Origin of the sequence: Amycolatopsis sp. NPDC021455 (assembly GCF_040640995.1) — a bacterium.
Lineage (GTDB): Bacteria > Actinomycetota > Actinomycetes > Mycobacteriales > Pseudonocardiaceae > Amycolatopsis.
Window position 1 is genome coordinate 56,970 of sequence record NZ_JBFACT010000024.1, and the last position, 55,891, is coordinate 112,860.

At 72.4% G+C, this 55,891-nt stretch carries 52 protein-coding genes and 1 pseudogene (1 of these 53 running past the window's edge); 32 read left to right on the forward strand and 21 right to left on the reverse strand.

Annotated elements, in window-relative coordinates; all coding sequences use genetic code 11:
* From AB0G28_RS25405 to AB0G28_RS25415, 3 genes are all read left to right on the forward strand, one after another.
* Positions 1–343: the end of an ABC transporter ATP-binding protein gene (locus AB0G28_RS25405; protein WP_361093682.1), read on the forward strand. 1,367 nt of this gene lie to the left of the window's left edge; the window shows 343 of its 1,710 coding nt (coding positions 1,368–1,710); the start codon falls outside the window, past its left edge; it ends in the stop codon at positions 341–343.
* A gap of 121 nt (positions 344–464) precedes the next feature.
* Positions 465–1,796 (forward strand): PepSY-associated TM helix domain-containing protein, encoded by a 1,332-nt coding sequence (locus AB0G28_RS25410; RefSeq protein WP_361093685.1) that lies wholly within the window; start codon positions 465–467, stop codon positions 1,794–1,796.
* Entirely contained in the window at positions 1,793–2,389 is a 597-nt protein-coding gene (locus AB0G28_RS25415; protein ID WP_361093688.1) for a DUF5134 domain-containing protein, read from the forward strand. Before AB0G28_RS25410 ends, AB0G28_RS25415 begins: the two co-directional genes overlap by 4 nt.
* A gap of 223 nt (positions 2,390–2,612) precedes the next feature.
* On the opposite strand, the gene AB0G28_RS25420 is transcribed toward AB0G28_RS25415, so the two are convergent.
* A complete protein-coding gene (locus AB0G28_RS25420) occupies positions 2,613–3,362 on the reverse strand; it encodes a zf-HC2 domain-containing protein (RefSeq protein ID WP_361093691.1) in 750 nt (249 codons plus the stop codon).
* A 42-nt stretch (positions 3,363–3,404) separates the two neighbouring features.
* Complete coding sequence (locus tag AB0G28_RS25425) at positions 3,405–3,980, reverse strand: sigma-70 family RNA polymerase sigma factor (protein ID WP_361093693.1); 576 nt, start codon at positions 3,978–3,980, stop codon at positions 3,405–3,407.
* A gap of 121 nt (positions 3,981–4,101) precedes the next feature.
* On the opposite strand from AB0G28_RS25425, the gene AB0G28_RS25430 reads away from it, so the two are divergent.
* Positions 4,102–4,308, forward strand: a complete 207-nt coding sequence (locus tag AB0G28_RS25430) for a heavy-metal-associated domain-containing protein (protein ID WP_361093696.1) — start codon at positions 4,102–4,104, stop codon at positions 4,306–4,308.
* A complete protein-coding gene (locus AB0G28_RS25435; RefSeq protein ID WP_361093699.1) occupies positions 4,305–6,620 on the forward strand; it encodes a heavy metal translocating P-type ATPase in 2,316 nt (771 codons plus the stop codon). Before AB0G28_RS25430 ends, AB0G28_RS25435 begins: the two co-directional genes overlap by 4 nt.
* Here the strand turns inward: AB0G28_RS25435 and AB0G28_RS25440 are convergent.
* The 9 genes from AB0G28_RS25440 to AB0G28_RS25480 form a co-directional block, all read right to left on the reverse strand.
* Positions 6,580–8,175, reverse strand: coding sequence for a bifunctional 3-(3-hydroxy-phenyl)propionate/3-hydroxycinnamic acid hydroxylase (locus AB0G28_RS25440; protein WP_361093702.1), 1,596 nt, complete (start codon positions 8,173–8,175; stop codon positions 6,580–6,582). The two genes, AB0G28_RS25435 and AB0G28_RS25440, sit on opposite strands and share 41 nt — an antisense overlap.
* Positions 8,172–9,023, reverse strand: coding sequence for an alpha/beta hydrolase (locus AB0G28_RS25445; protein WP_361093705.1), 852 nt, complete (start codon positions 9,021–9,023; stop codon positions 8,172–8,174). Before AB0G28_RS25445 ends, AB0G28_RS25440 begins: the two co-directional genes overlap by 4 nt.
* A gap of 4 nt (positions 9,024–9,027) precedes the next feature.
* Positions 9,028–9,630, reverse strand: a complete 603-nt coding sequence (locus AB0G28_RS25450; RefSeq protein WP_361093708.1) for an amino acid synthesis family protein — start codon at positions 9,628–9,630, stop codon at positions 9,028–9,030.
* 18 nt (positions 9,631–9,648) lie between these two features.
* Positions 9,649–10,107 carry a VOC family protein gene (locus AB0G28_RS25455; protein WP_361093711.1) on the reverse strand — a complete coding sequence of 153 codons (459 nt, stop codon included), beginning with the start codon at positions 10,105–10,107 and terminating at the stop codon, positions 9,649–9,651.
* 12 nt (positions 10,108–10,119) lie between these two features.
* On the reverse strand, positions 10,120–11,130 hold the full coding sequence (locus tag AB0G28_RS25460; protein WP_361093714.1) for a YCF48-related protein: 1,011 nt from the start codon (positions 11,128–11,130) through the stop codon (positions 10,120–10,122).
* Between the two features lie 24 nt (positions 11,131–11,154).
* Positions 11,155–11,949 carry an SDR family oxidoreductase gene (locus AB0G28_RS25465; protein ID WP_361093717.1) on the reverse strand — a complete coding sequence of 265 codons (795 nt, stop codon included), beginning with the start codon at positions 11,947–11,949 and terminating at the stop codon, positions 11,155–11,157.
* Entirely contained in the window at positions 11,946–13,454 is a 1,509-nt protein-coding gene (locus AB0G28_RS25470; protein WP_361093720.1) for an aldehyde dehydrogenase family protein, read from the reverse strand. Before AB0G28_RS25470 ends, AB0G28_RS25465 begins: the two co-directional genes overlap by 4 nt.
* Positions 13,451–15,001, reverse strand: a complete 1,551-nt coding sequence (locus tag AB0G28_RS25475; RefSeq protein WP_361093723.1) for an acetolactate synthase large subunit — start codon at positions 14,999–15,001, stop codon at positions 13,451–13,453. The genes AB0G28_RS25470 and AB0G28_RS25475 overlap by 4 nt, the downstream gene beginning before the upstream one ends.
* A 340-nt stretch (positions 15,002–15,341) precedes the next feature.
* Positions 15,342–16,052, reverse strand: a complete 711-nt coding sequence (locus AB0G28_RS25480) for a helix-turn-helix domain-containing protein (RefSeq protein ID WP_361093726.1) — start codon at positions 16,050–16,052, stop codon at positions 15,342–15,344.
* Between the two features lie 238 nt (positions 16,053–16,290).
* On the opposite strand from AB0G28_RS25480, the gene AB0G28_RS25485 reads away from it, so the two are divergent.
* From AB0G28_RS25485 to AB0G28_RS25520, 8 genes are all read left to right on the forward strand, one after another.
* The gene (locus tag AB0G28_RS25485) at positions 16,291–17,724 is read left to right on the forward strand and encodes an aldehyde dehydrogenase family protein (RefSeq protein ID WP_361093729.1); all 1,434 of its coding nucleotides are present in this window, start codon (positions 16,291–16,293) and stop codon (positions 17,722–17,724) included.
* Between the two features lie 30 nt (positions 17,725–17,754).
* The gene (wrbA, locus tag AB0G28_RS25490) at positions 17,755–18,381 is read left to right on the forward strand and encodes an NAD(P)H:quinone oxidoreductase (protein ID WP_361093731.1); all 627 of its coding nucleotides are present in this window, start codon (positions 17,755–17,757) and stop codon (positions 18,379–18,381) included.
* Positions 18,382–18,391: 10 nt separating this feature from the next.
* Positions 18,392–19,060, forward strand: a complete 669-nt coding sequence (locus AB0G28_RS25495; RefSeq protein ID WP_361093734.1) for a hypothetical protein — start codon at positions 18,392–18,394, stop codon at positions 19,058–19,060.
* Positions 19,057–19,362: an NIPSNAP family protein gene (locus tag AB0G28_RS25500; RefSeq protein WP_361093737.1), complete on the forward strand. Its 306-nt coding sequence runs from the start codon at positions 19,057–19,059 to the stop codon at positions 19,360–19,362. The genes AB0G28_RS25495 and AB0G28_RS25500 overlap by 4 nt, the downstream gene beginning before the upstream one ends.
* Complete coding sequence (locus AB0G28_RS25505; RefSeq protein ID WP_361093740.1) at positions 19,359–19,757, forward strand: carboxymuconolactone decarboxylase family protein; 399 nt, start codon at positions 19,359–19,361, stop codon at positions 19,755–19,757. The genes AB0G28_RS25500 and AB0G28_RS25505 overlap by 4 nt, the downstream gene beginning before the upstream one ends.
* 41 nt (positions 19,758–19,798) lie before the next feature.
* Complete coding sequence (locus tag AB0G28_RS25510) at positions 19,799–20,104, forward strand: hypothetical protein (RefSeq protein WP_361093742.1); 306 nt, start codon at positions 19,799–19,801, stop codon at positions 20,102–20,104.
* Complete coding sequence (locus AB0G28_RS25515) at positions 20,101–21,396, forward strand: NAD(P)/FAD-dependent oxidoreductase (RefSeq protein ID WP_361093745.1); 1,296 nt, start codon at positions 20,101–20,103, stop codon at positions 21,394–21,396. Before AB0G28_RS25510 ends, AB0G28_RS25515 begins: the two co-directional genes overlap by 4 nt.
* A gap of 252 nt (positions 21,397–21,648) precedes the next feature.
* The gene (locus AB0G28_RS25520; protein ID WP_361093748.1) at positions 21,649–23,142 is read left to right on the forward strand and encodes an APC family permease; all 1,494 of its coding nucleotides are present in this window, start codon (positions 21,649–21,651) and stop codon (positions 23,140–23,142) included.
* A gap of 12 nt (positions 23,143–23,154) precedes the next feature.
* Here the strand turns inward: AB0G28_RS25520 and AB0G28_RS25525 are convergent, their stop codons facing one another.
* The 3 genes from AB0G28_RS25525 to AB0G28_RS25535 all read right to left on the reverse strand — a co-directional run bounded on the left by AB0G28_RS25525 (position 23,155) and on the right by AB0G28_RS25535 (position 26,263).
* Positions 23,155–24,357 carry a hypothetical protein gene (locus AB0G28_RS25525; RefSeq protein ID WP_361093751.1) on the reverse strand — a complete coding sequence of 401 codons (1,203 nt, stop codon included), beginning with the start codon at positions 24,355–24,357 and terminating at the stop codon, positions 23,155–23,157.
* A gap of 164 nt (positions 24,358–24,521) precedes the next feature.
* Positions 24,522–25,613, reverse strand: coding sequence for a histidine kinase (locus AB0G28_RS25530; protein ID WP_361093754.1), 1,092 nt, complete (start codon positions 25,611–25,613; stop codon positions 24,522–24,524).
* A complete protein-coding gene (locus AB0G28_RS25535) occupies positions 25,610–26,263 on the reverse strand; it encodes a response regulator transcription factor (protein ID WP_361093756.1) in 654 nt (217 codons plus the stop codon). The genes AB0G28_RS25530 and AB0G28_RS25535 overlap by 4 nt, the downstream gene beginning before the upstream one ends.
* Positions 26,264–26,432: 169 nt before the next feature.
* Here AB0G28_RS25535 and AB0G28_RS25540 point away from each other — a divergent pair, with 169 nt between their 5' ends.
* From AB0G28_RS25540 to AB0G28_RS25550, 3 genes are all read left to right on the forward strand, one after another.
* Positions 26,433–26,972, forward strand: a complete 540-nt coding sequence (locus tag AB0G28_RS25540; protein WP_361093759.1) for a DUF2076 family protein — start codon at positions 26,433–26,435, stop codon at positions 26,970–26,972.
* 13 nt (positions 26,973–26,985) lie between these two features.
* Positions 26,986–28,116 carry an alpha/beta hydrolase-fold protein gene (locus tag AB0G28_RS25545; RefSeq protein WP_361093762.1) on the forward strand — a complete coding sequence of 377 codons (1,131 nt, stop codon included), beginning with the start codon at positions 26,986–26,988 and terminating at the stop codon, positions 28,114–28,116.
* A 655-nt stretch (positions 28,117–28,771) separates the two neighbouring features.
* Positions 28,772–31,444, forward strand: coding sequence for a glycoside hydrolase family 9 protein (locus AB0G28_RS25550; protein WP_361093765.1), 2,673 nt, complete (start codon positions 28,772–28,774; stop codon positions 31,442–31,444).
* A 21-nt stretch (positions 31,445–31,465) separates the two neighbouring features.
* Here AB0G28_RS25550 and AB0G28_RS25555 read toward each other — a convergent pair whose 3' ends face one another.
* Complete coding sequence (locus AB0G28_RS25555; protein ID WP_361093768.1) at positions 31,466–31,969, reverse strand: AAA family ATPase; 504 nt, start codon at positions 31,967–31,969, stop codon at positions 31,466–31,468.
* A 290-nt stretch (positions 31,970–32,259) separates the two neighbouring features.
* Between AB0G28_RS25555 and AB0G28_RS25560 the strand changes: the two genes are divergently transcribed.
* Positions 32,260–32,790: a hypothetical protein gene (locus AB0G28_RS25560; RefSeq protein WP_361093771.1), complete on the forward strand. Its 531-nt coding sequence runs from the start codon at positions 32,260–32,262 to the stop codon at positions 32,788–32,790.
* A gap of 158 nt (positions 32,791–32,948) precedes the next feature.
* Positions 32,949–34,550, forward strand: coding sequence for an RICIN domain-containing protein (locus AB0G28_RS25565; protein WP_361093774.1), 1,602 nt, complete (start codon positions 32,949–32,951; stop codon positions 34,548–34,550).
* Between the two features lie 6 nt (positions 34,551–34,556).
* Here the strand turns inward: AB0G28_RS25565 and AB0G28_RS25570 are convergent, their stop codons facing one another.
* A complete protein-coding gene (locus AB0G28_RS25570; protein WP_361093777.1) occupies positions 34,557–35,195 on the reverse strand; it encodes an expansin EXLX1 family cellulose-binding protein in 639 nt (212 codons plus the stop codon).
* Between the two features lie 10 nt (positions 35,196–35,205).
* Here AB0G28_RS25570 and AB0G28_RS25575 point away from each other — a divergent pair, with 10 nt between their 5' ends.
* Entirely contained in the window at positions 35,206–35,472 is a 267-nt protein-coding gene (locus tag AB0G28_RS25575; RefSeq protein ID WP_361093780.1) for a hypothetical protein, read from the forward strand.
* Positions 35,473–35,748: 276 nt separating this feature from the next.
* Positions 35,749–37,323: a glycoside hydrolase family 44 protein gene (locus tag AB0G28_RS25580; RefSeq protein ID WP_361093783.1), complete on the forward strand. Its 1,575-nt coding sequence runs from the start codon at positions 35,749–35,751 to the stop codon at positions 37,321–37,323.
* Here AB0G28_RS25580 and AB0G28_RS25585 read toward each other — a convergent pair.
* Positions 37,289–37,966: a TetR/AcrR family transcriptional regulator gene (locus tag AB0G28_RS25585; protein WP_361093786.1), complete on the reverse strand. Its 678-nt coding sequence runs from the start codon at positions 37,964–37,966 to the stop codon at positions 37,289–37,291. The genes AB0G28_RS25580 and AB0G28_RS25585 overlap by 35 nt on opposite strands.
* Before the next feature lie 58 nt (positions 37,967–38,024).
* Here AB0G28_RS25585 and AB0G28_RS25590 point away from each other — a divergent pair, with 58 nt between their 5' ends.
* The 6 genes from AB0G28_RS25590 (at position 38,025) to AB0G28_RS25615 (ending at position 44,322) form a co-directional block, all read left to right on the forward strand.
* A complete protein-coding gene (locus tag AB0G28_RS25590; RefSeq protein WP_361093788.1) occupies positions 38,025–38,813 on the forward strand; it encodes an alpha/beta hydrolase in 789 nt (262 codons plus the stop codon).
* A complete protein-coding gene (locus AB0G28_RS25595; RefSeq protein WP_361093791.1) occupies positions 38,810–39,706 on the forward strand; it encodes an alpha/beta fold hydrolase in 897 nt (298 codons plus the stop codon). Before AB0G28_RS25590 ends, AB0G28_RS25595 begins: the two co-directional genes overlap by 4 nt.
* The gene (locus AB0G28_RS25600; RefSeq protein ID WP_361093794.1) at positions 39,703–41,190 is read left to right on the forward strand and encodes an FAD-dependent oxidoreductase; all 1,488 of its coding nucleotides are present in this window, start codon (positions 39,703–39,705) and stop codon (positions 41,188–41,190) included. Before AB0G28_RS25595 ends, AB0G28_RS25600 begins: the two co-directional genes overlap by 4 nt.
* Positions 41,187–42,428 (forward strand): amidohydrolase family protein, encoded by a 1,242-nt coding sequence (locus AB0G28_RS25605; RefSeq protein WP_361093797.1) that lies wholly within the window; start codon positions 41,187–41,189, stop codon positions 42,426–42,428. The genes AB0G28_RS25600 and AB0G28_RS25605 overlap by 4 nt, the downstream gene beginning before the upstream one ends.
* A complete protein-coding gene (locus tag AB0G28_RS25610; RefSeq protein ID WP_361093800.1) occupies positions 42,428–42,985 on the forward strand; it encodes a TetR/AcrR family transcriptional regulator in 558 nt (185 codons plus the stop codon). Before AB0G28_RS25605 ends, AB0G28_RS25610 begins: the two co-directional genes overlap by 1 nt.
* A gap of 113 nt (positions 42,986–43,098) precedes the next feature.
* A complete protein-coding gene (locus AB0G28_RS25615) occupies positions 43,099–44,322 on the forward strand; it encodes an AI-2E family transporter (RefSeq protein WP_361093803.1) in 1,224 nt (407 codons plus the stop codon).
* 5 nt (positions 44,323–44,327) lie between these two features.
* Here the strand turns inward: AB0G28_RS25615 and AB0G28_RS25620 are convergent, their stop codons facing one another.
* Both AB0G28_RS25620 and AB0G28_RS25625 read right to left on the reverse strand, forming a co-directional pair.
* Positions 44,328–46,883, reverse strand: a complete 2,556-nt coding sequence (locus AB0G28_RS25620) for a LuxR C-terminal-related transcriptional regulator (protein WP_361093806.1) — start codon at positions 46,881–46,883, stop codon at positions 44,328–44,330.
* Positions 46,884–46,986: 103 nt separating this feature from the next.
* Positions 46,987–47,448, reverse strand: coding sequence for a hypothetical protein (locus tag AB0G28_RS25625; RefSeq protein ID WP_361093809.1), 462 nt, complete (start codon positions 47,446–47,448; stop codon positions 46,987–46,989).
* A gap of 203 nt (positions 47,449–47,651) precedes the next feature.
* On the opposite strand from AB0G28_RS25625, the gene AB0G28_RS25630 reads away from it, so the two are divergent.
* The 3 genes from AB0G28_RS25630 (at position 47,652) to AB0G28_RS25640 (ending at position 50,027) form a co-directional block, all read left to right on the forward strand.
* A complete protein-coding gene (locus tag AB0G28_RS25630) occupies positions 47,652–48,158 on the forward strand; it encodes a DUF1269 domain-containing protein (protein ID WP_361093812.1) in 507 nt (168 codons plus the stop codon).
* A 259-nt stretch (positions 48,159–48,417) separates the two neighbouring features.
* A complete protein-coding gene (locus AB0G28_RS25635) occupies positions 48,418–48,582 on the forward strand; it encodes a hypothetical protein (RefSeq protein WP_361093815.1) in 165 nt (54 codons plus the stop codon).
* Between the two features lie 62 nt (positions 48,583–48,644).
* The gene (locus AB0G28_RS25640) at positions 48,645–50,027 is read left to right on the forward strand and encodes a DUF2252 domain-containing protein (RefSeq protein ID WP_361093818.1); all 1,383 of its coding nucleotides are present in this window, start codon (positions 48,645–48,647) and stop codon (positions 50,025–50,027) included.
* A 253-nt stretch (positions 50,028–50,280) separates the two neighbouring features.
* Here the strand turns inward: AB0G28_RS25640 and AB0G28_RS25645 are convergent, their stop codons facing one another.
* The gene (locus AB0G28_RS25645; protein ID WP_361093821.1) at positions 50,281–50,619 is read right to left on the reverse strand and encodes a hypothetical protein; all 339 of its coding nucleotides are present in this window, start codon (positions 50,617–50,619) and stop codon (positions 50,281–50,283) included.
* 121 nt (positions 50,620–50,740) lie between these two features.
* Here AB0G28_RS25645 and AB0G28_RS25650 point away from each other — a divergent pair, with 121 nt between their 5' ends.
* The 3 genes and pseudogenes from AB0G28_RS25650 to AB0G28_RS25660 all read left to right on the forward strand — a co-directional run.
* Positions 50,741–53,398, forward strand: coding sequence for a LuxR C-terminal-related transcriptional regulator (locus AB0G28_RS25650; protein WP_361093824.1), 2,658 nt, complete (start codon positions 50,741–50,743; stop codon positions 53,396–53,398).
* 108 nt (positions 53,399–53,506) lie between these two features.
* Positions 53,507–53,911, forward strand: a complete 405-nt coding sequence (locus tag AB0G28_RS25655; RefSeq protein WP_361093827.1) for an SHOCT domain-containing protein — start codon at positions 53,507–53,509, stop codon at positions 53,909–53,911.
* Positions 53,912–54,090: 179 nt separating this feature from the next.
* Positions 54,091–54,333 (forward strand): annotated as a pseudogene (locus tag AB0G28_RS25660) (potassium channel family protein); the annotation flags it as partial.
* Between the two features lie 87 nt (positions 54,334–54,420).
* Here the strand turns inward: AB0G28_RS25660 and AB0G28_RS25665 are convergent.
* Positions 54,421–55,821: an MFS transporter gene (locus AB0G28_RS25665; protein WP_361093830.1), complete on the reverse strand. Its 1,401-nt coding sequence runs from the start codon at positions 55,819–55,821 to the stop codon at positions 54,421–54,423.
* Between the last annotated feature and the right edge of the window lie 70 nt (positions 55,822–55,891).

Sequence of the window (55,891 nt, forward strand, 5' to 3'; positions counted from 1 at the left end):
CATCGCGCGGGCCCTGGCGCTGCGCCCGGACCTGCTGGTGGCCGACGAGCCGACGAGCGCGCTCGACGTCACCATCCAGGCCCGGATCCTCGACCTGCTCCGCGACCTGCGGCACGAGTTCGGGTTCGCCTGCCTGTTCATCAGCCACGACCTCGCGGTGATCGAGCAGCTCGCCGACCGGGTCGCGGTGATGCACCGCGGGCACGTCGTCGAGCAGGGCCCGGCCAAGGAGGTCCTGACGGCACCGGCACACCCGTACACGCGGCGTTTGCTGTCGGCGGCGCCGGTCGCCGATCCGGAAGCCCAGCGCCGGCGCCGCGAAGCCTGGCGGCAGTTGCGCTGAGCCCTGCTCGTGGGATCCGGCGTCACGCCGATCACCCGAGTTCCCGGGAACCGATCACGCTCGCGAGCCGACCTTTCCTCAGACGACCCGAACCGGGCGTCGCGGAGGCGAAGGGAGCTCGATGTCGATCGACCAGAGCGACGAGCGCACGGCCGGGCCGGTCGCGGAGCTGAGGCTCACGTGGGCGGCCGTCCGGCCGTTGCTGTTGCGGCTGCACTTCTACGCCGGGGTGTTCGTCGGCCCGTTCCTGCTGGTCGCCGCGGTGACCGGGCTGGCCTACATCTGGACTCCGCAGGTGGAGCGGGCCGGCTACGACCACGAGCTGCACGTGCCGGCCGCGCCCGGGGTCGCGCCGCTGGCGCAGCAGGCCGCCGTGGCGAAGGCCGCGGTGCCGGACGGGACCGTGACCGGCATCCGGCCCGGGCCCACGCCCACCGACTCCACGCAGGTGATCTTCACCAGGCCGGGGCTCGAGCCGAGCTACCACCACACGGTGTTCGTCGATCCGCACACCGGTGAGATCCGCGGGCAGCTGGAGACCTACGGTTCCGGGCAGGCGTTGCCATTGCGTGCCTGGCTCGACGGGTTGCACGCCAATCTGCAGCTGGGTGATTTCGGCCGCTGGTACAGCGAACTCGCGGCGAGCTGGCTGTGGGTGGTCGTGCTGGCCGGGATCGCGCTGTGGGCGGGGAGCCGGAAGCGGAAGAAGTCGCGGAGCGCGCGCGGACGGCTGTTGTCGTGGCACCGCCTGACCGGCTTGGCGATCGCGGCCGGGATGGTGTTCCTGTCGGCCACGGGGTTGACGTGGTCCGAGCACGCGGGCGACAACATCAGTGAGCTGCGTGCGCAGCTGGACTGGACGACGCCGTCGGTGTCGACCGCGCTGCCCGCCGCCGCGCCTGCCGGGGCTGACGTCGGTGTCGACGCCGTGCGCGCGGCGACTTCGCAGGCCGGGCTGGCGGATCCGGTGGAGATCCGGCCGCCGTCGGCGCCGGGCAAGGCGTATGTGGTGGCGCAGGTGGGCCGGTCCTGGCCGACGCAGGCGGACTCGATGGCCGTGGACCCGGCGACCGGCCGGATCACCGACACGCTGCGGTTCGCCGACTATTCGCCGGCGGCCAAGCTGTCCCGGTGGGGGATCGACGCCCACATGGGCTTGCTGTTCGGCGTGGTGAACCAGATCGTGCTCACGGCCTTGGCGGCCGGGTTGATCGCGGTGATCATGTGGGGGTACCGGATGTGGTGGCTGCGCCGCCCGACCAGGAGTGACGCGCGGGTCGGGCGTCCGCCGGGGCGTGGGGCGTGGCGGCGGATTCCGGGGCGGGTGCTGGCGCCGTTCCTGGTGGTGACGGCCGTGGTGGGCTACTACCTGCCGGTGTTCGGGTTGTCGCTGCTGGCTTTCCTGGTCGTGGACCTGATCGGGGCGGCCCGTCGTCAGGGGGTGAAGGCGTGATCGAGGCGAATGGGTTGCGCTGGATCTTGACGGCGGTGTTCGTGGCGGCGGGGGCGTTCTGCCTGTATCGCTGTGTCCGGCGGGGTTCGATGGCGAGCCGGGTCGGTGACGTGCTGCACACGGCGATGTGCGTGGCGATGGTCGCGATGGTGTGGCCGGCCACGATGGGCGTGGCCGGTTTGCCGCAGGTGGTGCTGTTCGGGTTCGCGGCGGCGTGGTTCGCCGTGGCCGCGGTGCGCGGCGCCCAGGAGAGCCGGTGGCATCCGGTCTACCACGCGGTGATGATGCTGGCGATGGTGTGGATGGTGTTCGCGATGCCCCGCGCGATGGTCGGCAGCGGAGCGGCGACGACGATGGACATGCCGGGGATGGAGGGCATGGCCATGGCGCTCCCGTCGGCCGGTGGGGGAGTGCCGGGGGACGTGGTGATCGTCGCGCTGACGCTGGCGGCGGGGTTCTGCGCAGCGGGGACGGCGTTCCTGGCCCGGGTCATCGACACGGCCCGAGTGGCGCCGTCGGTACGCACCGCCGGCTGGGGTGCCGACGCCTTGATGGGACTGGGGACCTCGGTGATGCTGCTGGCGATGCTGTGAGTCTCGGGCCGGGGGCAGGGTTCCGGCAAAGCCGAAGCGCCCGTGAACGGCACGCTGACGGCCTGACCCGCGCGGCCCCGCCCAGACCCCCCGCAACCCCGATGCGAAGCCAGAACACGGACGGTAGTGCCGGGTCAAGGCACGCTTTCCCGCCTTGACGCGGTGCTACCGGCCGTAGTCACAATGGCGGCTTCGGGGTGGTGGGCCCCTGGGGAGTGCGGACTCAGGCCGCCCGGTGCCGGCTGGCGGGCCGCCGCGGGAACCGGTGGCGGATCGCCGCCGGTGGGGCAGGCTGGCCCTGCTCGGGGAGCTGGAGGTCGTCGTCTCCCGTGCCGAGCGCGTCCGCCGTCGACGGCGCCGGCGCCGGACGGCGGCGGTGCTCGCGGTGGACCACGAACATCAGCACCAAGCCGATGACCAGGAAGACGTGGGTGAGCAGGCGTCCGGCGCCGACCTGGCCGCCGGACACGTCCGCCACCGACACCACCCCGAGCACCAGGGCGAACCCGCCGAAGAGCGGCAGCTGGGCTCCGGCCGCCCGCGGGTGCAGCGCCGCCCACAGGAGCCCGATGCCCAGCGCGAGGTTCCAGGCCGCGCTTTCGTTGCTCAGGTGGATGACGCTCAGCCCGCCGCCGTGGCCGGCGTGCTCCGCGCCCGGCTCGAGGAACTCCGCGAAGGCCAGCCCGGACTGCACCAGCCCGACGATCGCCAGCGCGATCCGGGCTGCCCACTTCTCCCGCACCGGGGAGGGTGCCGTGGCGAGGATCGCGGCCGTCAGGTCGGGCACCGCCGGCGCCTGGCGCACCATCGACCGGCGCAGCCGCGCGGCCTCCTCCTGCCAGGCACGGCAGGCGCCGCACTCACGCAGGTGGCGGTCCACCTCGGCTTCGGGCAGCGGGCCCTCCTCGCCGTCGAGTGCGGCGGAGAGCGATTCCCGGAAAAGTGCGCAGTCCACGATGAGATAGTCGCTCATCCGCGGTCACCGGTTCCCGGCGATCTCCCCGCGCGATCCAGGTCAGCCGACACCGCTGCGCCGCCCCGGCTTCTCGGCCATCGCGCCCAGGAGGTCCTCGCGAGCCCGCGCGACCCGCGAGCGGATCGTCCCCACCGGGCACCCGCACACCTCGGCGGCGTCCGCGTACGACAGCCCGAGCGTCTGGGTGAGCACGAACGCGTCACGCCGCTCCGGGTCCAGCGCCCGGACCAGGTGGTCGAGCACCACCTGCTCCTCCAGCAGCGACCGCGACGCCGGTTCGTCGCGCACGGACAGCGTCTGCCAGTCGGCCGCCGACGCGGGGCGGGGCCGGCAGCGGGCGGCGCGGATCTGGTCGGCCACCGTACGGCGGGCGATCGACAGCAACCAGGTCCGCGCGGACGACTCGCCCTTGAAGCGGCTCAGGGACCCGAGGGCCCGCAGGTACGTCTCCTGGACGAGGTCGTCCGCGGCCTGCGGGTCGCTCAGGCTCGCCACGAACCGCCAGACGTGCGGCTGGGTGGCCCGCACGAACCGCTCCAGGGCGGCTTGGTCGCCGCGGCCGGCGAGCTTCGCCCAGCGCGTGATTTCGTCGTCGTCCGCACGTAGTGGCCTCACACCGGCAAATACGGACCCCGGCCCGGATCGGTTGAAGATGATCTTCGCCGAACCCCGCGGGAACCAGCCGGGCGCCCCGGCCGACCTTCTTACGGCAAGCCCACGGCTGGAAGGCGGAAGCATGACCCAAAGCACGTACGCGGTGAGGGGAATGACCTGCGGGCACTGCGCGACCTCGGTCCGCGAGGAAATCGGCGAGCTGCCCGGCGTCCGGGCGGTCGACGTCGACGTCCCCACCGGCCGGGTCGTCGTCACCAGCGAAACCGTCCTGGCGCTCGAGCAGGTCGAGAGCGCCGTCCGGGACGCGGGCTACCAGCTCGTCCGATGACCGGCGGATACCTGCGCGACCCCGTGACCGCGCCGATCGCCGCGGCGGCGCCCGCGCGCGAGGTGGAGCTCGAAGTCGGCGGCATGACCTGCGGCTCCTGCGCCGCCCGGATCGAACGCAAGCTCAACCGCGTCGACGGCGTCCGCGCGAGCGTCAACTACGCCACCGAGAAGGCGCTCGTGTCGGTTCCGGCGTCGCTCACGGTCGACGACGTCGTCCGGACGATCGAGGCCGCGGGCTACAGCGCGCGCCTGCCCGCGCCACCGGACCCCGGTCCGGCGCCGGCGGCCGAGGTGGACCCGCTGCGCCGGCGGCTGCTCGTGTGTGCCGCCCTGGCGGGGCCGGTCATCCTGCTCGCGATGGTGCCGGTGCTGCAGTTCCCCGCGTGGCAATGGGTTTCGCTGGTGCTCACCACCCCGGTGGTGTTCTGGGGCGCGGGGCCGCTGCACCGGGCGGCGTGGACGAACCTGCGGCACCGGACGGCGACCATGGACACGCTCGTCTCGATCGGCGTCGCCGCGGCGTACCTCTGGTCGCTGTACGCCCTGCTGTTCGGTGGCGCGGGCGAAATCGGCCTGCGGCACGAGTTCGACTTCACCCTCGCCGCGCACGACGTCGACGGGATCTACTTCGAGGTCGCCACGGGCGTCACCGTGTTCATCCTGGCCGGCCGGTTCTTCGAAGCCCGCTCGCGACGCCGCGCCGGGGCCGCCCTGCGTGCCCTGCTCGACCTCGGTGCGAAGTCCGTGTCCGTGCTGCGCGACGGCCGGGAGGAGCGGGTCCCGATCGACGGCCTGCGCGCCGGCGACCGGTTCGTGGTGCGGCCCGGGGAGAAGATCGCCACCGACGGCGTGGTCGAGGAAGGCACGTCGGCGGTCGACCTGAGCCTGGTCACCGGCGAAGCGGTGCCGGTCGAGGTCACGGTGGGCACCGAGGTCGTCGGCGCGACGGTGAACATGAGCGGACGCCTGGTCGTGCGGGCGAGCCGGGTCGGCGCCGAGACCCGGCTGGCGCGGATCGCCGCGATGGTCGAACGCGCCCAGAGCGGCAAGGCCGACGTGCAGCGGCTCGCCGACCGCGTCTCGGCGGTGTTCGTGCCCGTGGTGATGGTGCTTTCCCTGGCCACCCTCGTGTGCTGGCTCGTCACGGGTGCGGAGACGGCGGCCGCGTTCACCGCGGCGGTCGCCGTGCTGATCATCGCCTGCCCCTGCGCGCTCGGCCTGGCGACGCCGACCGCGCTGCTGGTGGGCACCGGCCGGGGCGCGCAGCTCGGCGTGCTGGTGAAGGGCCCGGAGATGCTGGAGTCGACGCGCCGGGTCGACACCGTCGTGCTCGACAAGACCGGCACGGTGACCACCGGGAAGATGAGCCTGGCCGCGATCCGGACCGACGACGGCACCCCGCGTGACGTCGCGTTGCAGCTGGCCGGGGCACTGGAGAACGCCTCTGAGCACCCGATCGCGGTCGCCGTGACGACCGCGGCCGTCAAGCGGTTCGGCTGGGTCGGCGAGGTCCGGGAGTTCCGCACGGTCGCCGGGTTCGGCGTGCTCGGGCGCGTCGACGGCCACCGCGTCGTGATCGGCCGCCCGGAACTGTTGCGGCGGCTCAACGTCCGGTTGCCGCAGTCGCTGCTGCGCGCGAAGGACCGGGCCGAGCAGGAGGGGAACACCGCCGTGATCCTCGCCTGGGACGGCCTCGCCCACGCGGTGCTCGTCGTGGCGGACAGCGTGAAGCCGACGTCGGCACCGGCGGTGTTCCGGCTGCGCCGCCTCGGGCTCAACCCCGTTCTGCTGACCGGGGACAACGAGACCGTCGCCCGCGCGATCGCCCGGGAAGCCGGCATCACCGAGGTGATCGCCGGCGTGTCCCCGGAGCGGAAGGTCGAGGTGATCCAGGGAATGCAGGCCGAGGGCCGGGTCGTCGCGATGATCGGCGACGGCGTCAACGACGCGGCCGCGCTCGCGACGGCCGACCTCGGCCTGGCGATCGGCACGGGCACGGACGCGGCCATCGAGGCGAGCGACCTCACGCTGGTGCGCGGCGACCTGCTCGCCGCGGTGGACGCGATCCGCCTGTCCCGCCGGACCCTGGGCACGATCAAGGCCAACCTGTTCTGGGCCCTGGCCTACAACGTCGCGGCGCTGCCGCTGGCCGCGGCCGGGCTGCTGAACCCGATGATCGCCGGCGCCGCGATGGCGCTGTCGAGCTGCCTGGTGGTGTCCAACAGCCTGCGGCTGACGCGCTTCCGCGGCACGGCGGCCGGCGCTTTTCCTATCGCGGTGCCCCGCCGAACCGCCGGGCAAGGTCCGTGACCACAGGGCCGAGCGCGCCCACGGTGGTCATCGCGGCGACATAGCGGTCAGGGCGGACCAGCACGACGTTGCGGCCACGGGCTTGAAACCACGGGCGCAGCTGGTTGTGCACGTCTTCGACGACGACGGTGTCCCGGTCGGTGCACGGCTGCCGGTGGTGCCGCCGGCCGGCTCGCGATTCGACGATCTTGACGACGCGTGGCCGGAAAACCCGCACCGCGGCGAGTTCGGCGTCGCCGAGCCCGGCCAGCGGGTCGCATTCGAACCCGACGACGGCGAACCACGGACCGAGCACGTCGTCGAGCCGGAGCTGGTCGCCCATGACGGTCTCGACCCGCGGTTGCACGAACATCCGGCCCACCCCCGGGACGCCGGGGTCCACCGGCACCACGAACCCGTCCCGGTAGTGCGGAACCGGCTTGAACCGCATCTCGAGGACCCACCGTTTGACCGCGGGGGCGAGCGAAGCCGCGCGGAGGAACCAGTCGCGGGCGCGGGCCAGTGACCGCCGCGTCGGGCTGAGGATCCGGCCGAGTGTGGTGGACAGGTCGATCATCGCCCGTGCGTGCGGCCGGCGTTCCCGGTCGTAGGTGCGGAACAGGGCGTGATCGGCCTGGTCCCGCACGATCGCCGCGATCTTCCAGCAGAGGTTGGTGACGTCGCGGATGCCGGTGTTCATGCCCTGCCCGGCCCACGGCGGCATCAGGTGCGCGGCGTCCCCGGCCAGCGCGATCCGGCCGTCGGCGAAGCGGGCGGCGATGCGGGAATGGTGCGTGTACACCCGGGCGCGGACGACCTCGACGACGCCGGGGTCGGCGACGTGGTGCCGGAGCAGGTCGCGGACCCGGTCCGGGGCGAGCATTTCGTCGGCGTCCTCGCCCGGGAAGAGCATGAACTCCCAGCGACGGCGGTCGTCCGGGAGGTGGGCGCAGACGTACGGGCGGCGCGGGTCGCAGTGCAACGCCGTGTACGGGGCGTCCAGGGGGTCGTGGGCGCAGTCGATGACCACCCACTTGCGCGGGTGGGTCGAGCCTTCCAGCGGGATGCCGAGCAGGCCGCGCACGGAACTGCGGCCACCGTCGGCCGCGATCACGTAGTCGGCGCGGACTTCACGGGCACCGGCCAGGGTGAGCGTCACGCCGTCCGCGTCCTGCCGGATCCGCCGCAGCTCGGTGCCGAGCATCACCTCCACGTGCGGGAACCGCCGCAGGCCGCGCCGCAGCACGGCCTCCGCCTCGGGCTGCAGGAAGATGTTGCGCTTGTACCAGCCGTAGTCCTGGGCGGTGGGCCGGATGTCGGCCAGGCAGTGCCCAGCCGCATCGAAGAACTTCAGCGGCACGTTCTGGATGGCGCTGCGCAGCACTTCGTCGGCGAGCCCGACGGCCTGGAACGTGCGCAGGGTTTCGTCGTCCACGCCGATCGCCCGCGGATACGCCACGACGCCGGGTTCGCGGTCGATGATCAGCGTGGTGACGCCGTAGGTGCCGAGCAGGTTGGCCGCGGTCGCCCCGACCGGCCCGGCGCCCACGATCGCGACCTGGACGCGGTCGGTCACGCCTCGGCTCCCGGGAGAAAGCCGGTCACCAGCCGGATGAACTCGGCCGGGTCGTCGTCGTGCGCGTAGTGCCCGGCGCCGGGAATCTCGGCCCAGCGCAGCAGCCGCTGCCGGTCGGCCAGCTCCCGGCAGACGGCGACCGGCAGGAAGTCCGAGCGGCCGCCGCGGATGACGAGGGTCGGGCACTTCAGCGCTTCCACGCAGGCCCAGAGGTCGACCGGCCCTGCGGGGTCGCCGCTGCGCCGGGCGGCCGCGATGCCCTGCATGTCGAGCTTCCATTCCCACCGGCCGTCGCCGCCGGGGCGGACGGTGTGCTCGATCCGCGACCGGAGCGCTTCTTCGGTGATGCCCGGGCGGATGTCCCGCCAGTAGGCCCGCACGGCTGCTAGCGAATCGAAGCTGAGCGGAGTACCGCGCAGCTCACGCAGGATCCGGTCCGCGCCCGCGGTGTCCGTCGACGAGCCCGGCCCGATGTCTTCGACGACCAGGGCGTCGACCTGGTCGGGGTGCCGCGCGGCGAAGGTGTAGCCGACCGTGCCGCCCATGGAATGGCCGATGATGCTGAAGCGGGTGAGCCCCAGCGACGCGACGAGCTTCTCCATGTCCTCGACGTAGGCGTTGGTGAAGTAGTCGCGGCCGGGGTCCCACGAGCTGTCGCCGCGGCCGCGGAAATCCGGGGCGATCACCGCGTGCGTGCTGCTCAACGCACGCGCGACCGGGTCCCAGGTGTGGGCGTAGCTGCGCAGTCCGTGCAGCATCAGGACAGCCGGGCGCCGGTCGTCGCCCCACCGCAGGAACCGGCAGGTCAGTCCATTGAGGACCACCTGGTGACTCGTCGGCTCGGTCATCGGGCTAGCGCAGCCCGTCTTCGCCGCGCACCTCGGCGGCGGTGAGGCCACCGAGACGGGCGTGGAGCCGGCCGCGCGAGGCGAACGCGAACGCGATGACGACCTCGTCCGGGCGAGGCGCGTCGCCGAAGCCGATCGAGATCGTGTCGTAGTTCGAGCGCACGTACAGCGCGTCCTTGTGCGCCAACGGAATATCGATGACCGCACCGGCCGCGCCGACCTTGCCGGTCGACGGCACCCACGACTTCCCGCCGCCGACGGCCTCGCGCACCGGGTCCGCGAACACCTGGGTGAGGAACGCGTTGCCGTGCTCGTATTCGCCGAGAGTCCCGACGACGCACGCCTTGCCGTAGCTCTGGATCGGCTCGCCGCCGGAGGCTTCGACGGCGCGGCGGCCGACTTCGCGCCCGAGTTCGTCCGACTTGGCGACGATGTCGCTCAAGTCCTGGCTGAAGCGACCGGCATACGGGTTGTGGATCGCCGCGGCCACGACGACGCGGCGCACCGCCGATCCGTCGGCGGCCTGCCCGGTCTCGTTGGCGAGCACGTCCTCGACGTGCGTGAACCACTTCCGGACGTGGTAGGGCCCGAAGTTCGCGACTGGCATGGGGTGGAGACCTCCTGGTTACGGGTAAAGGGGCTCGAGTTCGACCGGCTCGCTCGGCGCGTTGTGCTCGCCGAGGATGCGCCTGCCCTCTTCGTCGTCGGTGACGGTTTCGGCGAAGAGCTCGAACCGGTTGCCGTCGGGGTCCTCGAAGTAGAGGCCGATCCCGACCTTGTGGTCGGTCGTCTTGACCACCTTGACGCTCTTGGAGAGCAGCATTCCGTACAGGCGGCGCAGATCTTCGACGTCGCCCTGGATCTCCAGGCCGTAGTGCTGCAGGCCCAGGCCGCCCTGCTGCGCGCCGTCCTCGGCGCGGATGAGCGCGAGGTCGTGGTGCTTGCGGCCGAAGGAGAGGAAGACCCACTGCGGGCCCCGGGCGGTGACTTCCAGGCCGAGCACGTCGGCGTACCACGCCGCCGACGCCTCGGGGTCGCGCACGAACAGGGACAGGTGGGTGCGGACGACCACGGGTTTGACCATGGGGTTGCTCCTTCAGTGGGTGACGGGGGCGTCGGCGGCGACGGCCGGGGTCCAGGCCACGTCGGTGATCTCGGGGAACTCCCGCCACTCCTTGGCGAAGGTGCGGCCGCCGTCGGTGGAGCGGAACAGGTGGCCGTACTTCGTGCCGGCGAAGACGAGGTCCGGGTCGCCCGGGTGGGTGCCGAACGCCCAGACCGTCGAGTTGGGCGGGGTGTCGAACGTGGATTCCTGCCAGGAGCCGGTCAGGTCGTCGGAGCGGAAGACGCGGGTCTTGGTGCCCGGCGTGCCGTCGCCGATGCCGAGCAGCACCGAGTCGCTGCCCGGGATGCGGGCCACCAGCCGGGTGTAGTAGATGCCCCACGTCGACTTCGTGCCGGTGCGCGTCCAGGTGGCGCCGTCGTCCTGGCTGACGAAGATGGCGTTGACGACGAGGCAGAGGATGGTCTTGGGCGGGCCGTCGAGGACGACGACGCAGTGGATGTCGGAGGGCGCGACGCCGTCGGGGCTGTCGACGCGGTCCCAGGTGTCGCCGCGGTCGCGGGTGAGCCAGAGGCCGCCCTCCTCGACGCCGAACCAGGCGGACTTGCCGTCGACGTGGTCGTAGACGGCGGTGAGGATCCGCGGCTTGCTGACGCCCGCGCAGCGTTCCGGCAGCTCGGGGGAGAGCCGGTCCCAGGTCCGGCCGCCGTCGGCGGTGCGGTACATGGCCGCGCGCGACGGTGCGCCGGTGCCGACGAGCATGCTGTCCGGATCGTTCGGGTCGATGGCGATCGACCACACCTGGGTGTCGTTGAACGGCGAGTCGACGCGGGTCCAGCGCGTGCCGCCGTCGTCGCTGCGGCCGAGCCCGACCTCGGCGCCGGCGAAGACCACTTCGGGTCGTTCGGGGTGGACGGCCAGCGCGCGCACGACGGAGTCGAACTCGAGCCCCTGGTCGAGGGGGATGCGGCTCCAGGTCGCGCCGTCGTCGTTGCTGCGCAGCACACCCTGTCCCGCGGTGGCGACCAGAATGGTTCCCTGCATCGATGACTCCTTTCGGAAGAGTGGTCAGAGGAAGATGCCCCGGGTCAGGCCGCCGTCGATGCCGAGCGATTCGCCGGTGATCCCGCCGGTGGCGGGTGAGGCGAAGAAGCAGATGGCGTCGGCGACCTCGCCGGCGGTGAGCACCCGCCGGATCGGGGTGCGGTCGATGAAGTTCTGCTCGACCTGCGCCGCGGTGATGCCCTGCGCGGCGGCGTTGCGGGCGTACAGCTCGTGGATGTGCTCGGTTTCCACGACGCCGGGGTGCAGCGTGTTGATCGTGATGCCGTCCGGGCCGAGCTGGTCGGACAGCACCTTGGTCATGTGCACGATCGCGAGGTTCCGCATCCCCGAGAGGGCGTGGCTCGACCGGCCGGTCAGCCCGCCGATGTTCACGATCCGGCCGTAGCCGTGCGCGCGCATGAGCGGCACGACCGCCTTGACGCACCGGAAGTAGCCCACCACCTTGGTGTTCAGGTCGGCGAGCAGGGCTTCGGGGTCGGCGGTCGCCACGTCGTCGCGGACCAGGCCGGCGGGCGCGGCGGCGCCGTTGACCAGGATCGAGACCCGGCCGGCCCGCGCGGCGCTTTCGGCGAGCGCCAGCACCGACTCGGTGTCGGTCGTGTCGGCGGTGACGGGCACGACGTGCCCGCCGAGCTCGGCCATGATCTCGTCGGCGGCCTCCTGCAGGATCGGCAGGCGCCGCGCGGCGATGACGACCGTCGCGCCGCGCCGCACCAGCGCGCGGGTGACGGCTTTCCCGATGCCGAGTCCGCCGCCGGTCACGATGGCGACCTGGCCGTCCAGTTCCGTTGTGCTCATGAGAGGTTCACCCACACGCTCTTGGTCTCGGTGTACTGCTCGAGCACACCCCGGCCCATTTCCCGGCCCCAGCCGGATTGTTTGTAGCCACCGAACGGCGAAGCCGGGTCGGTGAGGTTGTAGCAGTTGATCCACACGGTGCCCGCCTTGATCGCGGCGGCGATGCGGTGGGCCTGGGTCAGGTCGTTCGTCCACAGGCCGGCGGCCAGGCCGTACGGCGTGTCGTTGGCCTTGCCGATCAGATCGTCCACTTCGGTCCAGCGCATGGCGACCAGGACCGGCCCGAAGATCTCTTCCTGGACCACGCGCATGGCGTGCGTGGTTTCGGTGAGCACGGTCGGCTCGAGGAAGTAGCCGCCGGCGTAGGTGTCGTCGAGGCCGGCCGGGCGCGATCCACCGGTTTCGAGGGTGGCTCCTTCCTCCAGCCCGGACTCCACATAGGACTTGACGGTGTCGAGCTGCCGGGCCGAGACGAGCGGGCCCATCTCGCTGGCCGGGTCGTGCCCGGGACCGACGACGATCCGGTTCGCCTGGTCGACGAGCGCCGACAGCACGTCGTCGTAGATGTCGGAATGGACGTACAGGCGGGACCCCGCGGTGCAGGTCTGACCCTGGTTGAAGAAGATCGCGTCGGCCGCCGCGGCCGCGACCGCCTTCGGGTCCGCGTCGGGCAGGACGATGTGCGGGGATTTGCCGCCCAGTTCGAGGGAAACCTTCTTCATGTTGCCCGTGGCCGCGATCGTGACCAGGCGCCCGACTTCCGTCGAGCCGGTGAACGCCACCTTGTCCACGCCCGGGTGCGCCGCGATCGCCGCCCCGACGACACTGCCCTGCCCGGTGACGACGTTCAGCACACCCGGCGGGAACCCGGCCTCGGCGAACAGCTCGGCGAGCCGCAGCGTGGACAGCGATGTCTCTTCGGCCGGCTTGAGCACCACCGCGTTGCCCATCGCCAGCGCCGGAGCCAGTTTCCAGGACGCCATCGACATCGGGAAGTTCCACGGCACGATCGCGCCCACGACACCGATCGGCTCGTGCACGGTGTAGTTCAGGATCCGCCGTCCGCCGCGCGGCGACAGCGGGATGGTCGAGCCTTCGAACTTGCTCGGCCAGCCGGAGAAGTAGCGGAAGAGCTTGGCCGTGGTGGTGACGTCGACCGCGCGGGCGACCGACACCGGCTTGCCGTTGTCCAGGGACTCGATGAGCGCGAGTTCGTCGGCGTGCGCCTCGACGAGCTCGGCCAGCCGGTGCAGCAGCTCGCCGCGCTGCAGCGGGGTGAGGTCACGCCAGGCGGGATCGGCGAGCGCCGCGCGGGCCGCGGTGACGGCGGCGTCGACGTCGCCCGGTCCGCCGCGGGCCAGCGTGGCGAGGGGCTTGCCGGTGGCGGGGTCGGTGGAGACCAGCCGTTGCCCGGTTTCGCCCGGCCGCCATCCGCCGCCGATGAACAGGCCGTGTTCGCGGGCCAGGAAGGAAGTGACGGCCGGGGGAGTGTCCACTGTGGTCATAGCGCCATTTCGATCAGGTGCGGGCCGCCGGAGGAGACGGCGTCGGTGAAGGTGCGTCGCAGGTCGCCGGCGCGGGTGGCGCGGACGGCGGGTACGCCGAAGGCGGCCGCCAACGCGACCCAGTCCACGTGCGGGTCGCCCAGGCTGGTCAAGGCCGCGGCCTGCGTCCCGAAGTCGTCGTTGCCGTGCCGGCCGAGCTCGGTGCGCAGCACCTGGTAGGTGTGGTTGGCCGCCACCAGCACGACGACGTTCGCCCGCTCCCGGCTCATCGTCCACAGTGCCTGCGCGGTGTAGAGGCCGCTGCCGTCGGACTGCAGCGCGACGACCGGCCGGTCGGGCGCGGCGATGGCCGCCCCGAGCGCGCAGGGGAGCCCTTGCCCGATGGCACCGCCGGTATTGGTCAGGACGGTGTGGCGGGCCGCCGAGGCCGACGCGGTGAAGAACGGGTAGCCACTTGTCCCGCCCTCGACGGACACGATGGCGTTCTCGGGCAGGCAGCTCGCCACGACCTGGCCGATGGCGCGGCCGGACAACGGTTCCCCGGAACCGGGCGGCTCGGCTGCCGGTCCGGGACCACCCGGTGCGACGCCGCCGAGGAGGTCGGCGAGTTCGAGCAACGCTTCTTCCGCGTCCTCGTGCGGCCGGGCCAGCCGGACCAGGGTGCCTGGCCGGGTGAGCACGCTCGGGACACCCTCGTAACCGAAGTACGCGATGGGATCTTCGGCACCGGCGACGACCACGGCCGCCGCTTCCCGTAACACCGCCGCGGCCGTTTCCGGGAAGTAGGGGAGCCGGTCGATGTCCGGCAGGCCGCCACCGCGTTCCGCGCGGGCCGGGAACGTCTCGCTGTACAGCGTGATTCCGGTTTTCGCCGCGATGCGCCCCGCCGCCTCTTGTCCTGCGCGGCTCAAGGCGTTTCCGCCGAGCAGCACCACCGCTCGCGATCCGGCGGCTCGCAGTCGTGCCGCGACGTTCTCGACGGCGTCGCTGCCGACGGAGGCGCGCGACGGCGCCGAAGCCGGCTTGGCGGGCTCCTCCGGCAGGCTTTGCTGCTGGTGGTCCGCGGGCACGATCACCGTCGAGACCCCCAGCAGCCGGTGGGCGTCGTCGAATGCCGTCCGGGTCGCCTCCGCGATGCTCGCGCGGTCGGTGACGGTGTGGACCGTCCCCACCGTCGCGGCGAGGGCCGCGATGTCCGACGTCAGCGGGGCGTCGTACGGCAGGTGCCAGCTCGTGTGGTCGCCGACGACGTTGACGACCGGCGTGTTCGCCCGGCGCGCGTTGTGCAGGTTCGCGAGGCCGTTCGCCAGGCCAGGGCCCAGGTGCAGCAGGGTCAGCGCGCCCTTTCCGGTGATACGGGCGTACCCGTCGGCGGCCCCGGTGCACACGTTCTCGTGCAATCCGAGCACGGCGCGCACCCCGGGAACCCGGTCCAGCGCGGCCACCAGCGGCATCTCGGTCGTGCCCGGGTTCGCGAAGCACACTTCCGCGCCCGAGTGCGCCGCGGCACGGACGAGCGCTTCGGCTCCGGTGACGTCGTCGGCCACAGCTTCTCCCGTTCCTATTATCGTACAAGCTGTACGCTTATCGGTAAGGGTAGCCGCAAGCGCGGCGATGGGGAAGCCCGTCGCCGGACGAGAGGGAAGTGGCTTGGTGAAAAGGAAGCCGGACCGCGTGCGAGGCGCCGGAGCCGGGTGCGGCTGTGGCCCGCTCATGTCTTGAACGAGTCGTTCAGGACCTGGGGTGTCTTGAACGACTCGTTCAAGACACCTGGAGCCCGCGGGATTCACGGTTGCCGCCGGCCACAGGAGCTCGCCGGGTGCAGGTAGCCGCGCCAGGCAACCCGAGCTGGGCCGCCGTCGATGAACCTCGGACGCGCGAAGGCGCTCAGGACTGCGCGGCGGTCTCCGTGGTGAAGTCGCCGGAGAGCCGGCGGGCCGCCTCGGCGGCCGCCGAGGTGACCAGTTCGGGGATCCGCGGGTCCGAAACCTCGACGCCGAGCTGGACGACGCCGATGCTGGCCGTCGCCCAGTCGGAGGTCCTGATCGGCGCCGCGACGCCGACCGCGCCGCTTTGGAGGGCGCCGGCCGAGAGCGCGTACCCGCGGCGGCGCGCGAGTTCGACGTCGTCGCCATCGTCCGACGCCGGCGGGCGGCCGGCCAGGATGGCGATGCCGTCGGCGCCGACGTCGAGGGGGTGCCGGGCGCCTTGTCGCAACGCGAGGTGGAACAGGCTGCGCGTGGGCTCTTCGGTGAGCAGGATCAGCGCCTGGTCGCCGTCGGCGATGCTGAGCAGGGTGGTGCTGTTCGTCTCCTCGCTGAGCCGGCGCAGGATCGGGAGCACGGTGGCCTGCAGCTGGGGACGCAGTTTGCTGGCGAGCTCGGCGATGCCGATCCCGAGCACGTACCGGGTGTCGATGCGGCCGACCAGCCGGTGGGCTTCCAGGGTGCGCAGCAGCCGGTAGACGACCGCCCGGGCCGTGGAGAGTTCTTCCGCCAGCTCCGCCGCGGTCAGCCCCTCGCTGTGGCCGGCCAGCAAGGCCAGCACGGTGAGCCCGCGGTCGAGGGTCTGGGAGGTCTCCCCGCTCGGCGAGTTCATCGTCCACGTCCTCCGTCGGCGACCGGGTGCTGGTGATGCTTCTTTCGGGGGTTCCGGGTGGTGGAGCCCCCGGCCCGGGGCGAAGCCCCGGATGTTGCTGTTTAGCACAGCGGGCCGGCGGCCCGTGTGATTGACCGGGAGTCGGCGTGGATCGTATAGTACGACTATCGATCAGCAAGGACGGTAATCGAACATGTCTCGACGTTCCACTGCCGAAGACCTCGCACGCAGCCTCCCCGTGACGCCCTTCGTGGCGGGACACTGGCAGCCCGAATCCCCGCACCACACCTTCGACGTCGTCGATCCGGTCACCGAGCGGCCGCTGGTCACGGTGACCGAGGCGGACGCCGCCACCGTGGACAAGGCCGTCGCGTCCGCGCGCGACGCGCTCGACGGCGAATGGGCCCGGCTGGACGGCGCCGCCCGCGGCTCGCTGCTGCTCGCCTTCGCGCAGCTGATCGAGGACCACGCCGAGGACTTCGCCGATCTCGAATCCCTCGAGGTGGGCAAGCCGGGCATCGAACCCCGGGTGATCGACCTGCCGCAGGCGGTGGCCACCTTCCGGTACTACGCGGGCTGGGCGGACAAGCTGACCGGCCAGTCGATCCCCACACCGGGCTACCAGGGCCGGCGCACGCTCAGCTACACGGTCCGGCAGCCCGTCGGCGTCGTCGCGGCGATCACGCCGTGGAACTCGCCGACGATGATCGGGTCCTGGAAGATCGCCCCGGCGCTGGCCGCCGGCTGCGCCGTGGTCCTCAAGCCGCCGGAGGACGCGCCGCTGACGTCCCTCCTGCTGGCGCGGCTGGCCGAGGAAGCGGGCTTTCCGCCGGGAGCGTTCAACGTCGTCCCCGGTCGTGGCGCCACCACGGGCCAGGCGCTCGTCGATCACCCCGGGGTCGACAAGATCTCGTTCACCGGAAGTCCCGAAACCGGCCGGATCGTCGCGGCCGCGGCGGCCAAGACGTTCCGGCCCACGACGTTGGAGCTGGGCGGCAAGAGCCCGCAGATCGTCTTCGCCGACGCCGACCTGGAAGCGGCCGCCGCCGGGGTCGCGCTCGGGATCTTCGCCAACCAGGGCGAGGTCTGCGCGGCGGGCAGCCGGATCCTGGTCGCCCGTTCCGTGCACGACGAGTTCGTGGACCGCCTCGCCGCCCACGCCGCCAAGGTGGTGGTCGGCGACCCGTTCGACGACGGCACCACGATGGGCGCCCTGATCAACGCCAAGCAGCGCGAGCGCGTCCTGGGCTACATCCAGGCCGGCCGGGACGAGGGCGCGAGCCTGGTCACCGGGGGCGGGCGGCCGGAGCGCCGTGGCTACTTCGTCGAGCCGACCCTGTTCGCCGACGCGACGCCCGGGATGACCATCGCCCGGGAGGAGATCTTCGGGCCCGTGGGCACGATCATCGCCTTCGACGACGACGAACAGGCCGTGTCCATCGCCAACGACTGCAGCTATGCGCTCGCGGCGACCTTGTGGACCACCGACCTGAGCCGCGCCCACACCGTGGCCGCGCGAGTCCGCGCCGGTGCCGTCGCGGTCAACGGCTGGTCGCCGCTCGACGCCCGCCTGCCGTGGGGCGGCTCGAAGCTCAGCGGCCTGGGCCGGGAGCTGGGCTGGGCGGGGATCGAAGCGAACACCGAACTGAAGACGATCACCGTCGTCCTCTGACTTCTTGCCACCGAACGAAAGGAGTGCCGCATGGGCACCCGCATTCTCGTCACCTACTACAGCGCCACCGGTTCCGTGTACCGCCTCGCCAAGGCCGTCCAGGACGGGGCGGAGGCCGCCGGGGCCGAGGTCCGGCTGCGCCGGGTCGCCGAACTCGCCCCGCCCGAAGCGATCGCGTCGAACCCCGAGTGGGCGCGGCACAAGGCGGAGACCGACGACGAGGTCGAAGTGGCCACCCTCGACGACCTGGAGTGGGCCGACGGCTACGCGTTCGGCACGCCCACCCGGTACGGCGCCCCGGCCGCGCAGCTGAAGCAGTTCATCGACACCGCGAGCAGCCTGTGGCAGGCGGGAAAGCTCGCCGACAAGCCGGTCACCACGTTCGTCTCCTCGGCGGAGCGGCACGGCGGGCAGGAAGCCACGATCCTGTCCCTCCACAACGTCTTCTACCACTGGGGATGCGTCATCCTCCCGCTGGGCTACACCGACGACATCGTCTACGCGGCGGGCGGAAACCCGTACGGCACGTCCTGGCCGGCCGGGTTCCCGTCCGCCATGCCCGACGACGACACCCTGGAATGTGCCCGTTACCAGGGCGGCCGGCTCGCCCGCTTCGCCGAGGTCCTGACCGCCGTCCGGTCGGGCGCACCGGCGTGACGCAAGCGCCATGACCATCGAAGTCGACGTCTGGTCGGACATCCACTGCCCGTGGGCGTACGTCGCCGTGCACCGCCTGCGCCGGGCCCGGGACGCCCACGGGCTCGACGTGGTGTTCGCACCCCGCGCGTGGCCGCTGGAATGGGTGAACCGCCGGGGGACACCGCGTGCCATCGTCACCACGGAGACCGCGGCGCTGGCCGGTCACGAACCGGAGCTGTTCGCCGCGTACGACGGCGAGTCGTGGCCGTCCACCTTCCTGCCCGCGTTCGAGCTCGTCGCCGCCACGCGGCGGCTGTACGGCGTCCGCGCGGCCGAGGACGTCGACTTCGCGCTGCGCCTGGCGTTCTTCCGCGACGGCGTCGACGTCAGCATCCGGGCCGGGCTGGTCGAGGCGCTGGTGATCGCGAGCGAGCTCAACGCCGACGTCGTCCCGGCGGCGGTCACCGAGGCCTGGCTGCGCACGAGTCCGCGTGCGGACGTCGCCGAGGACTTCCAGGTGAGCGGCGGTCTGCCCATCCAGGGCAGCCCGCAGATCTTCTGGCCGGACGGGTCGACGACGCACAACCCGGGGATGACCGACCACCGCTGGCGCGGCGGGCTCGTCCACATCGGACAAACCGACCCGGACGAGCCCGGACGGCTCCTGCTGGCCAAGACAGCCGGGAGCCGGGGTTGATCGTCGAAGAGCGCAACTACCTGCTCGTCCCGGGTGGAACGCGCCGGTACCTCGACGCGTGGTACCGGCTGGGCCGCGGCCCGCAGACGGCCCATCTCGGGGACCCGCTCGGCGTCTACACGGTCGAGGTCGGCGACCTGAACACCCTCGTCTACCTCTGGGGCTTCACCGACCACGCCGACCGGGCGAACCGGCGGGCCGGGCTCGCCGAGGACCCGGGCTTCGCCGCCTTCCGCGGTGAGGTCCGCTCGCTCCTCGTCACCCAGACCAACCGCATCCTCGTCCCGGAAGGCCGTCCATGACCACCACCCCCGCCCAGCGCTACCTCGACGAAATGGTCGCCAAGCGCGGATACGTGCTCGACTACCACAAGGTCATGGCGGCCAACGACTTCCCGGTGCTGCAGGCCGCCGACGACCTCGTCCACGCGGCGTACCTCGCGCAGCGCCGGCTGGACCGCCGGACGAAGGAGCTCCTGTTCGTCCTGAGCCTGACCGTGCTGCGCGCGGACAAGGCGCACATCCAAAGCCACATCAGGGTCGCCCTCGACCTGGGTGTCGAACCCCAGGAGATCCTCGAGGCCATCGAGATCGCCCTCCCGGAGGCCGGTGTCGTCGCCTTCCAGCACGGCTTCGACGCGTGGCGCGAAGCAGTGAACGCCGAAGCGCTCGAACCGTCCGCGCAGGTGCGGCCCTGAGGGCGACCGTCCATAATCCCCAGCAGCCGAAGGAATCACGGATGCCGAAGTGTGTCGAGTTCGTCAAGTTCCGAGTCAAGGAAGGACAGCTGCCGGCCTTCCTCGCGCGCCGGCCCGGAGCCATCGCGGCGGTGCGCGCGGCGCATCCGGACCTCGTCGGCGCGCCGGTGCTCGCCGAGCACGCCGACGGCTCGTGGACCGACGTCTGGATCTACCGGACGGCCGAGGCGGCCGAGCGCGCCAACGCGGGCGCGGGCGACATCCCGGAGTTCCTCGCGATGGCCGAACTGCTCGAGGACGTGCGGGTCGAAGCTTCGAGCATGCCGGACGAGGTGACCGAGCCGTGAACCATGACGTCGATGTCGTCGTTGTCGGGGCCGGGTTCGCCGGGCTGACCGTAGCCAGGGAGCTCGGGTGGATGGGCGCGCGGGTGGCCGTGCTCGAGGGCCGGGACCGGATCGGCGGCCGCACGTGGACCGACACCCGGATGGGCGAGCAGCTCGAGATGGGCGGCGGGTGGATCCACTGGATGCAGGGGCACGTGTGGTCGGAGGTGACCCGCTACAAGCTGCCCGTCGCCGAGACGCCGTGGCCGGACACGGCGCACTGGCTGGTGGGCGGCACCCGGCGCAGCGGCAGCGCGGCCGAGCTGCTGGAGCGGATGAACGACGGCATGCGCCGGTCCATCGAGGACTGCATGGAGGTGTTCAAACGGCCGTACGAACCGACCTCCGGCGACCGCTGGCGGGACCTCGACCGGCTGTCCGTCACCGACCGGCTCGCGGAGCTCGATCTCGACGACGAGGCCTACGCGCTGTGCGACGCGATGTGGAGCCAGAACTTCAACGCGCCGGCCGCCACCGGAGCGCTCACGCAGGCGTTGCGGTGGGGCGCGGTCAGCAACGGCGACTGGCAGCTGCTCCTCGACATCTGTTCCCATTGGCGGTTCCGCGACGGCACGGTGTCCCTCGCGAACGCCATCAGATCGGACATCTCCGGCGACGTCGAGCTCGGTGTCCACGTGGCACGCATCGACGAGCGGCCCGACGGCGTCGTGGTGACGACCGCCGACGGGCGGGAGATCGCGGCCCGGGCGTGCGTGGTGACGGCTCCCATCGGCGTGCTCGGCAGCATCGAGTTCACCTCGGCTCTGCCGCGTGCGGCCCAGCAGGTCGCGGCCGACGGGCAGAGTTCGCAGGGGTTCAAGCTGTGGGTCCGCGCACGCGGCGTCGACGCACCGTTCATCGCGATGGCCCCGAGCGACGAACCCCTCGCGCTCATCCAATGGGAACACGCCTTCGGCGACGGCGGCGAGTTCACCGCGTTCTCCTTCGGCACCGACGCCCGGAAGTTTCCGGTCACCGACCTCGAAACGGTCAACCAGTACGTGGGCCGGCTGGTACCCGGGATCGAGGTCACGGACTTCGCGAGCCACGACTGGGTCGGCGACCGGTATGCCCGCCAGACCTGGGCGATGTTGCGGCCGAACCAGCTCGAAGGGGTCCAGGCGCTCGCCACGATGCCCGGCCGCGTCACCTTCGCGGGGGCCGACTACGCCCACGGCTGGTGCAGTTTCATCGACGGCGCGATCGAAAGCGCGATGCGCGCGGCGAGGACACTGCGTGAACGCGTCCTGTAACGGCGTGCTGCCGTCAGGAATTCGTCTCATTGTGTCCTGAACGGAAAATATTCGGCCGAACGCCGGCCGGTGTGTCGTACCCACGACACACCGGCCGGCGTTTCTGTTTTCCTGCGCTTAACAAAGCGTGGGAATCGTGCGTCGACCGCTCTTGACATGGTCTGATGCCCGCCGCATGCTGTGTACGCAACGCGCACTTGTTGTTCGATTATCGTTCACCGGCCATTCGCCAGTCACCCAGGGAGTTGTCGCATGACCGTCCCTACTCATCGTCTTCCCCGAGTTCTGACCTGGAAGTCCGGCGCCTTTCTGGGTTTGACGACAATTCTGGGCGTCTTCACCACGGTCGGTTACATGATCGGACTGGTCGGCGCCTGGGCCGTGATCGCGATCTGGGCGGTTTCGATGGTCGTCGCGACCGCACAGGCGTTCCTCTATGCCGAAATGGCGACGATGTTCCCGAACACCGCCGGCGGCGTCGCGGCTTACGCCAACGAAGGCCTCCGCCGGTACACGGTGTTCGTCGGGCCGATCGTGTCGTGGGGTTACTGGCTGGGGTACTCCCTGGTGCAGGCGGCCATCGCGCTGATCTTCGGCCAGGTCGTCCAGGCGCAGTGGTTCCCGGCGCAGACCTGGGGCGTCGATCTCCTCGGAGTCCACATCGGCCTGCCGCACGTCCTGGGCGCGGCGGCACTGGTGAGTGTCTTCCTGCTCAACATCTTCGGCATCCGGCCCGCCGCGCGGGTCACCTCGCTGGGCGTCATCATCTTCACGGTCTTCGTCGCGATCATGGTGCTTCTGCCGTTCGTCGAAGGCAAGTGGTCGGGCGCCGGCCTGACCTGGCGGCTCGACGACCCCAAGCTCGCCCTGGTGCTGCTGTACCTCGCGGGCTGGACGACCTACGCGGTCGAGGGACCGTCCCTGTTCGCGCCGGAGTACCGGCGCCCGGGGACGGACTGCCCCAAGGCGATCCGGGTGTGCGCGATGCTGATGATCGGCGTGTTCACCATCGTCCCGTTCGTCGTCTCCGGCACGCTGGGGGAGAAGGCCATCGGCGACAACCCGAACGGCTACGCCGTCGACGTCATGAACCTGCTGTGGCCGGGCAGTTCCTCACTGGTGGTCGCGGTCGTCGCCATCGGGCTGTGGGTCACCCTGGTCGGCACGAGCGCGCAGGCCGGGCGGGCGCTGCTCGGGATCTCCCGCAGCGACCTGACCGTCAAGCAACTGTCCACGTTGAACAGTTACGGCATGCCGGGCCGCGCGCTGGGCGTCGACCTCGTCGTCAACCTGCTCATCCTGTTCCTGGTCGGGAACACGGTCGCGATCGTCGCGGCGAGCAACCTCGGGTACTTCATCTGCTGCGGCCTGGCGTGCTGGGCGTACGTGCTGCTGCGCCGCGACCGGCCGGAGTGGCCCCGCCCGTACCGCCTGTCCCGGAAGTGGGGCGTGGTCGCGATCGCGCTGGGCGCCTTCGACCTCGTCGTCGCCGCGGTCGGGATCACCAACCCCGACCTGGCCGGCCGCGGCGGGCTCAAGGAGACCCTCATCTCGCTGGTGCTCCTGTTCGTCTGCATCCCGCTGTTCCTGCTGCGCCGGTTGTGGCAGGACCGCGACCGGGCCTTCGCCTGGCGAGAGGAAACCCCGGCGCTGCCCTCCGGCGACGAGCACGCCGTGGCCGAAGACGACCTGCCGGTGGAGTCGCCTGCCCGGCCCAAAGCGATCGCCGGGGAACCGGACAAGTAGGAAGCGGTGTTCTCAGTGTTCCGCGGCGGGTTCGGCCCGCCGCGGAACACCGGCGAGCTCGGCGAGGTAGAGGTCCCGGGCGACGAGGCTGACCGCCAGGTGGTCGGCGAGCGGGTCGAAGAAGGCGTTGCGGTACTTGGCGTCGGTCACCGTCGAGGCGGCGAAGTAGAGGCCGGAGAACGCGGCGATGAACAGGGAGACGTGCAGCAGCTCCTGCGGGATCGGCAGCTGGATGCCGAAGAGGGTGCCGCTGGTGGGGTCGCGGCCGATCCAGGCCTTGATCACCGAGTGCTGGACCGCGATGATCCCGAAGACCACGAAGAAGACGAACATCACGGTGGCGAGGACGAGGGTCTGCAGGACCTGGGTGAGGACCAGGACGAGGATCATGTTCGCCCGTTCCAGCTTCGTGAGCGGGAGCCGTTCGGCGGGGACGCCGTCGGCGAGGAACGGCGCCAGCGGGGTTTCGCGCAGCTTGTCGAGGCCGACCGGGACGGTGTGCGACTGGGTCAGCGTCGTGACTTCGGCCTTGAGCGTCGCGAGCAGGAAGACCACGGCGACCACGGCGAAGAGGCCGACGACCAGCCACATCCGCGCCCGGGGCAGCGCGGCGCCGACCTGCCAGATCTCGGTGGTGAAGAACCCGAAGACGGTGAACAGCAGCAGCAGGGGGAGGACCCGGCTGGTCAGCTCGCCCAGCAGCCGCAGCTGGCGGAACGCCGCGCGCAGCGCCCAGCCGACGATCGAGCCGACCCCGACGAACGCGGCCCCGAACAGCCCGGCGAGGATCGCCAGCTGCGTGACCAGGCCGAGCGGCATCGACCCGCCTTCGGCGACCCAGCCGGCGACGGGGACGACGAGCACGAACACGCCCGCCAGGACCGCCGCGGGCACAGCCCCGCCGCGGTCGACCAGCTTGTGCCGCACCCACCGCGCGGTGAGCCAGGAGCCGAGACCCGGCAGGACGACCAGGCCCAGCAGGAGGCCGTCGTAGCCGAGGACGAAGAGGTTGTTCTCCAGCAACCGGTCGAAGTCCGCGTCCGTTTCGCCGTCCACAGCGGACAGCACGGCCGTCAGCACCTGCCAGACCGTGATGAACACGACCGCCGGGGCGGTGCGGACGAGCAACTGCGCCGGCCGTCCCCGCACGACGGCCGGCAGCCCGCGCCGCCGGAACCACTGCTCGACGGCTTCGACCCGGCGTTCGTCCGTCATCACGACCTCCCGATCGGCACGGCGGGTGCCGTGATCACGGCGATGCTAGCGGCGCCGGTAACGCGCCCCAATGTGGCGTTGGTTGCGTCCAACGCACCGAACGCCACATTGGGTGCGTTCAACGCACCCAATGCCACATTGGGGCGCTCGGGCCGGACCGTGCGCTAGCGGCGTCCCTCGGCGCGGGGCAGGCGGAGGACGAGCCGGAATCCGCCGTCGCCGACCGGTGCCGCCTCGACCGTGCCGCCGAGCAGGGCGGCGCGTTCCTGGAGGCCGACGAGCCCGTGGCGGGCGCTGGGCAGGGCGAGCGTCGGGCGGGTCGGCGGGGTGTTGGTCACCGTGACCGTGAAGTCGGTGTCGTCGTGGGCGAGCTCGATCGTGGCGGTGCCGCCGGGGGCGTGCTTGCGGACGTTGGTGAGGGCTTCCTGGATCGTGCGGTAGATCGTGCGCTGGACGGCGGTGTCGATGCCCTCGGGCGCGGCGCCGGTCAGCCGCGCCTCGATGCCGCTGCCGGCGATCAGGCGGTCCAGATCGGACAGTGTCGGCTGCGGGGTCAGCTCGGTGTTCCGGCTGCCGGACGCCCGCAGCAGGTTGACCATGTGCCGGAGCTCGTCGAGCGTGTCGACGGAGAGCTTGCGGACGTTGTCGGCGACGGACTTCACCGCCGGGTCGGTGGTGGAGACGCCGAGCGCACCCGCCTGGACGGCGATCAGGCTGACCTGGTGGGAGACGACGTCGTGCATTTCGCGGGCGAGCTGGTTGCGTTCCTTGGCCAGGATCGCCTGTGCGTCCAGCTCCCGTTCGTGCTCGCGGGCGGCCCGGATGTCCTCCAGCCGCAGCGCGAGCTCGTGCCGGGCGTGGACGAGCCTGCCGAAGAAGATGGGCGCGGCCGCGGTCATGGTCGCGTAGATCGCCGTGAGCACCAGGTCGGCGCGCGGGTACTGGTATTCCAGGCCGGGGAAGAGGTAGCCGGCCGCGGCGAGGATCCCGCAGGCGGTGAGCAGGTACCGGTTCGCGTACCGCGCGGCCACGGCGTAGAGCGCGATGAGCGTCGCGATCACCGACCCGACGAGGGCGAGCGCGGGCAGGGTGAGCACGAAGACCGGAACCGGCCACCGCCGCCGGACGAGCAGCGCGCCGACGGCCAGGACCGCCGTGCCGATCTCCCGGGGCTCGGCCGGCTGGTTGAACCCCGCGTCGAGAGCGGCGACGACGAGCAGCCCGGCCTCGGCGAGCAGGGTTTGCGCCCGGTTCACGACGGCCGGTTCTCGAGCAGGCCGGCGCGTTGCGCTACGAGCGCGGCCTGCACGCGGCTGCCGACGCCGAGTTTCGTGAGGAGCGCCGAGACGTGGTCCTTGACCGTGCCGACGCTGACGTGGATCCGCTTGGCGATGTCCGCATTGGACAGACCGTCCGCGATGAGGACGAGCACCGCCCGCTCGCGTTCGGACAGCTGACCGACCTGGGACGCCGCGGCCGAGCCCGCGCCGGAGTCGAGGTAGCCGTCGACGACGGTCCGGGTGACCTTCGGCGAGAGGACGACCCCGCCGGCGGCCAGGGTGCGGACGAGCTGGGCGAGCTGCTCGGGCGCGGTGTCCTTGAGGATGAACCCGGCCGCGCCCGAGCGCAGGGCGGTGGCGATGTACTCGTCGGAGTCGAAGGTGGTGAGCATCGCCACGACGGGCGGGTTCCGCAGGCCGCGCAGCTGCCGCAGGACGGTGAGGCCGTCGACGTCGGGCATCCGGATGTCGAGCAGGACGACGTCGGGCGCGTGCAGGCCGACCTCCTTGACCGCCTGCCCGCCGGTCACGGTCGCCACCACGTCGATGTCGCCCGCCGCCTGGAGGATGAGGCGGAATCCGGAGCGCACCAGCTCCTCGTCGTCGACGACGATCACTCGAACCATGGGAGCAGTCTCGCCGGAACTCCCGCGGGAGTGCCAGCCGGGGCCCGGCGACGGTTGCCCGTCGACCGGCTGGACATCGGCAGCCGGTCGGCGGGGAGTTCGGGCCGGTTCACCGGTGTCCGTCCCCGGTGTCCCGCGGCGAGCATGGAGGCCGAGGAAAGGAGTCCCCATGGAGAACCAGGACCGCGAGCTGATCCTCGGCCTGGCCGAGCGCCTGCGGCAGGCCCAGCCGGTGGCGAAGGACCCGCAGGCCGCCGAGCTGATCGCCCGTTCGGTCGGTGCCCAGCCGGACGCGCTCTACCTGCTCGTGCAGGCCGTGCTGGTGCAGGAGGACGCGCTGCGCACCGCCCAGGCCCGGATCGCCGAGCTGCAGTCCGCCCCGCCGGCCTACGGCGGCACGCCCGCGCCGGCTTACGGTGGCAGCCCCGCCTACGGCGGCGGCCCCGGCTATGCGCCGGCGCCGCAGGCCCAGCCAGGCGGGTTCATGTCCCGCGTGTTCGGCCAGAACCGGGACCAGGCGGCGCCGGCGGGCGCGCCGCAGGGCCGCTCCGGCGGCGGCTTCCTGAAGACCGCCGCGGCCGCGGCGGCGGGTGTCGCCGGTGGCGCGCTGCTGTTCCAGGGCCTCAACGACGTCTTCGGCGGCCACGAAGAGCCGCACGGCGGCGGGGCGGAGGACCACGGCGGCTGGGACGACGGCGAGCAGTGGTGAGCGGATCCGCGCGATGAGCGTGCCGGAGGAGGTGGCCCGGCACGCCCGGGAGACGGGTGTGCTCGAGTCGCCGTGGACCTGGCTCACGTGCGTGGCGCTGGCGGTCGCGTGCGCCGGGGTGACGTTCCTGGTGCGCCGTCGCAAGGCCGCCCGCCGGTGCGGGATCGCGGTGGGCGTGGTGTGCGTCCTGCTCGCCACGCTGACCGGGATCAACAGCCACGTCGGCTACGTGCGGTCGGGGACGGACCTGGTGCTGCTGCTCCAGCGCGGCGGCGGGCCGCTGCGCGACCTGGGCCGGGTGTTCGAGCAGGACGGCTCGATGCCCGGGACGCGCCAGATCCGGCTCGGCGGCCCCGAGGGCCCGCTCGTGGAGCGGATGGTCATCGCCGACCCGGGCAACGGCGTGCTCTCCGGGCGGAACTTCGTGCTGCTGCCGCCGGGCTACACCGACGCGGCGAACGCGAACCGCCGCTACCCGGTCGTCTACCTGGTGCACGGCAATCCCGGCGGGCCGGAGGACTGGCTCGCGGCCGGGGACGCGCCCGGCACGCTGCAGGGGTTCTACCGGCTCCGGGCGCTGCCGCCGATGATCGTGGTGAGCGTCGACCTGACCGCCGGCCGCCCTCGCCGCGACTGGGAAGGCCTCGACGTCCCGGGTGGCCCGAAGCTGGAGACCTACCTGACGGCGAGCGTGGTCCCGGCCATCGACCGGCGCTACCGGACGCTGGCCGACCGTGGGCACCGAGCGCTGGGCGGAATGTCCGGCGGCGCGTTCGCCGCGCTGAACATCGGGCTGCACCGGCTCGACGCGTTCGGCGCGCTGCTGCTGGCGATGCCGTACGACGTCCCGGACAACCGGCGCCGGCTCGGCGAGGACCGGGCTTTGCTCGCCGCGAACACGCCGCGGGACTACCTGCGCACGATGCCGTTCCCGCGGCCGGTCACGGCCATGCTCACGGCGGGCGCGAGAGCGCCCGGCGACGTCGAAGGGGCGCAGCGGATCGCGGAGGCGTTGCGTTCCCGTGGTGGGCAGGCGGTCGTCCGTGTCGAGGACGGGTTCGGCCACACCTGGCGCACGGCGCGGGCTTCGCTGCCGTACTTGCTGGCCTTCGCGGCCGAACGCTTCGAACGGCCGGTCGGGTAGCACCGCTGCCTTACCAGGCAGGTTGGGGAGCTTTCACGTGAAAGCTCCCTAAGAGCCTGTTGGCGAATGATCATGTGGTTGCTTCGACGGTGCGGGGACTGGCTCCGGAGTGCGTGTCGTCCGTTCAATCACGTGTGTCGGCTCCTCAAGCACGCGTGTCGACCGTCTGATCACGCGAGGGGTTTCGATCAGGCGTATCTCGCGTGGCTGGGCGGTCGACACGCGTGATTGGAGGGTCGACACGCGTGATTGGAGGGTCGACACGCGTGATTGGAGGGTCGACACGCGTGATTGGAGGGTCGACACGGTTGTTGGCCCGGCGGCCGAGGCTGGACCATTCGCCAACAGGCACTCAGGGCCGGGCGCCGCCCGGCTGGACGAGCCGGCTCAGCTCGTGGCCGCGCGGATGGGGGTCGATCCCCACGCCGCCCCCCGCCCGCACCTGGTGGCCTCGGTCGCCCTGTGCGCCGTGCCCACCGTCGTCAACGCGTGGCAGGACGCCCACCCCGGCGACCCCGGACCTGCTCCGCCAGGCCTTCGACTTGCCGGCGGCCGGCCTCGACTAGCCGGCGGGCTCTCGATAGCCGGCCCTTTACAGAGCGGATCCGGCTCCTTACCCTCGCTCTGGAAGCGCTCCCAGAATCGAGGAGGCGGCGTGCGCACTTCGACGACGAAGGCGTTGGCCCAGGCGGTCGTGGCGCTGCTCGTGCTCGGCCTGACCCTGGCGGTTCCGGGGACATCCGCCGCCGCCGGGAAGTTCGACTACGGCGAGGCGCTGCAGAAGGCCGTCTGGTTCTACGACGCCCAGCGCTCCGGTGCGCTGCCCGCCGACAACCGCGTCTCCTGGCGCGGTCCCTCCGCCCTCGGCGACGGCAAGGACGCCGGACTGGATCTCACCGGGGGCTTCTACGACGCCGGTGACCACGTCAAGTTCGGGCTGCCGTTCGAGTTCAGCATGACCATGCTCGCCTGGGGCGCGCTGGAGAACCGCACCGCCTACCAGAACTCCGGCCAGTGGCAGCCCCTGCTGGCGAACCTGCGCTGGGGCGCGGACTGGCTGATCAAGGCGCACCCGCAGCCCGACGTGCTCTACGGCCAGGTCGGCAAGGGCGACGACGACCACAAGTGGTGGGGCCCGGCCGAGACGATGACCATGGCGCGGCCCGCCTACCGCATCGACGACTCCTGCCCCGGCTCGGACCTCGCCGGCGAGGCCGCCGCGCAGATGGCCGCCGGCTCGATGGTCTTCCAGTCCGGCGACCCCGCCTACGCGGCCACCCTGCTCACCCACGCCAAGCAGCTGTACTCGTTCGCCGACAACCACCGGGGCGTCTACTCGAACTGCATCACCGACGCCCAGAACTTCTACAAGTCGTGGAGCGGCTACCAGGACGAGCTGGTGTGGGGCGCGATCTGGCTCTACAAGGCCACCGGTGACGCGAGCTACCTGACGAAGGCCCGCGCCGAATACGAGAAGCTGTCCACCGAACCGCAGACCACCACCCGTTCCTACCGCTGGACGCTGGCCTGGGACGACAAGTCCTACGGCGCCTACGTCCTGCTCGCCCAGCTCACCCGCGACCCCGAGTACGTCGCCGACGCCAACCGCTGGCTGGACTGGTGGACCACCGGCGTCAACGGCCAGCGCGTGCCCTACTCCCCCGGCGGCCAGGCCGTGCTCGACCAGTGGGGCTCGCTGCGCTACGCGGCGAACACCGCGTTCGTGGCTCTCTCCTACTCGGACTGGCTGCGCGCCAGCGATCCCACCCGCGCCACGACCTACCACGACTTCGCCGTCCGGCAGATCAACTACGCGCTCGGCGACAACCCACGCGGCGCGAGCTTCGAGGTCGGGTTCGGCGTCAGCCCGCCCCGCAACCCGCACCACCGCACTGCGCACGGTTCCTGGGCGGACAACATCAACGAACCCGCGCAGAGCCGGCACATCCTGTACGGCGCACTCGTCGGCGGTCCCACTTCGGCCAACGACGCCTACACCGACGACCGCACCAACTACACGATGAACGAGGTCGCCCTCGACTACAACGCCGGCTTCACGGGTGCGCTGGCCCGCCTCTACGGCGAATACGGCGGCACGCCGCTGGCGGCCTTCCCGCCGAAGGAAACCCCGGACGGCCCGGAGATCCTGGCGCAGGGCGCGCTCAACCAGCCCGACGGCGGCACGTTCACCGAGGTCAAGGCGTACGTGCTCAACAAGTCGGCGTGGCCGGCGCGCACGTTCACCGGCTCGCTGCGCTACTACTTCACGCTCGACGGCGCCACCACGCCCGGCCAGATCTCGGTCACCTCGGCGTACAACCAGTGCGACGCGCCGGCGGTGCGCCAGTTCTCCGGCTCGGTCTACTACGTCGAGGTGCCGTGCTCCGGCGGCGTCGCCCCCGGCGGGCAGTCCCGTTACCGCAAGGAAGTGCAGTTCCGGATCACCAGCACGGGAACCTGGGATCCCGCCGACGACTGGTCGCACACCGGCCTCGCCCCGAGCGGGTCCGCCCCCGCCGACGACTCCCGGCTGGTGCTCACGCAGGGCTCCGCGGTGCTGTGGGGCACCCAGCCGGGACCGTCCACAGGGGACACCACCCCGCCGTCGGCACCCACCGGGCTCACCGCCACCGCCGGCAGCACCAGCGTCGCTCTCACCTGGACCGCCGCCACCGACGACGTCGGCGTCACCGGCTACGACGTGCTGAACGCGGCCGGCGCGACGGCCGGCAGCACCACGGGCACCGGCTACCAGGTCACCGGTCTCACGCCCGGCACCGCGTACACGTTCTCGGTCCGTGCCCGGGACGCCGCCGGCAACCTGTCCCCCGCCAGCAGCCCGGTGTCGGTCACCACCACGGGCGGCGGCAACCCCGGCACCGGCTCGCTCGCCGTGCAGCAGCGCTCCGGCAGCGGCGCCGCCGACAACCAGATCCGCACCAGCCTCCAGATCGTCAACCGGGGCAGCGCGCCCGTCGCGCTCACCGGCGTCACCGCGCGCTACTGGTTCACGGGTGACGCCACCAACCCGGGCTACCAGATTTGGTGCGACTACGCGGTTCTCGGCTGCGGCAACGTCACCCTGCGCGTGGTGAAGCTCAGTACGCCGCGCCCCGGCGCCGACGCCTACGTCGAGCTCGCGTTCACCGGCGGCACTCTCGCCGCCGGCGCGAACACGGGCGAAGTCCAGGTCCGGGTGGCCAAGGCCGACTGGTCGGCCTTCAACCAGGCCGACGACTACAGCTACCGCACGGCGGCGTCGTTCACCGACCTCACCACCGCGACGGCGTACCAGGCGGGCACGCTCGCTTGGGGCATCGAACCCTGATCGATCGCGCCGGCTCGCTCATCACAGCCGCGCGAAGTCCCGCAGGATCAGCTCGACGCATTCGGCCGTGCTCGTGGCAGCGGTGTCGACGACCAGATGGTCGCGGTCCCACGGCTCGTACTCCCGCTCGACGACGTCGCGCCACGTCGGGAGCCGGTGCCCGGGGATGCCGGCGGCTCGCTCCTCCACCCGGGCCCGGTGCCGGCGTGGATCGGAACAGACGAGCTCGACCTCGAGTACGCGGGAACCGGCGGCGCGCCACGCGTCACGGGTGATCTTCAGCGGGTTCACGCACTCGGCCACGACGTCGACGCCGTTGGCGAGCTGGTCCCGGGCCAACGCGTAGCCGGTGACGTACCCGGCGGCCCGCGGTGGTGCGGTGAGCTCGCCGGAGGCCACGAGCGCCTGCTCGATCGTGTCGATCCGCAGGTAGGCCGCGGCGAGTTCACGAGCCGGCGGGCGAGCCACGGTGGTCTTCCCGGTGCCCGGCAGACCACCGAGCACGATCAGCCCGCCGGGCTTCACTCGGCCTCGTGGGCAACGGCCCGCTCACGCATCCCATGATCTTCTCCTCGGCCGGCCCGAGTGTCAACGAGTCCACTTAGTCCGGTGAACGCACCGAACCGTGGAGCACCCCGCGCGGCCGCGGACCCGACGAACGTCGGGATGTTCCGGACGGCCCGGCAGAAACCTGACCGGGCCAACAGTTCCGCAGTGGTGCCGACATCTCGTGGCTTCTTCACTGTCACCGTGTCGTCGCCGTGCCCGCGCAGGGTGATGGCGCATTCCCCGGTCCCCACGCGGAAGGAACTCCCATGCGCCGTGCCGTTTTCCGTGCCTGCGCCACGCTCGCCGTCTTGACCACGTCCCTCGCCCTGGCCGCCGTACCCGGCACCGCCGCGGTGGCGGCCGCCGCGTCCTGCTCGCAGGCCGATCTGCCGCTGCCCGACCCGGCCTGCACGCCGGGCGCCAAGAACCCGGATGTCACCCAGTCCACCATCGGCTCGACGATCTGCGTGTCCGGCTGGACCGCGACGATCCGCCCGTCCACCAGCTACACCAACGGGCTGAAGAAGCAGGGCATCATCGACTACGGCTACGCCGACACCAGCCTGTCCGACTACGAGGAGGACCACTTCCTCCCCCTCGAGCTCGGCGGCGCCCCGAAGGACCCGCGCAACCTCTGGCCCGAGCCGCACGCCGGTGCCGAGAACTCGTACAGCAAGGACTCCGTCGAGAACGCCGTCAAGAAGGCGGTGTGCGCCGGCCGGGTCACCCTCCGGAACGCCCAGAACGCCATGCTCGACGACTGGACCACCGCAGAATCCGTGCTCGGCATCGGCTGAGCGAAGCGCGAATGTAAGTTTCACGGCGGCGGGCCGCGACTGTGTTAGCGTTCACACCTCTGCCACGGTCCGGCTCGCCGTCAACGCTGATGGGGGTTCCGTTGTCGCACGAACATGTCGCATCGCCACGCCGCTTTGGTCCTCTGTGGACGGTCGCTGTGCTGATCGCCGCCCTCTTCTCCCTCACGACGCCGTCGAGCGCCGCCGCCGCGGCGGCGCCGATCACCAAGCCGCCGATGGGGTGGAACTCCTGGAACTCCTTCGCCGGGGCGATCGACCACACCGTCATCGAGCGGCAGGCGGACGCGATCGTGTCCTCCGGCATGAAGGACGCGGGCTACGAGTACGTCAACATCGACGACGGCTGGTGGACGGGCTCGCGCGACGCGAGCGGCAACATCACCGTCGACACCGCCAAATGGCCCGGCGGGATGTCCGCCATCACCGCCTACATCCACAGCAAGGGCCTGAAGGCGGGCATCTACACCGACGCCGGCCGCAACGGCTGCGGGTACTACTACCCGACCGGGCACCCCGCCTACCCCGGCACGGGCGCCGAAGGCCACTACGACCAGGACTTCCTGCAGTTCTCGCGCTGGGGCTTCGACTACGTGAAGGTCGACTGGTGCGGTGGCAACGCCGAAGGGCTCAACGCGCGCACGGCCTACACCGCGATCAGCGATTCCATCTCGCGCGCCACCGCCCAGACCGGGCGCCCGATGGTGTTCTCCGTCTGCGAGTGGGGCGGCAACCAGCCGTGGAACTGGGCGCCGGGCATCTCGAACCTCTGGCGGACCAGCGGCGACATCATCTACTGGGGCGAGAAGCCGTCGATGTCGCGCATGCTGGCCAACTTCGACGCCGCCCAGCACGCGAGCGCGCAGAGCCCGGGCCACTACAACGACCCCGACATGCTCATCGCCGGCCTGTCCGGGTTCTCCGACGCGCAGAACCGCACCCACCTGAGCCTCTGGGCGATCTCGGGTGCCCCGCTGATCGCGGGCAACAAGCCCAGCGACATGAGCGCCGCCACCCGCGCCGCGCTGACCAACCGCGAGATGATCGCCATCGACCAGGACGCGCTCGGGCGGCAGGGGACGAAGGTCGCCGAGGACGCTTCCGGGCTCCAGGTGTACCAGAAGGTGCTGTCCGGCACGGGCCGCCGGGCCGTCGTCCTGCTCAACCGCACCGGCTCGGCCGCGACCATCACCGCCCGGTGGTCGTCGCTCGGCCTGTCGGGCTCCGCCACCGTGCGTGACGTGTGGGCCGGTGCCGACCGCGGCACCTTCGCCTCGAGCTACGCCACGTCCGTCCCGGCCGGGGAGGCGGTCCTGCTCACGGTCACCGGCGCCGACGGCACGCCCCCGGCCGGCGGCGCGATCACCGGCAAGCAGTCCGGTCGCTGCCTCGACGTGCCGAACGGGACCTCGGCGAACGGCACCCAGCTGCAGCTGCTGGACTGCCAGGGCACGCCCGGCCAGACCTGGACCCGCACGGCGAGCCGTCAGCTGACGGTCTACGGCACCAAGTGCCTCGACGCGTCCAACCAGGGCACGGCGAACGGCACACCGGTGGTCATCTGGGACTGCAACGGCCAGGCCAACCAGCAGTGGACGGTCAACGCGAACGGCACGATCACGGGTGTCCAGTCGAACCTCTGCCTGGACGCGAGCGGCCAAGGTACCGCGAACGGCACCAAGGTGATCCTCTGGTCCTGCAACGGCCAGGCGAACCAGCAGTGGACCGCGCCCGCGGCGTGAGCCGCCTCAGTGCTGGGCGAACTGCAGGTTCGTGGGCTGGACGACGTCGGGCTTCACCGGCAGCGGGTCGACGACCAGCCGTTCGCCGTAGATGTCGGTGACCGCGATCGACCCGCCGCACCCCGCGCCGTTCTCGGACAGGAAGTAGTTGTAGTCGGTGCGCTGCAGCTGCTTCCAGCCGCCACCCGCGCGGACCTCCAGCCGGGCCACCGGGTTGCGGTGGTCGATCACCTGGATGCCGCACCAGTACTGGGACGACCCGGTCTTGTAGCGGAGGGAGATCCGCTTCGCGGGCGGGGCGCTCACCAGCTTCCAGGTGACCGGGATCTCCCCGAGGTTGCGCGCCCCGAGGCGGTCGAACGCCTTCGGGTTGAGGTCCAGCTGCCCGGCCCGGCACGGCGCCGGGCACAGGTTGGTGATGCGGACCGTCACGCTCGCGCCGCCCGCCGCCTGGACCTGGACGTAGGCCCCGCACGCCTGGGAACCGCCGAAGTCGGCGACGTTCATCGCCGCGTTCAGCGGGTCCGGGCTCGCGTCGTACCCGCACGCGCCGGTGCCGTCCGTGTCGTAGAAGGTGGCCACTCCGGAGCGGGTGACGCCCGGCTTGATCTTCCCGGCCAGCGGTGCGTCACCCGAGGCAGCCACAGGAGCGGCCGTGGACGTCGGATGGACGACGCCGGCCGACGTGGTGGTCGTCGTGGTCGGGGGCGTACTCGACGGCGTGGTCGGGGACGGCGAGGTCGCGGGCGTCCCGATCGCGGGACCGCCGGCCGCCGCGTTCGCCACCGCGGCGGCGTCCGTCCCGTTCGACCGGGTCGCCACCAGCGTGACGACGACCGCCACGGCCACCGCGAACAACGCCACCACCGACACGATCACCCCGCGTCTGGGCACCGCACCTCCCGAACCGGACCTGGCTTGACAGTCCACAGTAGACAGCGCTCGGAGGCGAGTCAACGGCGGTTGTGTGAGCGCTAACATACCCTCAGTGACCGGCCGCGACCGGACCTGCAGCACATGCCCGGCCCGATACCGCCGCCTGAGCACCCTCGCACGTCCGATCGACCGATTGACGGAACACCACCGGCGGGTAACGTATGGGAGCGCTCCCAGAACCGACGGCAGGAGTCTCCTCATGGGTGCTCGGCGACGACGTCCTCTCAGGCCCGGAACGGCGAGTGGGTGTGTCCTGGCCGCGGTGCTGACCGCGCAGGCCGTGGCCGCGCCGCCGGCTTCCGCCGCCGGGCTGACCCTGTCCGTCGACCCGTTCGCGGCCCGGCACGCGATCAGCCCGGACATCTACGGGATGAACGGCGGCGATCCCGCGCTCGTCGCCGAACTGGCCACGCCGGTCTCGCGCTGGGGCGGGAACGCGAGCAGCCGCTACAACTTCAAGAACCACACCTACAACACCGGCAGCGACTGGTACTTCGAAGACATCGTGGCCGGGCCGGACAACACCCTCGAGGCATACGTCCAGCGCAACCGGGACCACGGGATCAAGCAGGTGGTCACCGTGCCGATGTCCGGCTGGGTGGCGAAAGACGTGCCGGAGTGGCCGCACGCCTGCGGTTTCCCGGCGACGCGCTTCCCGGCCCAGGACTCGTTCGACCAGTGGGACGCCAACTGCGGCAACGGCCGGCTGAACAACACGGACCTCACCGGTGCCGACCCCACGGACACCTCGGTCCCGGCGGACGCGTCCTTCGCGGGCGAAATGGTGTCGCACCTGGTGAACCAGTTCGGCCCGGCGGCGCGCGGCGGCGTCCCGATCTACGAACTCGACAACGAGCCCGTGCTGTGGAGCTCCACCCACCGCGACGTCCACCCCGCCCCGGTGAGCGACGACGAACTGGGCACCAAGAGCACGGCGACGGCCACGGCGATCAAGACCGCCGATCCGCGGGCGGCGGTTCTGGGCCCGTCGGGCTGGGGTTACTGCGAATGGGTCGCGTCGGGTGTGGACGGTTGCGCGCCGGGCGCGGACGCCGCCGCGCACGGCGGGCTCAACCTGTCCCAGTGGTTCCTGAAGACCATGAAGGACGCGGGCGACGCGGCGGGCAAGCGGCTCCTCGACTACTTCGACCAGCACTACTACCCGCAGATCAGCGGCGACAAGACCCCCGAAGCCAACGCGTGGCGGCTGCGGTCGACCCGCTCGTTGTGGGATCCGGACTACGTCGAGGAATCCTGGATCGGCCCGAGCGGGGTCAACGCTCCCCCGCTGCAGTTCATCCGCACGATGAAGAAGTGGGTCGCGCAGTACGACCCCGGCACCAAGACCGCCATCACCGAGTACAACTGGGGTGCCCTGGACGACATCAACGGCGCGCTGGCCGAAGCCGACGTCCTCGGCATCTTCGGGCGCGAAGGGCTCGACCTCGCCACCATCTGGGGCGAACCGAAACCGGCGGACCCCGCCGCGTACGCGTTCCGGATGTACCGAAACTACGACGGCGCCGGAAGCAAGTTCGGCGACATCAGCGTGTCGGCCGTCAGCAGCGACCAGGGACAGCTCGCGATCTACGGCGCGCAACGCCGCTGCGACGGGGCCCTGACCCTGATGGTGATCAACAAGACGGGTACGGAACTCGGCTCCCCGCTGTCGATCGCGGGCTTCGGCAACGGCAAGGCGCAGCGGTTCACCTACGGCCCGGCGAATCTCTCCTCGATCGTGCGGGGTGCGGATCTCGACGTGCACCGCGGCCGCGTCACCACGACGTACCCGGCGAACTCCGTCACGTTGCTGGTCCTGCCGCGCGCAGGCCGTTGACGATCAGCTCCAGGCCGAAGGCGAACTCGTCCGCCAGCGGCACCGGCAACGAGTCCGCGACCGCGAGCGTGGCCGGGAACTCCGCCGGCGACACGTCGTGGAAATGCGCCGACGCCCGCTCCTGCTCGACGTCGCCGCCCGACCCGGCGAGCTGGATCGCGAAGCCGAGGACATAGCGCGCGAGGGTCGCGTAGGCACGCGCCGCGACGCTCGGCGGGAGCCCGCCGTCGAGCAGGACGGCCAGGCAGCGTTCCCGCAGCACCATCGCGTTCGGCCCGGTCGGCGTCCGCTCCATCAGCAGGGGCGCGATGTTCCGGTGCCGGCCCAGCGTGTCGAACATCGACCGGGCGATCGTCCGGCAGGCCTGGTCCCAGCTCAGTTCGGCCAGTGCCCGGGGATCGAGGTCGACCTCGCCGAAGACGCGGTCGATCACGTGGGTGACCAGGCTCGCCCGGTTGCCGAAGTGGCGGTAGAGCGTGGCCGTGCCGGATTCGAGCCGCTGCGCGAGGCTCCGCATGGACAGGGCTTCGGCGCCCTCCTCGTCGACGAGCCGCAACGCCGTGGCGAGGATCCGGTCCAGCGGGACGGCGGGGCGGCCACGAGACCGCCGGGCGGTCTCGGCGGGCGAGGACGAAGTGGTCACCCCCCGATTATGACGGCCGGTTGACACCTCCCGCAATAACGGCAACACTGTTGCCATTATGAAGAGCACCCAGTCAGTTTCCGTGGGCGGCGTGCACGTCCACTACGAACGCGCAGGTCAGGGGCCCGCGGTGGTGCTGCTGCACGGCAGCGGGTCGTCCCTGGAGGGCTTCGCGCGGGTGGCGGAACTGTTGTCGGCGTCGCACGACGTGATCCGCCCGGACCTGCCCGGCTTCGGGCGGACGGGCCCACGCCCCGACCGCGACTACCGCGTCCGGACCTACGCGAGCACGATCGCCCGGTTCATGACCGAGCTGGGCCTGCCCCACTTCGCGGTAGCCGGGAACTCCCTCGGCGGCAACATCGCGTGGAACCTGGCCCTGGACGCCCCCGAGCGGGTGGACGCGCTGATCCTGGTCAACGCCACCGGATACCCCGGGAAGACGCTGCCCGCCGGGTTGCGGCTGGCCCGGAACCCGCTGCTGCGCCCCCTGCTGCGGCGGTGGCTGCCGCGTGGCGCGACCGAACGCGGGCTGCGGGAAGCCGTCGGCGCGAACTCCGCGATCGTGGACGACGCCATGGTCGACCGGGTGCACGCGCTGACGAGCCGCCCGGGGAACCGGTCGGCGTTCGTCGACTTCGCCAACACCGACCAGCCGGACCGCAGCGCCGAAATCCCGCGGATCGCGGTCCCGACGCTGGTCCTGCGCAGCGCCGCCGTCGACGGGCAGCACTTCGCCCGCGACATCCCCGGCGCCGTCGAGCGGGTCCACGCCGACGGCGGGCATCTGCTGCCGGAAGAAGACCCGGACTGGGTGGCGGCGGCGATCGGGGAGTTCCTGCGATGAAGTACTTCGTCGCGTCCGATGAGGACCGCACGCTCGACGCGGCCACGCGGCGGACCCTGCGCGGCAGCTTCGTCCCGCTCTCCGACGGGGTGACGCACTACGAGCTGGCCGGTCCCCTCGACGGCGAACTCGCCGTGCTCGTCGGCGGCCTCACGATCCCGCTGTCCTATTGGGACGGACTCGCCGCTCGCCTGCACACCCGCGGCGTGCGCACGCTGGCCTACAGTGCCTACGGCCGCGGCTACTCCGACCGCGTCCGGGGCCGCTACGACGAGGCGTTGTTCGTCCGGCAGCTGACCGAGCTGACCCCGGCGCTGGGCCTCACGACGCCGCGGCACGTGGTCGGCACGTCGATGGGTGCGCTGGTCGCGATGGCCTACGCGAACCTGAATCCCGCCGCCGTGGCCACGCTCACGATCGCCGGACCGGCCGGGTTGGCCGAACGCCCTCGGCCGCAGCGGTTGCTGCGCAACGACGTCCTCGCCGGGTTCGTCGCCCGCCGCTTCGGCCGCAAGCTGCTGGAAGACCACCTCGGGCACAACGTCCGCGACCCCGGCCTCTCGGCCCGGCTCGTCGCGATGGTGCGGGACGCCTACCGGTACGAAGGTTCCCTGTACGCGTTCTTCCAGACCCTGCGGGACTTTCCGCTGTACGAGCGGCAGGAGCTGTTCCGCAGCACCGGCGAGCGGGGTCTCCCGATCCTGCTGATGTGGGGCGACGACGACCGGGTCACCCCGATCAGCCACCTCGACACCGTCCACGAGCTGCTGCGTCCGCGGCAGACCCACGTCATCACCGAATGCGGCCACATGGCCCCCTACGAACGGCCGGACGACGTCGGCGACCTGCTCGCGTCGTTCGCCGTTCCCCACCCCGATCGGCTCGAACCATGAACGAACCCCTCGACGTCCTGATCGCCGGCGCCGGCCCGGCCGGCACCACCCTGGCCATCGACCTTCTCCGCCGCGGCCTGGCCGTCCGGATCGTCGACAAGGCCCCGCACTCCTTCGAAGGCTCACGCGCCAAAGGGATCCAGCCCCGCACGCTCGAGGTGTTCGACGACCTCGGCGTGCTCGGCGACGTCCTCGCCGGCAGCAGCGACTACCCCCGGCTGGGTATCCATCTGGGACCGGTGACCGTCCCGTGGCGGATGTTGCGCAACCGCGACCGCACCGCCGACGTCCCGTACCCGAACACGCGGCTGATACCCCAGTACCGCACCGACTCCGTGCTGCACGACCGCCTCGAGCAGCTCGGCGGGAAGGTCGAATACGGCCGCGAACTCGCCGGGTTCACCCAGGACGCCGTGACGGTCACCGCGACCGTCCTCGGCGACGACGGCCCGGACCGGATCACCGCCCGCTACCTCGTGGGCGCCGACGGCGGGGCCAGTGCCGTCCGCAAACACCTCGGCCTGGGCTTCCTCGGCGAGACCCACGACCAGGACCGGATGCTCATCGCCGACGCCGTCACGACCGGCCTGTCCGCTGATCGCTGGCACGTCTGGCCGGGGGTGAAGGGCCGGTTCGCCGGCGCCTGCCCGCTGCCGCACACCGACCTGTTCCAATGGATGATCCGCCTCTCCCCGGACGAAGAACCACCCGACGGCGAGGAGGCGATCACCCGGCGGATCCGGGCCCACACCGGCAACCGGCGGATCGCCGTGCGCGACCTCCGGTGGCGGTCGGTGTTCCGGCCCAACATCCGCCTGGCCGAGGCCTACCGCCGCGGGCGCGTCTTCCTCGCCGGCGACGCCGCGCACGTGCACACCCCGGCCGGCGCGCAGGGCCTCAACACCGGCATCCAGGACGCCTACAACCTCGGCTGGAAGCTCGGCCAGGTCCTCGCCGGAGCCGACGCGCGGCTGCTCGACAGCTACGAAGCCGAACGCCTGCCGATCGCCGCGGGCGTGCTCGGCCTGTCCACGAAAAAGTACGAAGGCCTGGCGAAGCTCGACCCGTCGAGCCTGCGCCGCGGCAAGGACGAACAGCAGCTGTCCCTGACCTACCACGGCGGCCCGCTCGCGCCGTCCGGAAGTGACCGCACGAAGACGCTGCGGGTCGGCGACCGCGCACCGGACGCCGACCTGCCCGGCTCGCGGCTGTTCGACACCTACCGGGGGCCGCACTTCACCCTCGTCGCGTGCGGCCCGAAGGCCGCCGCGGCGAGCGACGAACTCGGCTGGCCTGACGCGGGAGCGCCGCTGCGCCGCGTCGTCGTCGAGCCGCGGCCCGGCTTCCGCCGCGGTTACGGCATCGAGGGCGACACGCTGCTGCTCGTCCGGCCCGACGGCTACCTCGGGCACATCGCGACCCACGACTTCCTCGCCTCGACCCGCGCCGCCGTTCGCACCATGACACCGGAGGTGACGCGATGAGCCGCGTCCTGCTGCGCGGCGCGCAGGTCATCACGATGGCGCCGGACCGGCCCGACACCGAACGCGCCGACGTCCTGGTCGAAGGCGACCGCATCGCCGCCGTCGGCGAAGGCCTCGACGGAACCGGTGCGGAGGTCGTCGACGTGACGGACCGGATCGTCCTGCCCGGCCTGGTCAACGCCCACCTGCACACGTGGCAGACCGCGTTGCGGGGCGTGGGCGCCGACTGGACGCTGGCGGACTACCTCGGCCGCCTGCACGGTTCCGTGGCCCCGCGCTACCGCCCGGAGGACATGCGGATCGGGACGCTCGCCGGCGCGCTGAGCCAGCTCGACCGCGGTACGACGACCGTGGGCGACTGGTGCCACAACACGCTGACCCCGGACCACACCGACGCGGCGCTCGACGGCCTCCGGGCGTCCGGCGTCCGCGGGGTCTTCCTGTACGGGACGCCGTATTCCGCGGCCTACCCGCTGCGGGACGTCGACCGGCTGCGCGGCGGCCCGCTGCTCACCATCGGCATGGCGATCCGCGGCCCGCAACTGTCCACTCCGGACACCGCGGTCGCCGACTTCCGCGCCGCCGCCGAGCGCGGGCTCGTGGCGTCGATGCACCAAAGCGGCGGGGAGCCCGGTCCCGGGTGGGAAGCGGTGCGGGCCGCCGGGCTGCTGAGCCCCGCCACCAACGTCGTGCACGGCGCCGGGCTCACCGAGGAGTGGTTCAAGACGCTGGTCGACGCGGGCGCGAGCGTGACGTGCACGCCCGAGAACGAGCTCGGACAAGGCCACGGCTGGCCCGTCATCGCGCAGCTGCTCCGGCTGGGCGGGGCGCCGTCGCTGGGCACGGACACCGACGCCGTCACCCCCGCCGACGTGCTCTCCGCGGCCCGGATCGCGCTGGCCTGCGGACGGCACCACGACCACCGCGAGGCGCCGGGTCCGTTCTCGCTCGAGGCGACGATCACGGCCAAGCAGGCGCTGGCCTGGGCGACGGTCGAAGGAGCGCGAGCACTCGGCCTCGCCGACCGCGTCGGCCGGCTCGAGCCGGGCCTGCAGGCGGACCTCGTCGTCCTCGACAGCTTCGGGCCGGACCCGATCGCGGCGGCGTTGTACGCGCGCGACGTCGAGGCGGTCATGGTCGCCGGGCGCTGGCGCAAGCGCGACCACGCCCTGCTCGACGTGGACCTCGGCGCGGTGCGGGAGCGGGTGCGGGAGTCCGCGGCCCACCTCGCGGGCTGATGGGCCGGCGGGACGAACTCGCGAGCCGGACCCGGGCCGACCTGCTGTCGGCGGCGAAGCGGCTGTTCGGGGAACGCGGCTACCTCGACACGAAGATCACCGACATCGCGGCGGCGGCCGGTCGCGCGGTGGGGTCCTTCTACACGCACTTCAGCGACAAGGAGCAGATCCTCGCGGTGCTGCGCGGCGAACTCGACGCGGCGGCTCCCCACCCGGCCGATCACGACGCGACCCGCGAGCACGTCACGGCGTGCTGGACGGCGATGCGCACCCACCGCCCGACGGTCATCGCCCTGGTGCAGTCGGCCGTCGCCGCCGCGCCGGCTTCCGGACGGTTCCGGCGCGAGCTGACCGGCTGGACGGCGCCGCTGCGAAGGCACCTGGAGGACTTGCGTGACCGCGGCGAGCCGCTACCGGGCGACCCGGAGCTGCTGGCCGCGGCGGTGGGCGCGATGCTCGCCGGTCTCAACCACGCCTTGCCCGCCGACGACGGCACCCTCGCCGAGACCATCACGAATCTCGTCCTCCACGGCCTCACCGGCCCCTCTCCCGCCTGACGCCGGTGCTTGCGGAGGGCCGCTCCACCGCTTTCGCCCGCACCGGGTGACGACCGGTGCTCCGGGAACCGGCACCGTGGGACCGCCGCCGCCCGTTTCCGGAGGGGATCCGCATGGTGCGAGCCACGCTCACCGATTTCCCGGCCCACCGGTTCCGTAAGCCCCAGCGGAACCGGGCCGCGCGCCGGCGGGAGCGCCGCTCCGCGCGGGGCTCGTTCCGGGGACTCGCCGACCGGTTCGGCGGCGGCGCGCCACCGCCGCCGGTTCCGTGGCCGCCCGAACGCGATCACGGGACCGGTGGCACCTCCTTTCCCCGCGCGCTCGTCGTGCTGCTGGGCGCCGCCGCCGCGGTCGTCGTGCTCGCCGGTGTCCGGGCCGTCGCCTGGTTCGCCGGGCCGGTCTTCCTCGCCCTCGTCGTCGTGATCACCCTCGATCCGCTGCGGAAGTGGCTGCGGGACAAGGGAATGCCGCGCTGGCTGACCGTCGCCGTCCTGGTGGTCGCCGTCTACGCTGTCCTGCTCGCCTTCTTCCTCGTCGTCGTGGTGTCCGTCGCCCAGCTCTCGGCCCTGGTCCCCCACTACGCCGAGCGGGTCGACGAACTGATGCACGACGGGCTGACCGTGCTCGGCCGGTTCGGCGTCGGCGAAGCGCAGCTGCGCACCATGCTGTCCTCCGTCGACGCCGGGAAGCTGGTCGGCCTGGCCGGTTCGCTGCTCGCCGGCGTCGGCGGGCTCGTCACGAACCTGGCCTTCCTGTTCGCCCTCCTGCTGTTCCTGAGCGCCGAGACGGCGTGGGCGGGGCAACGCCTCGGCCGGATCGCGCAGGACCGGCCGTGGATCGCCGCCGCGCTGCGCGGTTTCGCCTCGGGGACGCGCCGGTACCTGATCGTGACGACCGTGTTCGGTGGCCTCGTCGCGGCGCTCGACACCACCGCGCTCGCCCTGCTCGGCGTGCCCGGCGCCGTGCTGTGGGGGCTGCTCGCCTTCGTCACCAACTACATCCCCAACGTGGGCTTCGTGATCGGGGTGGCCCCGCCCGCGCTCATCGCCCTGCTCGACGGCGGCTGGCGCGACCTGGTCGTGGTCCTCATCGTGTACGCCCTGCTGAACTTCGTGGTGCAGTCGCTGGTCCAGCCCCGGTTCGTGGCCGGCTCGGTCGGACTGTCCACTTTGGTCACCGTCTTGGCGCTGGTGTTCTGGACCTGGCTGCTGGGCCCGCTCGGCGCGATCCTCGCCGTGCCGGCGACCCTGCTGGCCAAGGCGCTGCTGGTGGACGTCGACCCGCGGGCCCGCTGGGCCGATGCGCTGCTCTCCGCCCCGCGCCGTGACGGGACATGACGGGCTCAGGTCAGGCCGTGCTGGCGGGCGACCACGACGGCGGAGCGCCGGTTGTTCACGCCGAGCTTGCCGTAGATGGCCCGCACGTGGGTCTTCACCGTGTTGACCGAGACGGTGAGGTCGGACGCGATCTCGTCCAGCGAACGCTGGGAGGGCAGCCGTTGCAGCACGACCTGTTCGCGATCGGTCAGGCTGCTCGGCGGGGTGTGCGGGACGAGCCGGCCGTGGACCGCCTGCGCGAACCGGTCCAGCGAGCCGAACCCGCCCGAGTGGTCGATCAGCAGGTGCCCGACCCGCGACTCGGCGAGCGCGAACGGCCGCACCAGCCCGTTCGGCCGGGCGAGGGCGAGCGCGCGGTCGAGGGCGTGCAACGCCTTGGTCCGCCGGTGCGAACGCAGCGCGAGCGCGGTTTCGGCCAGGCACCGCTCGACCGGGGTGGCGGGCAGCAGCGCGGTCGCCGACGCGGTTTCCCGCAGGACCGCGTCGGCCGCGTCGGTTTCGCCGGCGGCGAGGTGGGCGCGGATCCGCAGGACCGCCAGCTCGCCGCTGCCGGGCAGCCGCTCGTGCCCCCAGGCGAGCACCTCCGCCGCGTGCAACCCCTCGCCGAGCGCGAGGGCCGCGTGGTATTCGGCGACCGCGCAGACGCCGACGAGCTCGCGCGGCAGCTCCAGGACGGCGAGCCGGTGGCGCGCCGCGCGCATCACCTGCGAGCCCGTCGTCCGGTCGCCGTCGTCGAACCGGACCATGCCTTCGAAGAACTCGCGCAGCGGCCCGAGCAGCGGCATGCCGCCGGGCACCTCGGCCGAGGCCGCCTGGGCCAGTTCCCGGGCGGCGGCCACCGGCTCGGCCCGCATCAGGTCGTCGTAGGCCAGCAGCAGGTGGCATTCGGCCACGCCGGGGACCCGGCGCCAGCCGTGCCGTCGCGCGACGGCGAGGGCGCCGGTGCACGCCCGCCGCATCGCCGGGTGGTCCCCGCCGACGGCGGTGGCGATCGCCAGCACCAGCCTGCTGTGGAGGACGAGGTGCTCCAGCCGCTCGCCGTGGCCCAGGCGCAGGGCTTCCTGGGCCTGGGTGACGGCGTGGCGCCGGGCACCGCGGCGCAAGGACCGGCACGCGCGGTCGAGGTTCACCCAGGCGTCGAGCTCCAGCGGCCGCGGCGCCGGCGTCCCGGCCTCCGGCGGCGGGCGCGTGCCGGTCACGAAGGCGAGGTGGCGGGCGGCGAGGGGCCACCAGCCGCCGTCCGCCGGGCCGAGGTCGGCCGCGGCTTCGGCGAGCTGCCCGCGCTGGACGTTCTCCAGCGCCGACGCCAGCCGCAGCGGCGGGTTCGCGGCGACCGTCTCCGCGCCCAGGTAGGTGAGCGCGACCCGCACCGGTTCGCCGTCGCCGGCGAGGACCTGCCGCACGGCGTGGTCCCGGGCCAGGGCGAGGACGCGCTGCCGGTCCCGGCCGGCCACGGCGTGCCGGAGCGCTTCCCCGAACCGGCCTTCGCCGGCGTACCACCGGGCGGCGATCCCGTGCAGCCGCGGCACCCGCCGCGGGTCCCGGCGGGCCAGGTCCGCACGCAGGAAGGCCCGCAGCAGCGGCGGGAGCCGGTAGGTGTCGGCCGGGGTGCGCGTGACGAGCCCCATCGCCCGCTCGAGCTCGTCCAAGCGGGCCCCGGCGTCGGGACGGCCCGACAGGCGGACCGCGAGCGCCGCGCTCGCCGTGTCGCAGACACTGAGGCACCGCAGCAGATCCGACGTGGGCTCGGGCAGCCGCGAGAGCACTTCGTCCGCGAAGAACCGTGCCACCGCGCGATCATCACCGGTGACGGAGGCGACGAGCGCGTCGGCGTCGTCCGCTTCGCGCACCGATACCGCGGCCCAGCCGAGGGCGGCGGCCCAGCCCGCCGTGCGTTCGGTGAGCTCGCGGAGGCGGTCGTCGCCCACCACGGCTCCCGTGGCCCGCAGCAGGCTCGCCGTTTCCCGGGCGGCGAACCGGAGTTCGCCGGCCTCCACCCGGGAGAGGCGGCCCTCGACGTGCAGCCGGGCCAGCCTCAGCCGCGGTTCGACCCGGGTGGCCAGCACCAGCCGCAGCCCGGACGGCAGCTGGTGCGCCAGCGCCGCGAGCGCTTCGAGCGGTTCCGGGCGGGAGATCTCCTGGAGGTCGTCCAGCACCAGCCGGACCGGGCGGTCCAGACCCGCGAACGCGTCCTCGAGGTCGGCGAGGAAGGCCCGCCGCCGCCCGGGTGACGGCGGGCCGAGGCGGTGTGCGGCCCCGTCCGCGAGCACCCCGGGACAGCGGCGCACCGCGGCGAGGATCGCCGCCCACAACCGGGACTCGTCGTTGTCTTCCTCGTCCAGGGACACCCAGGCGACGTCGCGGCCGTCGCCGGCCCAGCCGGCCAGCGCGGTGGTCTTGCCGGCACCGGCCGGTGCCCGGACCACCGTGACGGGCCGGGTGGTGGCCCGGGCGAACAGCGCGTTCAGCCGCGGGCGGGGGACGAAGATCCCCGGCAGCCGCGGCACCGCGACCTTGGCGCCGGGAACCGGCCGGAACGGGGTCGTCGTTCGATCGGGCACGTCCACCTCTCGGCTGTCGGGAGAGTTCGCCCCGGTTCCGCGGTCGACGCCGGACGGAGGGCACGACTGTACTGATCACCGGCGTGCCGGCAGGACGCCGGGGTCACCAGATTTCGTAGGTGGCTTCGTCGCCGTGCACGATGACGGCCCAGATCACGAGGACGTCGAGGGCGATCACGATGACGCCCCAGAACGGGTACGCGGACAGGAAAGCCAGCTGCGCCAGTGCGTTGAACCCGGCGAGCGCGACCGTGACGACCCTCGCCCACACCGCGCCGGTGAACAGCGCGATGCCGGTGAACACGACGAGAATCCCGACGATCAGGTGGATCCAGCCCCAACCGGTCAGGGTGAAGACGAGCAGCCCGGACGGGCCCACGACGTAGTAGTCCTTGTCGAACAGCGCGACCGCGCCCTCGACCACGTTGAACAGTCCGGCCAGGACGGTGATCGCCCCCGCGAACCAGATCCAGCCGACCCGCCGCGACCGCGCGACGGCCGGCTCCGGCGGGAGCGGTGCCCTGCCACCGGTCGTTCCGGCCCGGGGCTGCATGGGTTCGGTCATGATCCCTCTTCCTCGTTCGTCGACGGGCTGCGGACCCGGGCGATCATGGTCGGTGGCCCGTCCGCCGGTCCTCGCCCGCCCGAGGTGAGATCGGGTCGGCCGATCGCCGGAGGTCAGCGGCTCACACGGCGTAGGCGATGCCGCGCGGCGGGGCCCGGGAAACAGTGCGGCGTGACCACCCATCCCGGACCGAGGAGGACGTCGTGTCCACGTTGACCGTCTGGCGGTTCCCGACCGTCGAAGGTGCCGAAAACGCACTGGATCTGCTCAAGCAGCTGCAGAAGCAGCAACTGATCTCGATCGCCGATGCGGCTTACGTGACGTGGCCGGAAGGCCGGAAGAAGCCGAAGACCAAGGACCTCGGCTCCCTGACCGGGGCCGGTGCCCTCGGCGGGGCCTTCTGGGGCCTGCTGTTCGGCCTGATCTTCCTGGTCCCGCTGCTGGGCGTGGCCGTCGGCGCGGCGATCGGGGCGCTGACCGGCTCGCTCAGCCACGTCGGGATCGACGAGGAGTTCATCGAAACCGTCCGCGCCCAGGTCACCCCCGGGACGTCCGCGCTGTTCGTGATGTCCCAGGACACGGTGATCGACCGGGTCGTCGAGCCGTTCAAGGAAACCGGCGCGACGTTGCTGAAGACCAACCTGTCCGAAGCGGAAGAAGCCCGGCTGCGCGAGGCCTTCGGCGAAGCCCCGCAGCGGGAACTGCTGTAGCGCCCACCCGCTCATGTCTTGAACGAGTCGTTCAGGACCTGGGGTGTCTTGAACGACTCGTTCAAGACACCCCAGCCCCGCAGCCCCGCGGGAGTCACGGCTGCCGCCGGTCACCGGAGCTCGCCGGGTGCCGGCGCTGCCGAACGACTTGCGACGGGCCGGACCGCGGCGGCGCCCCCGAGCGCCGCCGCGGCCACCGGCGGGAGGCCGGCCCACCCCGGTCGCTCCCCCGAGAGCGCCGCAGGACGAGCCTGACGGGATGGCGAAGCGAGGCGGCGAGCACGCGGCGGACACCACCGGGGAGATCCCCGTGACACCCCGCCGGGGCGCCGGTGGGCCGCTCGCCGTCCGCTTCGTCATCACCGCACCTCCACGGCACACCCTGCGGCCCGCGCCGCTCCCGGTCGTCACCCGTGGTGGATGACTCCCCGCTTCACCCCCGGCGGGCGACGCCCGAACCCGGTTTCCCGGCCGACGATCCGTCGCATGCCCCTCACCGAACAGCAGACCTCCGCCCGGAAGTCACCCGATCCCGACGCGCGGATCGCCCGGGCCCGTGCCGCCCGCACCGCCGTGCCCCTCGCCGGTCACGCGGAGTTCCCCAGCCCCGTCCGGCGCGCCGATCCCCTCACCCTGCTGGCCCGGCAGGACGCCGGGCGGGTCCCGGAACTGCGGCCGTTGCGCTACGGCCGGATGGCCGTCTCACCGCTGGCCTACTTCCGCGGCGCCGCGCTGCCGGCCGCGGCCGATCTGGCGCTGACCCCGCGCACCGGATTCACGGTCCAGGCCTGCGGAGACGCCCAGCTGGCCAACTTCGGCCTGTCCACCGCCCAGGGCCGCCGGCTGGTCTTCGACTTCGCCGACTTCGACGAAACCCTGCCGGCGCCCTGGGAATGGGACGTCAAACGGCTGGCCGCGAGCTTCGAGGTTGCCGGCCGGGAGTTCGGGCATCCGCCGGCCATGCGCCGACGCGCGGTGCTCGCCGCCGCCGAGTCCTACCGGCAGGCGATGCACGACTTCGCCCGCCGGACGACGCTCGACATCTTCTTCGCCCCCGCCGACGCCCGGACGCTGCGCGTGGTCGCGGCCCACCGGCTCGGACCGGCGAGGCGCCCCGCCCCCGGCCCGCACCGGTTCACCGAAATCCGGGACGGCCGGCTGTGCCTGGCCGCCCGCGGTCCCCTGGTCGTGCCGGCGGGCCGGCTCGCCGGTGACGGCGACCCGGCCACGCTCACCGACCGCTTGGACGCCGTGCTCGCGAAGTACCGCCGCACCCTCGGTCCCGCACGGCGGGCGCTGCTGGACCGCTACCGGCTGGCGGACGCGGCACGCACGGTCAGCGGGCCGGGCGACGCGGGGACGCGGTGCTGGGTGGTGCTGCTCGTGCGCACGGGCACCGGGGATCCGCTCTTCCTGCAGCTGAAGGAGGCCGGGCCGTCGGTGCTGCAGGAGTACACCGGCGCCGCCGCCGCGAAAGGCGGGCCCGGCCGGCGCGTGGTCGCCGGGCAGCGGCGGATCCAGGCCACCGGGGACGTCTTCCTCGGCTGGGCCCGCGCCGCGGGTTTCGGGGGCGGTGCCCGGGAATTCCACGTCCGCCGGCTGCGTGACGGGCGCGACGCCGGTGAGGTCCCGGCGATGACGCCGGAGGTCCTGCGTGCCCACGCCCGGCTGTACGGGTGGACGGTGGCCCGGGCGCACGCGCGCACCGGGGACGCGCTCGCGATCGCCGCGTACCTCGGGTCGGGTCCGGCGTTCGCCGAAGCCATCCGGGAGTTCGCGGTGTCCTGCGCCGACCAGAACGAACGCGACCACGCCGCGCTGCGCCAGGCGATCCGGCTCGGTCACGTGGCGGCGGCGGCCGGCGCGTGAGCGGCCGCGCCGCCCGGCGGTCAGCGGAGTTCCCGGACCCGGTGGACGGACTCCACGTGCATCCCGAGTGTCTCGAGCTCACGCAGAATCTCCGGAAGGTTTCGGGAGTCGGCCACGGTTCCGAAAACTATCGTCTCGGGTGGAACGGGCACGACGAGCACGCCGCGGAAATCGGCGACGCCTTCCGCGGCCCGATCCGGTACGGCACCGCATCCGCGGAAGACGTAATTGGCCCCGAGGACGTCCGCCCGGCTCACCGGGTGCCCTCGTCCCGCCGGGACCGGCCCGCCGAATACCACGCGCGGGCGACGATCACGACGTCGAGCAGCAGCACCACCGCCGACCACCCCCGCGACGGCAGGAACACCAGCCGCGCGACCAGGTCCGCGCTCGCGCGGACGCCGGTCCGCACCTCGCCGGCCGGTACCAGCGCGGAAAGCGCGACGACCAGCCACAACAGGACCGACCCGACGCCGATCCGGCCGGTCCGGAGCACGTCGAGGACCACGACCTCACCCGGCCCGATCCAGCAGAACTGCGTGACGGCGAATCCGCCGCGACCACTTCCCGATGAATTCCCGCGATTTTTCACCCGCCACACGATTCTGCGTCCGGCCGTCGTTTTCCTCGCCCACAGGGGGTGAGCCGGGCACGCAATTCCGTGGCAAGATCCGCCGAGATTGTCCGGACCCGACCGTGAAGGAGAATTGCGCATGCGCCAGTGCTGCGATGTGACGTCCCGAAGACAGGTACCGAGAACGAAGATCACCGTTCCCGGTCCCCCGGCGGATCTCGTGCCGCGGGCGCGTCTGCTCACTGTCCTCGACGGAGCGGCCGAAGCGGCCATGGTGTTCGTCGGCGCGCCGGCCGGGTTCGGCAAGACCGTGCTCCTGGCCGAATGGGCACGGCGCCGGGACCGCGGAACGGTCGCCTGGCTGTCCGCGGACGCCGACGACAACGACGACCGGCTCTTCTGGTCCGCGGTCCTCGAAGCACTCGGCCGGTGCGACCGGATCCCGGACGGCAACCCGCTTCGGCTGCTGGCGGTGCCCCAAACCCCGAGTTCCGACCTCGTGTTCCTCGCCCGGGTCACCGACGCGCTCGACGCGCTGACCGAACCCGTCGTGCTCGTCCTCGACAGCGCTCAGGAGATCACCGCCCCCGGCCCGTGGCAGGGGCTGCGGGCGCTGGTCCGCCACCAGCCGGCGGGACTGTGCCTGGCGGTCGCGAGCCGCCGCGAACCACCGCTGCCACTGGGCCGGGCCCGGCTCGCGGACCGCCTCGTCGAGATCGGCGCCGCCCGGCTGCGGTTCACCGACGACGAGGCGGCCGCCTTGTTCGCCGCGGCCGACGTGGCGATCCCGCGGGACGAGATCGCCCCGCTCGTCGCCCGGACCGGCGGCTGGCCCGCCGGTCTGCGCCTCGCCGCGGCGTCTGCGGCCCGGCACGGGAGCCTGCGGGAGTTCGACACCGGGCGCGACGGCACCGTGCTCGACTACCTGACCGACGAGGTGCTCGCCCCGCTCACCCCGGCGCAGTGGGAGCTGCTGCGGACCATCAGCATCTGCGACGAGCTCCCGGCCGGGCTCGCGCCGGTGCTCAGCGGCCGCGCGGACGCCGAAGCGATGCTCCGCGAGCTGGGCGAGCCCGCCGCCCGGGTGGTCGACTCCGGCGGCACGCCGCCGCACCACCGCGTGACCCCGCTGCTGCGGACCTACCTGCGGGCGGAGCTGCACCGCCGGGCGCCGGACCGGGCCCGGACGCTGCACGCGGCGGCGGCCCGCTGGTTCGCCCGGCACGACCGGCCGGCCTCGGCGCTGCTGCACAGCGTCCGCGCGGGCGATCCCGCCCGGGTCGGCGAACTGCTGCGCGAGCACGCCGTGACGCTGTTCCTCGCGGGGGAACACCACGTCCTGCGCCTGGCGCTCGCCGTGGTCGAAGACCGGCGGGGGCCCGCCGGCTCGTTGGCCGCGCTGATCTCGGCGGCGCTCTGCCTGGAGGCGGCCGAGACGTCGGCGGCCGGCCTGCAGCTGGCCAGGGCGGAGGCGGCGTGGCCGGACCGGCCGGCGGCGGAGCTGACCGTCCTGCGGCAGCTGGCGTACGCCCGGCTCGCTCAGCTCGACCGCTCCCCGGCTCAGGTGCGCCGCGCGGCCGAGGAGATCGACGAGCGGCTCGCCGCCGGCACCGCGCTCGACGGCTTCGCGGCGGTGTACCGCGCCGCCCTCCTCCTCGCCCGCGAGCAGGCGCGCGAGACCCTGGTACGGCTGCTGGGCACCGCGGAGGAGCTCCGGCAGGACTTCACGGTCGCCCAGTGTCTCACCGTGCTCGCCGAGCTGGCCGGGCACGACGGCGACTACCGGGTGATGGAGACGCTGGCCCGCCGCGCGGAGGCTCGCCGGCCGCGTCAGGAGTCCCTGCGGTCCGTCCAGGGCGCCCAGGTCAGTGCCCTGCTGGCGTACGGCGCGTTGTTGCGGGGCGAACCCGCCGAGTGCCTCAAGCACGCGAAAGGCATCCGGCACCTCGTGGGTGACGCCCCGGCGCGAGCGGCCCGCGATCTGCGGCTGGTCACGGAGACGCTGCGGGGTGCCGCCGAGTTCGAGCTCGGCGGCTGGCACGCGGGACTGCGGCGCATGCGCCGTGCCCGCAACCGGCTGGGATCCGGACGGGCCTGCCCGCCCGGGTACGCGGCCCTGTGCGCGGTGCTGGAACAGCGCGCGGCACTGCGGCTCGGTGCGGCGGGCCAGGCCAGGGAGACCGTTCGCTGGGCGCAGTCGGTCCTCCCCGGATCGGGTGAGCTGCTGCTGATGCGTGCCCGGACCCAGCTGCGCCTCGGCAGGCACCACGCGGCGAGCACGGTGCTGCGGTCGCTGGCGGACGACGAGGTGCCCATGGCGCTGCCGTGGGCCGCGATCGAGGCGTCGCTGGTCGGCGTGCAGGCCGCGCTGGCGGCCGGGGCGCGGGAGCGGGCGGCCCGCTTGCTGGACGACGCGTTGCGCACGGCCGAGCCCACCGGTGTCCGGTTCCCGTTCGTCTTCGCCCCGCCCGAGCTCGTCGCGTTCCTGACCAGCAGGCTGGGTGGCCTGGGTGCCGGCGAACGGTTCGCGGGCGAAATCCTCGCCGTCCGGCGCCGGCTGCGCACCCCGCCGATGCCGGCCCCGCTGACCGACCGCGAACGCAGCGTCCTGCGCCTGTTGCCGACCCAGCGGTCGATCGACGAGATCGCCCAGGACCTGACCGTCTCGCCGAACACCGTCAAGACCCACGTCCGCGGGATCTACGCGAAGCTCGACGTCCGCAGCCGGCGTGAAGCCGTGGCGATCGCGCAGGAGCGCGGGCTGCTCGACGCCGAAGTCGCCGACTTCACGGTCTGACGCGCTCGCCCCACCCGCCGCGGGTGAGGCGGGCGCACCCGCGATCGGTGTCGAGTGGGCCGGGCACGCCCGAGCGTGCCCGGCCCCGATCCCGGACGAGGAGATGTCATGGCCATGGCGAGCACGGAGTACCCCTTTCTCAGTCTCATGTGGACGATGCTCGTGTTCTTCTGCTGGATCGCCTGGTTCTGGCTGCTTTTCCTGGCCTTCGGCGACCTGTACCGCCGCAGCGACGTGTCCGGCTGGGCCAAGGCCGGCTGGACGGTGCTGGTGATCGTGCTGCCGCTCCTCGGTGTCCTGCTCTACTTCGGCACCCAGGGACGGCACCTCGTCGAGCGGGAACGGGCGCGCGAAGCGGCCGCGCGGCACCGGTTCGACGACTACGTGCGGTCGGTGTCCACACCGGACACGACCAGTGCCGCGCAGATCGCCGAAGCCCGGCGGCTGCTCGAGCAGGGCATCATCGACGACGCGGAATTCCAGGCGCTCAAGCGGAAGGCCCTCGCGCGTTGACCGCGGCGACGCGGTGGCGGTTCGTCCATCTCGCGGTGCTCCGGCCGCTGCTGACGGTCACCGCGCTGGTCTGCCTCTACTACCTGCTGCCGGTCGACCAGGCCCTGCGGCCGTGGACGGCGGCCGTCTTCGCCGTCGGCCTCGCCGTCGTGGTGCTGCTGGTCGTCGGCGAGGTGCGGATGATCCTGCGGTCGCCGTTCCCCGCCTGGCAGGGTGTCCAGGCACTCGCCCTGATCGTCCCGCTCTTCCTGCTGCTGTTCGCCGACGGCTACTACGTGCTCGGCCAGGACCGCCCGGGCTCCTTCGGCGCCGGCCTGACGCGGACCGACGCGTTGTACTTCACCGTCACGGTGTTCACCACCGTCGGCTTCGGCGACATCACCCCGCTGTCCACCGCCGCCCGGGTGCTGGTGACCCTCCAGATGGTCGCGGACCTGGTGGTGCTGGGCGTGGTGCTGCGCGTGATCGTGACGGCGGTGCAGCGCCGGCGAAAGTCCACAGGGGACGCTTCACTCCGGCGCCGGCAGCAGCAGGGCCGCGACCAGCCCGGCCACCGCCACGACGGTCAGGGTCGTGAGGGCGAGCGCGAAGGAGCGCCCGCCGAGGTGCGGGGTCCCGGCCAGAACGGACCCGGCCAGCGCCGTCCCCACCGACGAGCCGAGGTTCGACACGCTGCGCGAAACCCCGGAAATGTCGCCCTGGGCCGAGTCCGGGAAGCGGGACTGCACCAGGTTCACCGACGCCGTGAGCATGATCCCGACCCCGGCACCGAACAGGAAGAGGCCGGGCACGGCGCTCGCCACGCCGGAGGCGGCCCGGACCAGCAGGAGCACGAGGACCAGGCCGGCGACGGTGAGGACGAAGCCGGCGCGGACGAGACCGCGTTGCGAGTGCCGCCGGGCCATCCGCCCGGCGGCCGCCGACGCGGCCAGGATGCCGGCCGTCGCGGGGGTCAGCATGAGCCCGGTTTCGATCGCGTCGTAGCCGCGGACCTGCTGCAGGAAGACGGCGACCACGAAGAAGGACCCCTGCAGGACCAGCCACTGCACGTGCTGGGTCAGCAGCCCGAGGCCCGTGACGCGGTCGCGGAAGAGCCCGGACGGCACCAGCGGTTCCCGGCCCGCCCGCTCCCGCGCGCGGACGTGCCGGAAGAACACGGCCAGGAAGGCGGCGCCGATCCCGGCGAACAGCCACACCGGCGAAATCCCGCCGGCGGGCAGCAGAACCACCCCGGCGACGGCGAGGTCGGCCCGGGAGACCAGCCAGCCGTAGGTGCCCGCCTGCAGGATCCCGAAGACGACGAAGAACAGGCCCGCCGCGGAAAGTCCCGCGCCGGCGACGTCGAACCGCTTCTCGCGCGGCGACGCGGGTGGCTCCGTGATCCGTAGGGCCAGCACGACGATCAGGACCACGAGCAGCACTTGCAGGAGGAAGGACGCGCGCCAGCCGAGCCACGTCGTGACCAGGCCGCCGACGAGCGGCCCGGCCGCGGCCCCGAGCGCGCCCGCCCCGCTGACCACGCCGAAGGCCCGCGCGCGGGCCGTGAGGTCGTGGCTGGTCACGGTGACCAGGATGTAGATCGGCGGGATCATCAGCGCCGACCCGATGCCCTCCAGCACCGAGTACCCGAAGATCAGCAGCCCCAGCCCGGGCGCGGCCGAAGCCAGCAGCGCGCCGATGCCGTAGACCGCCAGACCGGCGAGGAAGCAGCGCTTGCGGCCGAGCAGGTCGCTGAGCTTGCTGCCCGGCACCATGAGCGACGCCATGGTGAGGGTGAACACGGTGATCGCCGTCTGCACGCCGATCACCGTGGTGCCGAGGTCCGCGGCGATGGCGCTGACGGCCACGGTCATGGTGGTGGCCGCGAAGCTCGCGACGAACTGGGCGAGGGCCAGGGGCAGCACGGTCATCGGCGGGCCTTCCTGCTCGGGTGCCGCACACGGTGGCGGGGCGACCGCCGGGCCACCTCACCCGGCGTGG

What these genes read in the sequence shown, in the direction of transcription:
- AB0G28_RS25410 (WP_361093685.1), top strand. Translation starts at nt 465, where the DNA reads ATGTCGATCGACCAGAGCGACGAGCGCACGGCCGGGCCGGTCGCGGAG.
- AB0G28_RS25420 (WP_361093691.1), bottom strand. Translation starts at nt 3,362, where the DNA reads ATGAGCGACTATCTCATCGTGGACTGCGCACTTTTCCGGGAATCGCTC.
- AB0G28_RS25430 (WP_361093696.1), top strand. Translation starts at nt 4,102, where the DNA reads ATGACCCAAAGCACGTACGCGGTGAGGGGAATGACCTGCGGGCACTGC.
- AB0G28_RS25435 (WP_361093699.1), top strand. Translation starts at nt 4,305, where the DNA reads ATGACCGGCGGATACCTGCGCGACCCCGTGACCGCGCCGATCGCCGCG.
- AB0G28_RS25445 (WP_361093705.1), bottom strand. Translation starts at nt 9,023, where the DNA reads ATGACCGAGCCGACGAGTCACCAGGTGGTCCTCAATGGACTGACCTGC.
- AB0G28_RS25450 (WP_361093708.1), bottom strand. Translation starts at nt 9,630, where the DNA reads ATGCCAGTCGCGAACTTCGGGCCCTACCACGTCCGGAAGTGGTTCACG.
- AB0G28_RS25455 (WP_361093711.1), bottom strand. Translation starts at nt 10,107, where the DNA reads ATGGTCAAACCCGTGGTCGTCCGCACCCACCTGTCCCTGTTCGTGCGC.
- AB0G28_RS25460 (WP_361093714.1), bottom strand. Translation starts at nt 11,130, where the DNA reads ATGCAGGGAACCATTCTGGTCGCCACCGCGGGACAGGGTGTGCTGCGC.
- AB0G28_RS25465 (WP_361093717.1), bottom strand. Translation starts at nt 11,949, where the DNA reads ATGAGCACAACGGAACTGGACGGCCAGGTCGCCATCGTGACCGGCGGC.
- AB0G28_RS25470 (WP_361093720.1), bottom strand. Translation starts at nt 13,454, where the DNA reads ATGACCACAGTGGACACTCCCCCGGCCGTCACTTCCTTCCTGGCCCGC.
- AB0G28_RS25480 (WP_361093726.1), bottom strand. Translation starts at nt 16,052, where the DNA reads ATGAACTCGCCGAGCGGGGAGACCTCCCAGACCCTCGACCGCGGGCTC.
- wrbA (WP_361093731.1), top strand. Translation starts at nt 17,755, where the DNA reads ATGGGCACCCGCATTCTCGTCACCTACTACAGCGCCACCGGTTCCGTG.
- AB0G28_RS25495 (WP_361093734.1), top strand. Translation starts at nt 18,392, where the DNA reads ATGACCATCGAAGTCGACGTCTGGTCGGACATCCACTGCCCGTGGGCG.
- AB0G28_RS25505 (WP_361093740.1), top strand. Translation starts at nt 19,359, where the DNA reads ATGACCACCACCCCCGCCCAGCGCTACCTCGACGAAATGGTCGCCAAG.
- AB0G28_RS25510 (WP_361093742.1), top strand. Translation starts at nt 19,799, where the DNA reads ATGCCGAAGTGTGTCGAGTTCGTCAAGTTCCGAGTCAAGGAAGGACAG.
- AB0G28_RS25520 (WP_361093748.1), top strand. Translation starts at nt 21,649, where the DNA reads ATGACCGTCCCTACTCATCGTCTTCCCCGAGTTCTGACCTGGAAGTCC.
- AB0G28_RS25525 (WP_361093751.1), bottom strand. Translation starts at nt 24,357, where the DNA reads ATGACGGACGAACGCCGGGTCGAAGCCGTCGAGCAGTGGTTCCGGCGG.
- AB0G28_RS25535 (WP_361093756.1), bottom strand. Translation starts at nt 26,263, where the DNA reads ATGGTTCGAGTGATCGTCGTCGACGACGAGGAGCTGGTGCGCTCCGGA.
- AB0G28_RS25540 (WP_361093759.1), top strand. Translation starts at nt 26,433, where the DNA reads ATGGAGAACCAGGACCGCGAGCTGATCCTCGGCCTGGCCGAGCGCCTG.
- AB0G28_RS25545 (WP_361093762.1), top strand. Translation starts at nt 26,986, where the DNA reads ATGAGCGTGCCGGAGGAGGTGGCCCGGCACGCCCGGGAGACGGGTGTG.
- AB0G28_RS25560 (WP_361093771.1), top strand. Translation starts at nt 32,260, where the DNA reads ATGCGCCGTGCCGTTTTCCGTGCCTGCGCCACGCTCGCCGTCTTGACC.
- AB0G28_RS25590 (WP_361093788.1), top strand. Translation starts at nt 38,025, where the DNA reads ATGAAGAGCACCCAGTCAGTTTCCGTGGGCGGCGTGCACGTCCACTAC.
- AB0G28_RS25595 (WP_361093791.1), top strand. Translation starts at nt 38,810, where the DNA reads ATGAAGTACTTCGTCGCGTCCGATGAGGACCGCACGCTCGACGCGGCC.
- AB0G28_RS25600 (WP_361093794.1), top strand. Translation starts at nt 39,703, where the DNA reads ATGAACGAACCCCTCGACGTCCTGATCGCCGGCGCCGGCCCGGCCGGC.
- AB0G28_RS25605 (WP_361093797.1), top strand. Translation starts at nt 41,187, where the DNA reads ATGAGCCGCGTCCTGCTGCGCGGCGCGCAGGTCATCACGATGGCGCCG.
- AB0G28_RS25610 (WP_361093800.1), top strand. Translation starts at nt 42,428, where the DNA reads ATGGGCCGGCGGGACGAACTCGCGAGCCGGACCCGGGCCGACCTGCTG.
- AB0G28_RS25615 (WP_361093803.1), top strand. Translation starts at nt 43,099, where the DNA reads ATGGTGCGAGCCACGCTCACCGATTTCCCGGCCCACCGGTTCCGTAAG.
- AB0G28_RS25625 (WP_361093809.1), bottom strand. Translation starts at nt 47,448, where the DNA reads ATGACCGAACCCATGCAGCCCCGGGCCGGAACGACCGGTGGCAGGGCA.
- AB0G28_RS25635 (WP_361093815.1), top strand. Translation starts at nt 48,418, where the DNA reads ATGGCGAAGCGAGGCGGCGAGCACGCGGCGGACACCACCGGGGAGATC.
- AB0G28_RS25640 (WP_361093818.1), top strand. Translation starts at nt 48,645, where the DNA reads ATGCCCCTCACCGAACAGCAGACCTCCGCCCGGAAGTCACCCGATCCC.
- AB0G28_RS25650 (WP_361093824.1), top strand. Translation starts at nt 50,741, where the DNA reads ATGCGCCAGTGCTGCGATGTGACGTCCCGAAGACAGGTACCGAGAACG.
- AB0G28_RS25655 (WP_361093827.1), top strand. Translation starts at nt 53,507, where the DNA reads ATGGCCATGGCGAGCACGGAGTACCCCTTTCTCAGTCTCATGTGGACG.
- AB0G28_RS25665 (WP_361093830.1), bottom strand. Translation starts at nt 55,821, where the DNA reads ATGACCGTGCTGCCCCTGGCCCTCGCCCAGTTCGTCGCGAGCTTCGCG.